Origin of the sequence: Prochlorococcus marinus XMU1411 (assembly GCF_017696075.1) — a bacterium.
Taxonomy (GTDB): domain Bacteria; phylum Cyanobacteriota; class Cyanobacteriia; order PCC-6307; family Cyanobiaceae; genus Prochlorococcus_A; species Prochlorococcus_A marinus_V.
Genome location: NZ_JAAORI010000002.1, coordinates 56,227 through 113,897, shown reverse-complemented (window position 1 = coordinate 113,897; position 57,671 = coordinate 56,227). Strand labels below are relative to the sequence as shown.

The window sequence follows — 57,671 nt, the reverse complement described above, 5'->3', positions numbered from 1 at the left end:
AGCTAAATCACCAATTTCTGGGATAGAAGGTCTTGATTACAGAATAGGTAAATGCTGTACCCCACTCCCAGGCGAGGATATTATTGGAACTGTGTCGCTCGGCAACCATGGGATAACCATACATAGGGAAGATTGTGAAAATGTAATACCAATTCCAATAGAGAGAAGATTACCTGTTAGTTGGAATCAAGATAATAAAACTGGTGATAATAAGTTTCCAATTCAGCTACGAATAGAAGTAATTGATAGAGTTGGAGTTCTTAAAGATATTCTTATGCGGTTATCTGATAAAGGTATAAACGTAAGCGATGCCAATGTTAAAACTGCTTACGGTAAACCAGCTATTATAAATCTTTGTGTAGGTCTTGAAAGTTATAATCAACTTCACAAAACAATTGAACAAATTAAATCAATGGCAGATGTTTTAGATATTGCCAGAGTTGGACAAAGTTAATTTTAAAATAAGATCAAACTAACTTTTACTTTTTATCTTGTAGATAAAGAAAACAATACTGCCGCAAATAAAAGCCAGTAAAATACCTACACAAGATGAACCTAATAGTAATTTTAGGGAAAAAATTCTACCTTGTTTCCATAAGTCATCAATAACTAAACTTTTTTCAAGAAGTTTATTAGAAGAATTATTTAAAAAAATCGAACCAACTTTATAGTTAAAATAATAAAGTGGAATATAAGTAAAAGGGTTGCTAATCCATGTACCAATTGCAGCTAGAATAATATTTCCCTTGGCTATTTTCGCTAAAAATACCCCTATTAAAGTCTGAAACCCAAAAAAAGGAAAACAGCCACTAAATACCCCTATAGCTAAACCTTTAGCATTAAAGAAAGGACTTCCATTCTGATTCCTAAATAATGATAGAATTTTCTTATAGGTAATATCTCTTTTAAATCTCATTCAGAAAGAAAATTTCAAAATTCTTGATAATCTTACTTAATTATCCATAACAAAGCGAGAGATGGATTCGATAGTTACTACAGAAGATACGATAGCCGCAATTGCTTCAGCTATAAGTATAGGGAAAGGAGGAGTTGCAATAATAAGAGTATCAGGGAAAGACTCAATAAATTCTTGCAAAAAGATTGTTAAAACTAAATCTAAATATGCATGGGAATCACATAGAGTTTTTCATGGTTTTATTCAGGAAAATAAACAAAATAAATTTATAGATGAGGTTTTAATTTTAGTAATGAAATCACCTAATAGCTTCACAGGAGAGGATGTTGTTGAACTTCATTGCCATGGAGGAATTATCATAGTGAATAAAGTTCTAAAGAGATTATTATCTAGTAATTCTAGAGTTAGACTTGCAAACCCAGGAGAATTTAGTCAAAGAGCTTTTCTTAATGGAAAAATAGACCTTACTCAAGCCGAGTCGATTAATCAATTAATTAATGCAAGCAATACAAAATCAGCAGAGTTAGCTTTTAGTGGGCTTCAAGGAGAAATAAAGAAAAAAATTAATGATATTAAAAATGACCTTATAAATCAACTTTGCGAAATAGAAGCGAGAGTTGATTTTGAAGAAGAGTTTACAAATTTTGATTACACCAAATATCTAAAAAACATTAAAAAAGTAAAAGAAAAAATAGAATTACTAATAGAAAATGCCAAAAGAAATTCATATATTCACAATGGAATATCCATTGCGCTTATAGGTAAAACAAATGTTGGCAAAAGCTCTTTATTAAATTTACTTGCAAAAAAAGAGAAAGCAATCGTAACTAATATTCCTGGAACAACTAGAGATGTTATTGAAGTTAATTTAACTATTAATGATATTCCAATGAAAATAATTGATACTGCTGGAATAAGAGAAACTCATGAACAAATTGAAAGTATAGGAATTAAAAAAAGTTTTGGAAAAATTAAAGAGTCAGATTTTATAATTTATATTTATAGTCTTGAAGAAGGATTTAATGAAGAAGACAAAAAAATAATAGAAAAAATCCCCAAAGAAAAATTAATTACTATTTTGGGCAATAAAAAAGATTTAATTGATTGCAAAAATATTAATTCAAATGAGTTAAAAAATACAATTCTCATGAGCATTAAGAATAATAATGGTGAAAGATTATTAATCGACACAATCATAAAAAAATGTGGATTAAAACAAGTAGAAAATATCAATATATTTTTAAACGAAAGACATCTAACAAATTTGTCTGCTTGCCTATCTAATTTAAATGATACTGATGAAATCATTAAAAATAAATTGCCATTTGATTTATTATCAATAGAACTGAGAGACGGAATTCAAAACTTATCTAAAATAACTGGTCAAGAATTAACAGAGGAACTCCTAGATAATATTTTTTCTAAATTTTGTATTGGTAAATAAATTTGAGTTAAATTACATAGTGATCTATAGTTAATTCTCTAACTTCAGTTGAATTTTTATTAATTAATTATTTTTTAGTTTAGTGGATTTAAATACTCCAATAATAAGTAAGATCATTGATAATTGGATCGATGAAGATATAGGTAGAGGAGATCTTACAAGTCCCTCTATTACAGAAGAGAATGGTAATGCATATTGGATTGCAAAAGAGGAGGGTATATTTTGTGGGGTTGAAATTATAAAAGAAATTTTTAAAAAAATTGATTTAAAAATCAGTTCAAAATTTAATATCTCTGATGGAGATAAATTTGTTAAAGATCAAAAACTCTTAGAAATATATGGACCTTCAAAAAGTTTACTCGCTACTGAAAGGATCAGCTTAAACATAGCAATGCATTTATCTGGAATATCAACATATACAAAGAATCTCATAGATAAATTAGAAGGCACAAATATAAAATTAGCAGATACTAGGAAAACGACTCCTGGCTTAAGAATATTTGAAAAATATGCATTCAAATGCGGAGGTGGAGTGAATCATAGAATGGGATTATACGATGCTGCCATGATCAAAGAAAATCATATTGCATGGACAGATAATCTTAAGAATGCAGTACAAAAAATTCGCCTAAATTCGCCTTTTACAACTCATATCATAATTGAAGCTGAAAATATCGAACAGGCAAAAGAAGCAGTATTAGCAGGAGCGGATAGTGTCTTATTAGATGAACTTAGTCCTGAAACAATCAAAAAAAGCGTTCAAGAATTAAGAGATTTATCAATTAATAGCCTAAAAAAAGAAGTCAATAAAAATTTGATAATAGAAGTTTCTGGAATAAACCCTAAAGAAATTAGTAAATATCTAATAAAAGGTATTGATTTGATTTCAACAAGTTCTTCTATTACCAAAAGTGATTGGATTGATTTAAGTATGCGTTATATTAATTAATCATATAGATAAATAATTGAATAAATAATGCTAATCATTTTTAAAGAATTAACAAATAATTTCGAACAAACTCTTTTAGATAGTCTTAAAAAAAATCATAAAGAAAGAGAATTCGAAATTCTTAGAAAAAATTTAATTACACAATCATCAAAAGAAGAATTTGGTGATTATCAATGTAATATTTGTTTAAGTTTATCTAAAATATATAAAAAGAACCCAAGAGATATTTCTAATGATTTTATTAACCTTTTAAATAAAAATAAAAGCATAGGAAAATTATGTAAGAGTCTAGAAATAGCTGGACCTGGATTTATAAATATAAAATTAAAAGATGAAGTTCTAATAAATGCAATTAAATCAAATATTCAATGCCAAAGGGGTGGAGTACCTCAAATTAAAAAAGATTTAGATAGTGGCTTATCAAATAAAATCATTGTAGATTTTTCTAGTCCTAATATTGCTAAAGAAATGCATGTAGGGCATTTAAGATCAACAATAATAGGAGATTCAATATCCAGAATTTTCGAGTTAAGAGGTTATCAAGTATTAAGACTAAATCATGTTGGCGATTGGGGCACGCAATTTGGAATGCTTATTACTCAGCTCAAAGATTTATATTCAAATGACTTAGAGGAGATAGGCAAAATTAAAATAAGTGATTTAGTTGAATTTTATAAAGAATCAAAAAAAAGATTTGATAATGAATATGAATTCCAAAAAAGATCTAGAGAGGAAGTAGTTAAGTTACAAAGTGGAGATATTAAATCGATTAAAGCTTGGAAATTATTATGTGATCAATCTAGAAAAGAATTTGATGAAATCTATAAAAATTTAAAAATAAAAATAGAAGAAAGAGGTGAATCTTTTTATAATCCCTTCTTAAAATCAGTAATTGAGGATTTGAATTTTAAAAAAATATTAGTAGAAGATCAAGGAGCAAAATGTGTATTTCTAGATGGGATGACTAATAAAGAAGGCAAGCCTTTACCGCTAATTATTCAAAAAAAAGATGGAGGTTTTAACTATGCTACAACAGATCTTGCTGCCATAAGATACAGATTCAATAAACCTCCTAATGGGGATGATGCTTCGAGAATTATTTATGTAACTGATCATGGACAAACAAATCATTTTGCTGGAGTTTTTCAAGTTGCAAAAAAAGCAAAATGGATCCCAGACAATTGCCAAGTAGACCATGTCCCTTTTGGTTTAGTTCAAGGAATTGATGGCAAAAAACTAAAGACAAGGGAAGGTGAAACAATACGTTTAAAAGATTTATTAAAAGAAGCAGTTAGAAGAGCAAAAGAAGATTTATTGAAAAGATTAGAAGATGAAAATCGTTATGAGACAGAAGATTTTATTGCAAATACTTCAAGAATAATTGGATTAGGAGCTGTTAAGTATGCAGATTTAAGCCAAAATAGGATTACAAATTATCAATTTAGTTTTGATAAAATGCTTTCCCTAAATGGTAATACGGCTCCTTATTTGTTATATACACTTGTGAGAATTGCAGGAATTAAAAGAAAAAATGATTTTGTTTATGACTCTAAAGATTTTCAATATACAAATTATGAACATAAAGCTGAGTGGAAACTTATCAGAAAATTACTTAAGTTCGATGAAGTCATAATATCTATTGAAAAAGACTTAATGCCAAATAGATTATGCAATTATCTGTTTGAGCTATGTCAGACTTTTAATAGATTCTATGATCAAGTGCCAATACTCAAAGAAGAAAAATATATAAAAATTTCTAGACTTAATTTATGTGATCTAACTGCAAAAATACTAAAATTAAGCTTAGAGCTTCTAGGAATTGAAACTTTAGAAAGAATGTAATGAATGATTTTGATCAATTAAATAATCTTTTCCCAAGACCAAGAGAAGAAATAATAAATATGCAGTCTTACTCTGCACCTTTAGAAAATAGAAGAAATTTACTCCGCTTAGACTTTAATGAAAATACTTTAGGTCCAAGTCCTAATGTTTTTAAGGCATTACAAGCGATAAAATTAAATGAGATTTCAATTTATCCAGAATATAATTTATTAAAAAAATTTTTATGTGATAAATATCTTGATGCAAGAAAATTTGATAATAATGAAATAGGAATTTTCAATGGAGCAGATGCAGCAATCAATGCAATCTTCAATTGCTTTGGAGAAAAAGATCAAATATTTCTAACCACGAATCCAACTTTTGGTTACTACTCTCCTTGTTCAGAAATGCGAGGAATGAAGAAAATAACTTGTTCTTACATTGGAGAAAATTTTCTATTTCCCATAAATGAATTTAGTGAAAAAATTATAAAGTATAATCCAAAGTTAATATTTATTTGTAATCCAAATAATCCGACAGGAACAATTTTAAGTGCTCAAGAGATAATTAACTTAGCGAATATCAAAAAGGATTCATTGATAATTGTTGATGAACTATATGAAAAATTTAATGGAGATAGTCTTCTTGAATCGATAGATTTTGAAAAGAATAAAAATATACTAATAATCCAATCTCTATCAAAAACAGCTGGTTTAGCTGGTTTAAGAATAGGTTTTACTTTTGGCAATAAAAATTTAATTAATTACATTAATAAAGTTACAGGACCATATGATGTAAATAGCTTTGCTATAACGGCAGCATTAGCAGCACTTAAAGACAAATCATATATTGATAATTATGTTTTAGAAGTAAAAAAAGCAAGGGAATGGATTTTAAATAAATTTAAATCAACAAAAATCAGAACTCATTTTAGTGGTGGTAATTATTTCTTAATTTGGCCAAAAAAAGATCCTAAAATTTTAATACAACAGATGAGAGAAAAAGGTATTCTTATCAGAAGTATGGAAAACAAAAAAGATATTGGTAAGTCAATAAGGGTTAGTATTGGAACTAAAGAACAAATGATTTTTTTCTGGGACAATTACAAGGTCTTAGATTTAATAAATTAATTACCAAAAATATAAATTATATTTTGATCAATTCTTTTAGGTTTTATTTGAAAATCTTTTCCAACATACTTTACTTTAAAATTTTTCATATTTTCGATAAACAAATCAGCATTTGAGAAATCACATTCTTTATTAATTTTTTTGCCACGAGCAAAGTGAACAGGAATAACTACATTTGGTTTTAAGATCTTAACTATTCTTGATGCTTCTAACCCATCGTAAGATTTTATTCCTCCTCCAATTGAAATAAATAAGATGTCTGGACTAGACAAAGTAATTTGACTATTGATATCAATATCACCAGCAGCGCCTCCCATATGAACAATTTTAAGATCATTCTGCTTCCAACTCCAGACAGTTGCCATCCCAATTCTTCTTCCATCTACTCTGTCATGTGGGACGGAAATTCCATTTAATAAAATATCCTCAAATTGATATATTCCTGGCTCTACAAACATTAATTGGTTATTAGGATTATATCCTTCATCTGGAAGCCTAGAACTAGCCAAAATAAAATCTGCGTTGACTTCTTTTGGCTCTTTTAAATTGCTTGCACAACCTATTGCTTTAAAGGGATTTATAAGAATCGATTTTTCAGCACTATTAATTAAGAAACTACTATGTCCAAGACTTTTTATTACTAAATTACTTGCCAATAATGAGGTAGGTAAACAAGAGCTAAATAATATAAAAAAGAAAATGTTTTTAATTTGAGAAATCATATTATTATTTTTTTTATATTTTACTTTTGTTCAGCCATTTTTAGAAAATTACTAATTAATTTATGACCAAATTGTGTCAATACACTTTCAGGATGAAACTGTACTCCATGTAAATGCTTATATTCTTTGTGAGAAATAGCCATAATAGTTGAGTCTTCTAAAGTCGCAGTTATATCGAAACAAGTTGGTAATGAAGTTGAATCAACTATAAGACTATGATATCTAGTCGCCACAAATGGAGTCTCGATATCTTTAAACAAACCTTTTTGATTATGAAATATTTTGGACGTCTTACCATGCATAAGTTCTTTCCCAACTATAACCTTACCTCCATAAGCTTGAGCCAAAGCTTGATGCCCTAAACAAACTCCTAATGTCGGAATATATTTAGATAATTTTTTTAGTATTGGCAGACAAATTCCAGATTGATCTGGATTACCAGGACCTGGGGATAATAGGATGCCACTAGGATTTAGTTTGATAATTTCATCTAAAGTAATTTCATCATTTCTTTTAACTATTAATTCTCTAGTTATTTCATGCTCAACAGAAAGTTCTCCTAAATATTGAACAAGGTTATATGTAAAACTATCGTAATTATCAATAACAAGAAACATATTTATATAGATTCAAATAAAAACTTAATTTTAGGAACAAAAATATATAAAGCAATAATAACAGAATTAATGGAAGCTAATAACACTGCTCCTGCAGAAGTATCTTTTGAAATTTTAGCCAAACTACTAAATTCTTTTTTCACTACTAAATCAACTATTGATTCAATAGATGTGTTTAATATTTCTAATATTAAAACAGACATAATTGTGGCAATCAAAATTACATAATTACTATGACTAATTTGCAGTAAAAAACCAATTATTAAACTTGTAACTGCAAAAATTAATTGAATTTTAAAATTTCTTGAAGTTTTTAATACGTAACTAATTCCACTAAAAGCATACTTAAAACTTTTTAATAAATTACTGGAAGTTTTATATGATTCTATTCTATTTTTTAGAGAGTTTATTTTATTTTCCATAGATTTTTAATCTAATTTTTTAATTAAATATTCCTGAAAATTTAACATATTTTCTAAATCAAGATCATTATTATGTTCCCATCCGAAAAGATGTAAAAATCCATGACTGGCCAACCAGAGCATTTCTTTATAGAGTGAATGTTTAAATTCATAAGATTGCTCAATTGCAATCTCTAATGATATAAATATATCTCCCAACTCTATATGATCTAAATTATTTAGAGATTCATCAGAAATGATTGGAAAAGATAGAACATCAGTTGGTCCATTTTTTTGCATCCACTTCTGGTTCATAAAAGCAATTTCTTGATTAGATATTATCTGTAAGCCTAATGAAAAAGATTTTTTTTCAAAAATGAAATTTGGCAATTTATAATCGTCTTTTTTTAATATTATTTTTATCCAAGATAAAAAAACTTTCTCCCAAAAATTAGATTCAAAAATAAGCTTATTTTTAGAATCTTTTAACTTATTTGAAAATTGAGAAAATTCATTACATTTAAAAACCAAATCTAAATTAATTTCAGAAAAAATTTTTTCTGTCATACATTCTTATAAAGGAATATTAGGCTTACCTATTGTGGCTACAAGTATTAATATCCCAATTAAAACTAGAAAGGTTATTGAAAAATGAGAAATACTTTTTGAACCCTTCCTTACCATATTTCGCATAGCAAGCTTTATAAAGCTTGGAGTAGCAACTTTTTTTTCTATATTTTCGTTTTTATTTTTCATTAGTTATTCAATAGATTCTTTAGAAGAAATATTCATGCGTAATAATTCATGAATAAATGGTTCAAGTCCACCATCTAAAACACTATCTAAGTCGTTAGTCTCCTTCATAGTCCTGAGATCTTTTACCATTTGATAGGGATGGAAAACATAATTTCTTATTTGATTGCCCCATGCAGCTTCCACAATATCACCTTTAATATCAGCGACTTCTGCAGCTCGTTGTTCTTTAGCAATCACAAGTAGTTTAGACTTAAGAAGTAACATAGCTTTTTCTTTATTTTGTAATTGAGATCTTTCTTGTGTACATCTTACTGAAATCCCTGAAGGCAAATGAACAATTCTCACCGCTGTTTCTACTTTATTAACATTTTGTCCTCCAGCCCCACCGGATCTACTTGTTGTAATTTCTAAATCTTTTTCAGGTATATCAAGTAAAATATTGTCATCTAATTTTGGCATTACCTCCACCCCAGCAAAGCTGGTTTGTCTTTTACCATTAGCATTGAAAGGAGAAATTCTTACTAATCTATGAGTTCCTTTTTCATGTTGTAAATATCCGTATGCATATTTTCCATCAATTTCAAAAGTCACACTTTTGATACCTGCTTCTTCTCCTTGAGATAATTCATTGATAATTAAACTCATTTGATTATTATCGGCCCATCTTGAATACATTCTCAATAAGATCTCTACCCAATCCTGAGCATCTGTTCCACCAGCACCTGCGTTAATAGAAACTACTGCTCCCTCCTTATCGTATTCACCACATAACAATCTTTCAAATTCCCATTTATCCAAATTCTCTCTTAATTTCTTTAAGCCCTGCTTGGATTCCAAAATCATTTCCTCTTCTGGTTCTAAAGAATAAAGCTCAAGAGAGGCATTAGCATCAGAAATAAAATTTTTCCATTTATCCAACAATTCAAGTTGTGCCTTAACATCATCAAGGATTAACATTTGTTTTTTTGCTTCTTCTTGATTCTCCCAAAATTCAGGCTGAGCAGAAATCTGCTCTAACTCTCTCCTTTTCGCTTTTAATCTTGGTACGTCAAAGACAATCCTGAGCATTACCCAGGCGCTCTGTTAGTTCCGAAAGATCTTTTTTGAAATCTGTAATATCTATCAAAATAGAATTTAATCGTTATTTATAATTTAACAGGCACTTTTGTTTAATAGTATAAACTAAGTATTATTTTAAAAAAATGTCCAAAGTTGAAATTTATACTTGGCAATATTGCCCATTCTGTATTCGAGCAAAATCATTACTCAAGAAAAAAAATATAAATTTTACAGAATATAAAATAGATGGCGACGAAGATGCCAGAGCTTTGATGATTGAAAGAGCTGATGGTAGAAGAACATTACCACAAATATTTATAGATAACGAGGGTATCGGAGGGTGCGACGATCTCTACACATTAGAAAATGAAAATAAATTAGACCCATTATTAAACTAGATCTTATGAAATTTCTATTCGTAATAGATCCAATAAAAAATATAAATCCCTTAAAAGATTCATCTGCTGCTTTAATGCAAGCATCATCCAAAAAAAATATTGAAATCTGGATTTGTACTCCACAAGACCTTGAAGCTAGAGGTGATGAAGTATGGGCATCTTCCGTAAAAGTTGAAGTCAATCCTTGGATTTCTTTCAAAGATAATGATTGCATCCCCCTCGCCGAATTTAATTGCATTTGGATGAGAAAAGATCCTCCTGTAAATGAGGCTTATTTGTATGCAACCCATCTTTTAGAAGTTGCCGAAAGAAAAGGAGTAAAAGTAATTAACAAACCTTCATCATTAAGAGCATGGAATGAAAAGTTAGGTGCTTTGAGATACAGTCACTTAATGGCACCTACAATAGTTGCGAGTAAGGTAAAAGATCTTATTAATTTTGCAAATATAAATAATGAAGTAGTCATAAAACCTCTTGGAGGAAAAGGTGGTCAAGGTGTTATTAGGATAAACAAAAATTCTCCAGGAATTAAATCAATCATTGAATTAATCACTTCTCAAGAAGAATTACCCGTTATGATGCAAAAATTTATTCCTGAAGTCACAGAGGGTGACAAAAGAATAATTATCGTAAACGGTGAAGCAATTGGATCTATAAATAGGATTCCACAAGGCGGCGATTTTAGGAGTAACTTAGCGATGGGGGGAAAGGCTGAACCAACATTATTAACAGAAAAAGAAAAAAGTATCTGCTCAGAATTATCTCAACACTTTAAAGATGAAGGTTTATTTTTTGTAGGTATTGATGTAATAAATGGAATGCTTAGCGAGATTAATGTAACAAGTCCAACAGGTTTAAGAGAAATAGAAAATTTATCCAATCAAAATGTTTCAGAGGAAGTTATTGAAAAATTATTGGAAATTATCTAGTATTTTTAGCGAAAAATATTTGTTTTACTATAGATTCAAATTTTAATTTAATCTCATCTATTTCTTTCTCTAAAACTGAGCCTGAAACTATACCTGAACCTGCAGTAAATTCAATATTTTCTTCAATATATCTTGCGCCTCTTATTGCTAAAAGAAATGATGCATTTCCTGATGCATCAACCCAACCCATTGGAGAAGCATAATTTCCTCTAGGAAAAGACTCAAGAGTGTTTATCCAATCCAAAGCTGCATTTTTTGGATATCCACAAATAGCAGGAGATGGATGTAAGGTTTTAAGCAATTCAAAAGGACATATATTTTCAACTTTAGATAAAATGAGTGTTTGTAGATGAGAAATATCTCCAAATGAATTTACCTTGATATCACTTTTTTTAAAGTTTTTTATCTTTGAAACTTCTAAACATTTAATCAAATACTGTGTTACGAAATTATGTTCTTTTAAGTCTTTAGTACTTTTTAGGAGTTTCTTAAAATTTGAATTAGTAGAGATAGTTCCAGCAAGAGCCTCCAAAGTTAAATTAGGTTTAGTGAAAGAAAATAATTTTTCTGGAGATGCTCCAAACAAAATATCCTTACCATTCCTTTTCCAAACGTATCTGCATGTATTTGGATGATTCTTTTTTAATCTTTTTAAAATTTCTACTAAATCTAATTTATTTTTAAATTTTATTTTAATCCTATTTGCTAAAACTATCTTTTCGAGAATACCTTTTTCTACTAATTGAATTCCTCTATTTACTACTTTTTTCAAATTTGCATTAGAAATTTCTAAGGAGTCCAAGAAATCATCAATAATAGGGAAATCAAAACTAGTTTTTAAGCCAGATGATTTTATTAATTCTGAGCCAGAATTAATAACTTGATTTCTAATTGTCCAAATTTCTTCAATTAATGTTCTTAATGATGATTTACCTTCAACATGACCATTGATTCTTAACCAGCAATTCTTATCACTTTTAATAAATAATATTTTTGGTAAGATAGCCTCCAAACTAGGGACATCAGAAGATAAATTTTTATTATTCAAGTTTTCAGAAAAAGAAAATAAATAAATTATTTTTGAAAGTGCAGAATTATGTGATTCATTAGTTAAGTTAATTAAATTTTTAAAATTCTCAGAATTAAACTCTTTTGCCACCTCAAATCTTTTTGGGCCATCCAAGGTAACATATTTACATTTCTCGAAAGCAATATATGAAATACCATCAGATTCCTCCCAAAATGAAGAAAACGGATATTTATTTATAAACAATTCATATATTTCTAATAAATCAATACAAGGAATTTCAACACAGATACTTACTAATCCAGAATTCTCCACTTTCTTATCGAAAGTGGAAAATACGTCTTTTAAAAAATCTGTTAAGTTTAAATCATTTTTCATTACTTATTGAAAATAACTAAAAATCATGCAATAAAGTAAAAAATGTAACTCAATTTATAAACTACATTTAATAATGATCGAATTTTGTTTGTTAATTAAAAATGGAAGAAGATAAAAAAAAATTATGGAAACAAGCAATAAAATGGCCTCTTTATTCTGTTGCCATACTACCGGTTTTAATAACAGGGGCTTATATACTCAATCAATATGAAAAGGTAAAAATTTATAATTTGATTGCATTTACTTTAGCTGCAATTTTTATATTACTTTGGGAAAATCTTACTAATGATTTATTCGATGCAGAAACAGGAATCGATGAATTTAAATTCCATTCAATTGTAAATCTTGTAAAAAATAAAAAAATAATTTCATTTATTGCATATACATCTTTAGTTATTGGTTTATTAATAATTTCAATTATTTCAGTATCAACAAGTATAAACATTTTGATTTTGGTGGCATCTTGCTGCTTCTTAGGATATTTATATCAAGGACCTCCTTTTAGATTTGGCTATCAAGGTTTAGGAGAACCATTATGCTGGCTTGCATTTGGACCTTTTGCTTACTCTGCAGTCTTAATTGCGTTAAATCCGTCTAATATTTACTTCGAAGATATTCCATGGAAAGTTTCTTTATTACTTGGTACAGGACCTTCCTTGGCAACAACTCTTGTATTATTTTGTTCTCATTTTCATCAAATTTCTGAAGATAAAAAGCATGGGAAAAATTCTCCTTTAGTTCGATTAGGAGCAAAAAAAGGTTCTCAATTTGTACCTTGGATAATTTTTACAATATATATTTTTCAACTTTTCACTATATTTACTAGATTTATTCCAGTGTTTTGTATCTTTTATTTGATTAGTTTTCCTCAAGCAATAAGACTTATAAATTTATTAAAGTCTTCATACAAAAAACCTTCGGCAATAAAAAATTCCAAATTTGTCGCAATTAAATTTCAAACTCTTAATGGAGTTGGCTTAATCACAGGATTAATATTTAATTACTTGCTTAATAAATGAACTTAATATTTAGAAAAAAATCTTACAGCTTTAAGTTAACTACAAAAGTAGAAAATTCTAAAACCACTTACCTTACAAAATTGGGTTGGATAATTAAATTATCAAGTAATGATAAAAAAATTGGGTTTGGAGAAGTCTCACCACTTCTAGAAGAAGACTTAAAAAAATGTGCAAAACAACTAAATATGATCCCTGAAAACTTAGAAGTATTTAATTTATCTGAACAAATAAATATTTTTCACCCATGCATTCAATCTGCAATAAATTCTGCATTAGCTGAAATAAATGAGGAAATAATTTTTAAAGAAAAATATTACTTTGATGAAATTGATAAAACAGCCATACTTTTAAATTCTAAAAATGTAATTTCAGAGCTAAATGAAATTAAAAAAAGACAATCTAATATTGGAAAATCAGTAACCATAAAATGGAAAGTAGCATTAAAAAATAATCATGAGGAAGAAGCAAATTTAGAAGAAATTTTAAGCCAAATAGGCAATAATATTAAGTTAAGAATAGATGCTAATGGTTATTGGGGGAGAAAGATAGCTAATAGATGGGCTGATATTTTGAAAGATAACAAAAATATAGATTGGTTAGAACAACCTCTCTGTGTAGATGATATTGAAGGACTGACAGAACTCAACAAAAAAATCCCAATAGCCTTAGACGAATCACTTTTAAAATTTCCAACTTTGATTGATGAGTGGGAGGGTTGGCAAATTCGAAGGCCTTCTCAAGAAAATAATCCAGTTAAGCTTTTAAGGGAATTAGAAAATAAAAAAGCTTTAATATCTATAAGTTCCTCATTTGAAACCGGAATAGGGAAGAGATGGCTTTATCATTTATCTTCTCTCCAATTACAAGGACCAACTCCAAAAGTTCCTGGTTTAGCAATGAATAAATTTCCTAATTCTTTTCTATTTTTAAATGAAGCAAAAAATATATGGGATCAACTATGAAAAATAAAATTCATACTATTGAAGTTGAAAATAATGAAACTCAATCTGTTGAGAAAATTATTAAAAAAATTAAAGAGAATAAAATTATTTATGTAAAAAACAAATTTTATGAGAATGAAGATGTATTTGATTCAATTACTGAAAATGGGCCAGCAATTATCTTAAACAGTAGTGGGAGTTCTGGAAAACCAAGAAAATGTTTTCATCATTTAGATAATCTTCAATTATCTGCTATTACATCAGGGAAATGGCTAATAGAGCAAGGATTCGAATTGCAAAAATGCCTAATTTTAAATACTTTACCCCTGAACCATATAAGTGGATTAATGCCAATTTTTAGAAGTCAAACTTGGGGATGTGATTGTATTAATATTTCTCCGCATTTAATAAAAAAAACTCGAGAACTTTTACTTTTTACAATTAAATCTAAAAAAAACAAAAAACACTTGATTACATCATTAGTACCTACCCAATTACAAAGACTTTTAGCTCAAAAAGATGGAATTAGTTGGCTGAAAATTTTTGATCTAATTTGGGTAGGTGGAGCTACAATTTCAAGGGAAGCTGCAGAACAATGTATAGAAGAAAAGATAAAATTAGCACCTTGTTACGGCTCAACTGAAACAGCAGCCATGGTTACGAGTTTAAAACCAAAAGAATTCTTAATGGGTTTTAAAAATGTTGGAGAAATACTACCTGATACAAAAATCAGAATTAACGCAAAAGGATTAATCGAGATAAAATCAGCCAGAATTGGAATCGAAATAATAGACTCTTCAAAAACTGAAAATTTCAAAAATAAAAATGGGTGGTGGCAAACCGGTGATTTAGGTGAAATTAATCAAATCAATAATTCTTTATATTTAAACTTTCTTGGAAGAAGTGATAACGCTTTTAATTCAGGAGGAGAAATCGTTTTCCCAGAAGTAATTGAATCTCGATTAAATGATTTCATTATTAAAGAAAATATCCCAATTAATAAATTCAATATTTCAAAAGTATCAGACAAATTATGGGGAAATAAAATTAAAATAATTGTTGAATTTACAGAACTTATAAATTATAAAAAAATTAAAAATTCATTAAATTTATTAAAAAAATTTTCTCAAAGTTGGCCTAAACATGAAAAACCTGAAAAGTGGATTGTTAAAAAAAATACCAGTGCAGAAAAAATAAACTATAAATTTAAAAAATAATAATTAGCATTCTTTTAAATTTGAGCTTACATTTGACGCCTCTATCCATCTTTCTAACTGATCGGGAAGTTCTATTTTATTTCTTGAATCAACATCTAAAGAACAATGTATTATTTTTCCTTCTGCTACTTTATTTCCATTTTTTATAAAAAAGCTATTTACTTGGAACAAATGTGTATTAATTTTATGAGGGGCAATTTTTACTTTTAAGAAATCTCCAATTTTTATAGGCGCAAGAAAGTTTGCTTCACAGTTTATTATGGGAAAAATAATTTGACTTTTACGTATAGAAAAATCTGGGAAAATATCTTGATATGGAATCCCATAAATTTCGATACTCTCTTCCCAAGCTTCGTGCGACCATTTTAATAAGTTATGAAAATGAATTACACCTGCAGAATCACAATCACCGAATCTTACCTTCTTCTGCAATATCAACCAGTCAGCGGGTTTCATTTAAAGAACTTATCTATCAACAGATCCCATAATGACATCTATTGAGCCAAGAATTGCCATAATATCGGCGATTTTGGCACCTTTAAGAATATGCGGCAATATTTGGAGATTATTTAAATCAGCTGCTCTGATTTTAAATCTCCATGGGGTAACTTCATTATTTCCTTGAATGAATACACCTATTTCTCCTTTACCAGACTCTAATCTTGTATACAATTCTCCGTTAGGAATTTTAAAAGTTGGAGCAACCTTCTTAGCTACATATTGATAGTCCAAACCAAATATTTCACTTTTTTTATCTTCAGTCGCCATTCTTTGAGCTTCCAAATTTTCTGTTGGACCTCCTGGAATCATTTTACAAGCTTGGCGAATGATACTTAGTGATTGTCTCATCTCTTCAACTCTTACTCGATATCTCGCATAACAATCTCCTTCTTTTTCTGAAGCAATCTGCCAATCAAAATCGTCATAACATTCATAACTATCGACTTTCCTTAAATCCCAAGAAACTCCAGAAGCTCTAAGCATTGGCCCAGACAAAGACCAATTAATTGCCTGGTCTCTTTGTATTGTTCCCAGACCTTCAATTCTTTTTCTAAAAATTGGATTATTTGTAATTAATTTTTCATATTCATCAATCTTAGGTCCAAACCAGTCACAAAAGTCTATACATTTTTCTAACCATCCGTATGGAAGATCACATGCGACACCACCTATCCTAAAGAAATTATTATTTATCAGCCTCTGTCCAGTAGCAGCTTCCCAGAGATCATATATCATTTCTCTTTCTCTAAAAATATAGAAAAATGGAGTTTGAGCTCCTACGTCTGCTAAAAAGGGACCGAGCCACAAAAGATGATTAGCAATACGATTGAGTTCCAGCATTAGAACTCTGATGTAACTAGCTCTTTTAGGAACTGGAATATTAGCTAATCTTTCAGGAGCATTTACTACAATAGCTTCATAAAACATTCCTGCTGCATAATCCATTCTGCTTACATAAGGGACATACATTACATTTGTCCTATTTTCAGCTATCTTTTCCATTCCTCTATGTAAATATCCAATTACTGGCTCACAATCAATGACATTCTCACCATCAAGAGTTACAACTAATCTTAAAACCCCATGCATTGAGGGATGGTGAGGGCCAAAATTGACCACCATTGGTTCTGTTCTAGTCTCTAGCTGAGCCATTCGAAATTTAACTTCTAAATAAATCTTAGTCGAAAGTTATGCAAACTGACCTATCTGATTCATCTTTTTTCAATCATAAATCAGTTATGACAGATGAGATTATGACCTCATTAGAGCATTACCCATTAATCCATAACAACCAACTTAAAGGAATAGACGCAACTTTAGGCGGAGGCGGGCACTCTTATCATTTATTGAGAAAATATTCGGATTTAAATATAATTGGACTTGATCAAGATCCATACGCGAGAATATCAGCATCAAAAAAACTTGATGAATTTAAAAATAGGATTGATATAAGGGCTTCAAATTTTGCAGATTTTGTACCAAAAGAAAAAGTTTCTTTTGTAATTGCAGATCTTGGAGTAAATAGTAACCAGATTGATAACCCTAAAAGAGGATTCAGTTTCCAAAAAGATGGTCCACTTGATATGCGCATGAATCCTCTTATTGAGGTTGATGCAGAGAAATTAATTGAGGATTTAAATGAAAAAGATCTAGCTAACCTAATTTATAAATATGGAGATGAGAGATTATCAAGAAAGATTGCAAGGAAAATAAAAATGGATTTGAAGGAAAATGGGAAATATTCTGGGACAAAAGAGTTAGCTTATTCCATTGCAGGCTGCTTTCCACCAAAACAAAGATATAAAAAAATACACCCAGCAACAAGAACATTTCAAGCACTAAGAATTGCTGTTAATAAAGAAATTGAATTATTAGAAAAATTTTTGCAAGTTGTCCCTGAATGGCTTTTGCCAGGAGGTATTATTTCTATTATTAGTTTTCATTCCCTTGAGGATAGGTTAGTTAAAAGTTCTTTTAAGAGTGATCAAAGACTAAAAAACTTAACAAGAAAGCCAATAACTCCTTCCGAACAAGAAGTCGAACTCAATAAAAGAGCTAGAAGTGGAAAATTAAGAATTGCTCAATTAAAATAGGAGCCAATATTTTCTATCGTAATGATCTGATCGTATTTGTAAGAATATGAATTGCTTGTTTTATATCTTTTGAATTAGTGCTTAATCCAATACTCAACCTTATTGAAGATTCTGCTTCTTTAAAAGATCTACCTAAGGCTAGTAAAACATGAGATGGTTCACCATTACTACATGCAGATCCACTAGAACAAATTATTTTAGATTTTAAAAGTTTATGAAACTTTGCTCCGTTTAAATCCAATACAGTCAAATTTAAATTGTGAGGTAATCTTTTTTCTATAGAACCATTAATTAATAAACCAGAATTATTTTCTAACAAACCCTCTAAAAGGTTATTTCTATTCAAACTTAATTTCTCAGCATTATTTTTTTGATTGAAAACTGCTATCTCTATTGCTTTAGCAAAGCCAACTACTAAAGGAAGAGGTAATGTACCAGACCTGAGACCATATTCCTGACCTCCTCCAACAATTAAAGGCTCAAGATTAATTTCTTCATCAATCAAAAGAAGTCCTATCCCTTTAGGACCATATATTTTGTGAGAACTAATCGTTATCATATTTACATCTGATAAAAGATCGTCTAACTCGATATAACCTAAACATTGTGCAAAATCAGAGTGAAAGGTTATTTCTCTCGATTTACATATCTTTGAAATATTCTCTAAAGGCTGAATAACTCCTATTTCGTTATTTGCCAACATGATACTAACCAGAAATGTATCTTCTCTTATATTTTTTTTGAATTGTTCTTCTGAAATTAAGCCATCTTTCTCAGGATTAATTTCTGTAACCATAAATCCCTCTTTTTTTAGTTGGTTAAGGGGCTCCAAAACAGCTTTATGCTCCGTTTTTAAGGTAATAATATGTCCATAATTTCCTGTTTTTTTATGGTAATTTCTAGCAAAACCTAATAAGGCTAAGTTATTAGATTCTGTTGCCCCACTTGTAAAAATAACTTTTTTATTCTTAAGAAATAAATTTTGTTCTATTTTTTCTCTTGAGGCTTCCAATATAGCGCTTGCGTTAATCCCAGCCAAATTAGATTTGCTTGCAGGGTTAGAAAATATCTCAACCCAAAAAGGTTTCATAGAATCGACAACATCTTTAGAGCAAGGAGTCGAAGATTGATAGTCTAGTAGTATGGGAGTTGTTAGCATTATGCTTAGTATATAAAATTCTCTTTATTACTAGAAAATCAAATTAAAGAATTTAAAAAATGGATGAAATTAATCAAATAAATAATGAACTGGTAAGAAAATCAAGAATTTTATTAGTTGATGATGAGCCTGGTTTAAGAACAGCTGTTAAAACATTTCTAGAAGATGAAGGCTTTGAAATATTTATTGCAGTTGATGGAGAGGATGGTTGGGAAAAAGCTCAATCAGTTTTCCCTGATTTGATAATTAGCGATGTTATGATGCCCCGAGCCAACGGTTATGCTTTATTAGAAAAAATTAGAGAGGATGAAAAATTAGGAGGAACTCCAGTTATTTTTCTAACTGCAAAAGGAATGACCCTAGACAGAACCGAAGGTTATCTTGCAGGAGTTGATGATTATATTTCCAAACCTTTTGACCCTGATGAATTAGCTGCAAGAGTTAAAAATGTAATCAACAGACAAGAACGTTTACTAAAAGAAGCGGCACGATTCGCAGATATTGATGTAGGAAAAATGGCGAAACAAATTACTGAAATAAAATCTATGCTCACAGATCAAAACCAGACAAATCCAGAAAATAAAATAAATCTTCCTAGTTTTACTCCAAGAGAAGCAAGTGTACTTCAACTAGTAGCAGAAGGACTGATGAATAAAGAAATTGCAAGACAGCTTGAAACATCTATTAGAAATGTTGAGAAATATGTAAGTAGACTTTTTATCAAGACAGGTACATCTAGCCGAACTGAATTAGTTCGTTATGCACTTGAAAATCATTTAGTAAAATAGAATATTAAATTTTTTCGAATTCAATTAGTTTTGAGAAATAAAAAGGAGCTTGATTTAATTTCTTTTTTACCACTTTAAATCCTTTTTCTTTAGCAGCATTAATAATGCCCTTTTCTTTTAATGTATATGCTCTTGTAGTTTTACTTGGCCCAGGAAATAATTTCCCAATATTTTTTAGAACAGCAAGAACTGGAGTATAAGGAGCAAAGCTAACGATTAGTTTTTCTTTGCTTATATCGCATAGATGTTGGACCATTTCTTCTGCGACTGGTTGAGGATAATGAATAAATACATCCAAACAAATTACAACATCAAATAATCCTTTTAATTTTTCCAGATCACAGACTGCATATTTGATTTTACCTTGATTAAAACCTAATTTATTAATGCGTTTTTTTGTTTCTTTAATCATTTCAGAAGAAATATCGCTCACCTGTATTTCTTTTATACCAAGTCTTAGTAAAGGTATGGAAAGACTTCCTACACCACATCCTGCATCACAATAACTTTTTTTTGTTAGTTCAGGATAATTGCTGATGTATGAGATCACATCATCTACAGTTTTTTGATGCCCTTTCCTAATGTTTTTCTGAACTGTATTAATTTCATCAGATTTGCTATAAATTTTATTCCATCTTTCAAAGCCAGTACCATTAAAATACTCCCTAACTTCACTTTTTTCGATAATCTTATTTGACGTCATAATATTCTATGAAAATTTATTCTTTTTATACTAACTAACTGGCGCCAAATTAATTGCACGCCATTATAGGAAAGAATTGATTTGTTATTTTGTCAGAATTAAATTCTAAAGACATTTATAAAATTGCTGTCGTAATGGGTAGTGATTCAGATCTAAAAACATTGAAACCTGCCGTTGATATTTTAAAAGAATTTGGAATAAAAACTGAAGTTTGTATACTTTCTGCCCATCGAACACCTATTGAAATGATGGAATATGCAAAAAATGCAGAATCAGAAAACATAAAAGTTATAATTGCTGGTGCTGGTGGTGCTGCTCATCTTCCAGGAATGCTGGCATCCATAACTTGCATTCCTGTAATTGGAGTACCAGTAGAGAGTAAGACACTTAAGGGTATTGACTCCCTTTTATCAATAGTTCAAATGCCAGCTGGAATTCCAGTCGCAACAGTTGCAATTAATGGAGGACAAAATGCTGGATTATTGGCAATAGAGATTATCAGCTTATTTGATGAATCCATAAAGAAAAATTTAAAAGAATTCAGAGAAAATCTTCATAAACAGGTAAGGACTAAAAATAGTAAGTTATCAACTATCGGAGCTGAAAATTATCTTCAAAATAAATGAACCTATATTTTTCTATTAGCTCTTTTTAAGGAAGTTTTCTTCTTTAAGAAAGTGAATAACTTTTTCAACTGAATCCTTTAAATCTAACGAGCCTGTATCAACCACAATTTCTGGATTATGTGGAGCTTCATATGGACTAGAAATACCTGTAAAATCCTTTATTTCACCCAGACGAGCTTTCTTATAAAGACCTTTAGTATCGCGATTTTCACAAACTTTAATATCTGCAGCACAATAAACTTCAATAAAATCCTTAGATCCAATAATTTTTCTCACCTTATCTCTATCGCTAATAAATGGTGAAACAAATGCTGTAATAGTTATTATCCCAGCATTCATAAATAAATTCGCAACTTCTCCAATTCTTCTTATATTTTCTTCTCTATCTTCATCCGAAAACCCAAGATCTTTACATAAACCGTGTCTAATATTATCTCCATCCAACACGTAAGTCGAAAACCCATCTAAGTGTAAAACTTCATTTAAAGCGTTTGCCAAAGTACTTTTACCAGAGCCAGATAAACCTGTAAACCAGATAACCATTCCTTTATGACCTCTCATTTTCTCTAACTTTTCTCTATTGATAGTTAAATTGTGCCACTTTATATTGGTTGACTTTGTTTGATCTTGTTCTTTCATTTTTTGAATCATCAAAATTAAAAACCTATCTTAACTCTTGATTCATAAATTATGAAAACCCTCTTTACGAAGAAACTCAATTGATTTCAATACCATATCCCCCTGTAATTGGATATTACTGTCAATTAGTATTCCTCCAGTTCCACAAAAAACTTTAATTTTTTTTAGCAATTCTTTTAATAAAATTTCATCCTCAGTTCCTAAACCTTTAATTAAAGTGATCGTCTTGCCCTTTTTACCTTTTTTTTGTTTTGAAATAATTATTTTTGATCTTTTAGTAAAAGTATCTAACTTTAATGTTTCTTCAGATTTTTTTTCTTGATTATCAAATTCGATCCAATTTTTTTTTCCCATTATTTTCAATATAATCTATAGTTAGTTAATACTTATTCTATAGATAAAGTGGTAAGTACATTTTCTCGCCAAGATCAAAATTATAAAAATGAAGATTTAAATCTACCCTCCAAAGAGGGTAGATTTGGAAAATATGGTGGTCAATATGTCCCTGAAACACTAATGCCTGCCCTTTTTGAGCTTGAAACAGCTGCATTAAATGCATGGAAAGATAACCTTTTTGTAAAAGAATTAAATCATCTACTTAAGACTTATGTAGGAAGAGAAACACCACTTTATGAGGCCAAAAGACTTACTGAGCATTACAAAACTGAAAAAGCAACTCCAAAAATATGGCTTAAAAGAGAAGATTTAAATCATACTGGTGCTCACAAGATTAATAATGCCCTTGGACAAGCTTTATTAGCAATAAGAATGGGCAAAAAGAGGATAATTGCAGAAACTGGAGCAGGTCAACATGGCGTTGCTACGGCTACTGTTTGTGCAAGATTTGGCTTAAAATGCATTATCTATATGGGTGCAGAGGACATAAAAAGGCAATCCCTTAATGTCTTTAGAATGAAATTGCTAGGAGCTGAAGTGAAAGTTGTCAATTCTGGAACTGCAACACTTAAGGATGCTACTAGTGAAGCCATTAGAGATTGGGTTTCTAATGTCGAAACCACACACTACATTTTAGGATCTGTTGCAGGTCCACACCCCTTCCCAAAGATTGTGAGAGATTTTCATGCAGTTATAGGGGAAGAGACTAAAAAACAATGCATGGAATCGTTTGGTTCTTTACCCGATATTTTACTTGCTTGCGTAGGCGGGGGATCAAATGCAATGGGCCTTTTCCACCCTTTCGTTAAAAATAAATCTGTACGACTAATTGGTGTTGAAGCCGCAGGAAGTGGAGTTGATACTGACAAACATGCTGCAACCATCACCAAAGGATCAGTAGGAATTTTGCATGGATCAATGAGTCTTCTTCTACAAGATAATAATGGTCAAGTACAAGAAGCGCACTCAATAAGTGCGGGTTTAGATTACCCTGGTGTAGGACCTGAACATAGCCATTTAAAAGATATAGGTAGAGCAGAATATGGATCAGTCACAGATCAAGAAGCTTTAGATGCTTTGAGACTTGTTAGTGAACTTGAAGGAATTATACCGGCACTTGAAACGTCCCATGCCTTTGCTTGGCTAGATAAATTATGCCCTACTCTTGAAAAAGATACTCATATAGTCATAAATTGCTCTGGAAGAGGGGACAAAGATGTTAATACTGTTGCATCTTCATTAGATATTTAATCAATACCTAGAAATTGATGGGTCAATATATCTACTCCATCCATCAATACCCTCCTCCAAATTCCATATTACGCTCACTAAATTATTATCCAGGCACCACTGACAAAAGTTATAACTTCGTACCCCTGCATGACAAGTAACAACTATTTCTCTATCTAGTAAACCATCAAATATTTCTTTAACATATTCAAATGTGACTGTACTAATTGGAATGTGTAAGAATTCTTGTGAAAAACGAGCTATTTCGAGCTCTGACTGTTCTCTTACATCAATCAAGACTGGATCTTCTTTCTTAGAATCAAACCAATCATTGAGACTAGAAGCATTGATAGATTTTGGATAATTTCCCAATTGAAAGGATAAATTATGTATTATTTACAATTTAATAAATTAAGTTGCAGTAGGAAGTTTATTGTTAAAAATAAAAATAAACATTGATAATGAAACTTAGATTAGTAGCAATAATTTTATTATTATCTTTATTAATTTTTGTTGGTTTTAAAAAAGTTTCTGCAAATAAAAATAAGGAGCAAAGTACAAATATTGAGCAACTAAATATCCTAAAATATATACCTGAAAACAATAAATTATTATTTATTTCAAATTTAGATAGCTTTAATATTATAAACAATAATAAAAAAGATAAAAATTCAAAAAATCAAGATAACTTAGTTTTAATAAAAGATTCTATATTAGGTTATTTAGGTATAGATTTAGGCAACAATAAACTAGATGATATCTATAATAATGAACTTATAATCTCAACTTTTGAGAATAATAAAAAGCTTAAAGATGATATTTTGATAATTTTTAAAATTAAGCCAGAAAAAACAATAGATGATTTATTAAATTTACCTAATAAAATTGATCAGGTTGATGAAATAATTTCAATTAATAGAGAAAATAAAATAAATTTCCTTAACTTTATATATCGTACCGAAGATAATTATATAATTGCTTCATCAGATAAAAAATTAATCAAAAATAGTATTAACTCTAGTGATAATTTTAAGAAAAAAAAATCTAAATATAAGGAAGAACTTTTTGGACTAAAAAAAGAAAAAAATATATTATTCACAAATAAATTTATGGATAGTAAATTTTTTAATAAAGAAATTTTTAATGAGAATAATGAGGATATTATAGCTACAACATTTGACTTAAAAAATAATCATTTAATTTTAAAATCATATTTAATAAATAATAAAAAAAATATTGATATTCTTTCTTACGATAACCTATTAAATAAAGAGAATAGGAATGAAGATAATCCTGAATTTTCAATTTTTTGTAATATAAAAAATTTTGAAAAATACCTAAATCCTTTTATAAATGATTTTGAACTCAGTTTTTTTGAAGAGTTTGATCAAAATGTCAATCAAGATATATTAATTGTCAATTCAAAAAAAGATTGGCTTATTACATTTGAAAAAAATACTAAAGATCAATTTAATTTAAGTGCTTTAAAAAAACTAAAAGATTTCAACAAATATAGTTTGCAACAAAATGAAAATATTTACTCTATTTATTCCAAAGATATTCTTCAAGAAACTGAAGATTTAATAAAAGAATTAACTTATGAAAATATCTATTCAATAGAATCAGGAGATTTAAAAATCATAAGTAATCATTTAATTGATGGTAAAAAACTAGAAACAATATCTAACCAATTTTTTAACCTAAAAAGTAATAAAGGGAAATCTACTTTTCTTTATGCAAAAGTTGATATCAAAGATAGAAATTCCAATAAAATTGAATATTTTTCTGAGTTGGAAGATTTTAATTTTCTTATTAAAAATACTTTAAAAATATCAAATGAAGAATCTCTAGAAATCATTAGACAATCTATTCCTGAAAAAAATCCAATTCTTTATACAGAAAAAAATTTAAAAATTTTTTAATTAAGTTATTCAAACAAGCTTCAAACACAAGCAATTTAAATTTTCTTGAAGTTAATAACTTGTGGTTAATTAAAAATTATTTGACTATCTTTAATCTATAAGTATTTGATATTGCATTAAGAAATTGGATAAAAACAAAATAATTTTAAAACCAGGATTAGAAGGTGTCCCAGTTACTAATTCATCAATCTGTGATATTGACGGCAATAAAGGTAAATTATTGTACAGAGGTTACTCCATTGAGGAACTATCTAAAAAAAGCAGTTTTTTAGAAACTGCTTATTTATTAATTTGGGGTGAATTGCCCACAGCTATTCAACTTAGAGATTTTGAACAAGAAGTTCAGATGCATCGAAGGTTAAGTTTTAGAGTCAGAGATATGATGAAATGTTTCCCTGCAACAGGTCATCCAATGGATGCTCTTCAATCTAGCGCGGCTTCTTTGGGGCTCTTTTATTCACGAAGAGCAATAGATGATCCTAATTACATCTACAACGCAGTTATAAGACTAATAGCAAAAATACCCACAATGATTGCTGCGTTTCAGCTTATTCGAAAAGGACAAGATCCAATTCAACCTAGAGATGATTTAACTTACTCATCAAATTTTCTTTACATGCTGACTGAAAAAGAACAAGATCCTATAGCTGCAAAAGTTTTTGATAGGTGTTTAATCTTACATGCCGAACATAGTTTAAACGCAAGTACATTTAGCGCAAGAGTGACTGCAAGTACTCTTACAGACCCTTATGCTGTCATCGCCTCTGCTGTAGGAACCCTGGCAGGCCCACTGCATGGAGGAGCAAATGAGGATGTAATTGCAATGTTAGAAGAGATTAAAACCCCAGAAAATGCAGGGTCTTTTTTAGATAATGCAATAAAAAATAAAAGTAAGATAATGGGCTTCGGTCACAGAGAATATAAAGTTAAAGATCCAAGAGCAATAATTCTTCAAAAACTGGCAGAAGAGCTTTTTATTAGATTTGGAGCAGATGAAATGTATGAAGTCGCCAAATCACTTGAGACAGAGGCAATACCAAGACTTGGACCTAAGGGTATATTCCCTAACGTGGACTTTTATTCTGGTCTTGTTTATAGAAAACTTGGTATTCCTCGTGATTTATTTACTCCAATTTTTGCCATATCTAGAGTGGCTGGTTGGTTAGCTCATTGGAGAGAGCAACTTGGAGCAAATAGAATTTTCAGACCATCGCAAATCTACACAGGTTCAAAACCAAGAGATTGGATCAGCCTAGAAAATAGAGAATAATATTTCCAGCTTTTCAAAAAAAAACACACATATTGTTTGTGAAGAGTTAATCTATTAAGTAAATAACAAAAAAATTTTGGAATACGGATTAGATCTCGAATATAGTTTTAATGAATTCTTAAAAGGTTTTGGCCTTTCCAGTGAAATCGCTCATATAATTTGGCTCCCTATACCTATGCTTTTGGTTTTGGTAGCGGCAGTTGTTGGCGTTTTAGTAACAGTTTGGCTTGAAAGAAAAATATCTGCTGCTGCTCAACAAAGAATAGGGCCCGAATATGCAGGAGCGCTTGGCGTACTCCAACCAATTGCAGATGGTCTTAAGTTGCTTGTCAAAGAGGATATTATTCCTGCTAAAGCAGATGGAATTCTCTTCACTGCAGGACCTATATTAGTTCTTGTACCAGTGATTCTCTCATGGCTAATTGTTCCTTTTGGACAAAATCTTTTAATAAGTAACGTTGGTATTGGAATTTTCCTATGGATCGCTTTAAGCAGTATCCAGCCAATTGGGCTTCTTATGAGCGGATATGCATCAAATAATAAGTATTCATTATTAGGAGGTTTAAGAGCAGCGGCTCAATCAATAAGTTATGAAATACCCTTAGCTTTATCTGTATTGGCTATCGTACTAATGACAAATTCTCTAAGTACTATTGACATTGTCAATCAGCAAAGTGGTGCTGGAATACTAAGCTGGAATATATGGAGACAACCAGTTGGTTTCATAATCTTTTGGATTTGTGCACTAGCAGAATGTGAGAGACTTCCATTTGACTTACCTGAAGCTGAAGAAGAATTAGTTGCAGGATATCAAACTGAATATGCTGGAATGAAATTCGCATTGTTCTACCTTGGTAGTTACATTAATTTAATTCTTTCAGCATTATTGGTATCAATACTTTATTTAGGAGGATGGGGTTTTCCTATTCCAGTTGAATTAATAGCTAAGTTTCTTAATTTGCCAATCAATGCTCCCTTAATTCAGGTCTTCACTGCATCAATAGGCATCGTAATGACTGTTTTAAAAGCATATCTTTTAGTTTTCATTGCAATATTATTACGTTGGACAACTCCAAGGGTAAGAATAGATCAACTTTTAGATCTAGGATGGAAGTTTCTCCTTCCAATTTCTCTTGCTAATCTTTTGATAACTGCAGGATTAAAACTTGCTTTTCCTCAGTTCTTTGGTGGTTAATTTAAGTAAAAATACTTAAATTTAAAATTATTCCACTAAAATAAAATAACTAAGTAAATTCTTCAAAATGAACAATTTCCTTCAACAAATAAACAGTTATATCAAAGAAGCATTTAATGCTGGTAAATATTTATACAATGGTATATCTGTAACTTTTGATCATCTTCGAAGAAGACCTGTTACTGTTCAATATCCATATGAAAAATTAATACCTTCTGAAAGATATAGAGGAAGAATACATTATGAATTCGATAAATGTATTGCTTGTGAAGTTTGTGTGAGAGTATGTCCAATAAATCTACCAGTAGTTGATTGGGTAATGAATAAAGAAACCAAAAAAAAGGAACTGAGAAATTATTCAATAGATTTTGGAGTTTGTATATTTTGCGGAAATTGTGTTGAATATTGTCCAACTAATTGTCTTTCAATGACCGAAGAATATGAATTAGCTACTTTCGATAGACACAATCTAAATTTCGATAATGTCGCTCTTGGTAGACTTCCTACAAACGTCACAACTGATCCATCAGTCAAACCTCTAAGAGAACTTGCCTATCTCCCTAAAGGTGTCATGGATCCTCATGAAATCCCAGCTTCAGATTCTAGAGTTGGTAAATTACCTGAAGAAGTTTATGATTGGATGAAACCTGAATCCAATGAAAATAATGATAAAGTTTCTAATCCAACTAATTAATTCCCATTAATTTATGTCCATCGCAATAACAACTCAATTTATTTGTTTTACAGTTCTATCTTTAGTTGTCATTATTGGAGCTCTTGGTGTTGTATTGCTCGAAAGTATTGTTTATTCAGCCTTTCTACTTGGGGGAGTGTTCATGAGTGTAGCAGGATTATATCTTCTCTTAAATGCAAGTTTTGTTGCTGCAGCGCAAGTTTTAGTTTATGTGGGTGCAGTTAATGTATTAATAATTTTTGCAATCATGCTAGTTAACAAGAAAGAAGATTTAAAACCTATCAATGACATTAAATCTAGGAGAATCATATCAACATCGATATGTTTAACCCTACTAAGCCTCCTAATAAGAGTTGACTTGACCAATGTATGGAGCCTATCAAGTCCTCAAAACTCTATCGGTGAAGAATCAACTATTAGGATTGGTGAGCATCTATTTAGTGATTATTTACTCCCATTTGAAGTAGCTTCAGTTTTACTTTTAATGGCAATGATTGGGGCTATTGTTTTAGCTAGAAGAGATGTAATGAGCAAAGATATTTCGACTGGACTCCCTGTTGATCAAGAGTTAATTGAAAAATCATCAGAACCATTACTTACAAATAAAAATTAACCTTTAGATTTATTTATTATGAATTTAGAATCAATTCCTCTTCAAGCTTTTTTGATAGTATCTTCAGCACTATTTTGCATTGGTATTTGGGGATTATTAAATAGCAGAAATGCAGTCAGAGTTCTTATGAGCATTGAATTAATGCTCAATGCCGTAAATATAAACTTGATGGCGTTTTCTTCCTATATTGATAATAATTTAATTCAAGGACAAGTTTTTGCGATTTTTGTGATTACTGTTGCTGCAGCAGAAGCTGCCGTTGGACTAGCTATATTGTTATCTCTTTACAGGAATAGGGTGACTGTAGATATGGAAAGTTTTAATTTATTAAAGTGGTAAAAGCATTAAATGAAACTTTCATTAGTGCTCATTGTATATCGTTCAGATAGTCCTATAGCTCTAGAGGCTTCAAAATTCTGTGAAGAAATTCTTAAAGCTAAAAATATTACATCAAACAGGATTGAAAGTGATTTTCATGAAGATAAAATTGAAAAATATCTTTGTAATTCAGAATCACAACCAGACATTGGAATAGTACTTGGTGGGGATGGAACCTTCCTGAAATGTGCAAATGCATTAGCTGATTATAATATTCCTTTATTAAGCTTTAATATTGGTGGCAATTTGGGGTTTCTTACTCAAGAGAAAGATTTTTTATTTGACAAATCTTTTATTGAAATCCTTGAAAACGAAGAATATATCATTGACTTTCGTAATAGATTAAATTGTAATGTTTGTATTAGTGAAACGAGTCCAGAGAAAAAAATTACAAAAAGATATGACGCCTTAAATGATTTTTATTTTAAATCCGTTGAAGAGGATATTTCTCCTACCAACCAAATACTAATTGAAATCGATAATGAGAAGGTAAATGAATATAAAGGTGATGGATTGATTATATCTACATCTACTGGTTCAACGGCATACTCAATGGCTGCTGGTGGTCCAATAGTACATCCAAGTATAGATGCAATGATAATTAACCCTATATGCCCAATGAGTTTAGCTAGTAGACCAATAGTTATACCTAATACGAGTAAGGTAATCATTAAACCAGTAAAAAAAAGTAAAGGTGAAATTAAACTATGGAGAGATGGTTCCAAATGTATGACTATAAAGGAAAATTATTATTGTGAAATCAAAAAAGGGAAATCACCCTGCAAAATAATAAAGTTTAAAAAAAGCTCTAACTATTACAATACTTTAATAAAAAAACTAGATTGGAAAGGTGATTTATCTCTAAAAAATTCAAAAAATTAAATGGCCTTAGAAATAGAAAGACGATTTCTTATAAAAAATGATAAATGGAAAAAATTCATCACAAAAAAAACCTATATTGAACAAGGATATTTATCAAAAAATATAGATGATTGGATTATCAGAATAAGGTTCACTGGCAAAGATTATAAAATTGCACTCAAAAAATATATCAAAAGCTTTACCAACTTTGAATTTGAATACCCAATTCCTCGAAAAGATGGTGCAATAATAATGTCAAATCTTTCAAATACAATTAAGAAAGAAAGATTCTTTTTAGAAGTTGAAAAAAAATCTTGGATCATAGATTGCTTTAAAGAAAATAATTATCCGCTTGAAATTGCCGAAATTGAACTTTCCGATGAAATGGAAGATTTTAGTCTTCCATCTTTCATATCAAAAGAAATTACTGGGCTGACCCATTATTCCAATTTCAATCTTGCTAACAAACCTTTTTCAAAATGGAAAGAGGAATATTTAACAACTTTCAAAAGCAACTAGTCAAAGGAGCTATTCATCCTTTATATTTTCTTTATATTTAATAAAGTATTTTTATTTTCTTAAAATGTATGGCCTTTATGACAAAGAAGGAATATTGAGATTTGTTGATTCAGACAAAGATGTCTGTATTGCATATGCTGAGCTATTCGAATTAGGCTCCACAAATTATTGTCTAATAGATTTAGCTAGTGATAAAAATCAAATTAAGGGTTTTACACCTCTTGCTCAGAGTCTGGAAGTGAACAACAATTAAATCCATCTCTACAAATCTTTCCATTATCCATTGCCCAGTTTAGAAGTGCCACTCTATTTTTGGAACCAGTTTTTGTAAACATATTACTTACATGATTATCTACCGTTCTTTTACTAATAGTTAGTTTTACCGCAATTTCTTGATTTGTAAGCCCATCGGCTACGAGATCAATGATTTCCATCTCTCTCGTGGAGAGACCCATAACATCAATGTTGTTTACTTCTTCTTCAACCATTTGCATTTAAACAGTTCCTTTTTTATATTAATTAAGTTTAGCAATCTCAGTACACTTGTTAACTAATTAGGAAACAAAAGCAATTGAAATCAAAACTTCAGCAGACTTTAGAAAAAAAATCCAAGGTAATAACGGCAGAATTAATGCCCCCTAGAGGTGGAGACCCCGTAAGATCTCTTAAGATAGCACAACTTTTGAAAGATAAGGTACATGCTGTTAACATTACCGACGGAAGCAGGGCTGTTATGAGAATGTGCAGCTTAGCAATGTCCAAACTATTACTGGAAAATGGGATAGAACCAGTAATGCAAATATCTTGCAGAGATCGTAATAAAATTGCTTTACAATCTGACATTCTTGGAGCAAATGCTCTAGGGATTAAAAACATCTTATGTATTACGGGTGATTCAGTAAAAGCCGGGGATCAACAAGATGCTAAAGCAGTCCACCAGTTTGAATCAGTAAGATTACTTCAACAAATTCAGTCCTTCAATCAGGGAATTGATCCTACTTTTGGGGAACTTCCCGATAAAAAAACATATATATTTGCAGGAGCTGCAGCAGATCCAAGTTGCAAAAATCAAAGAAGTTTAGAAAATAGAATAAGAAAAAAGAAAGAGGCTGGAGCTCAATTCGTTCAAACTCAAATGGTTATGGAAAAAGAAAATTTAATAGATTTTTGCGAAAGAATTGCCAACCCACTCGAGATTCCTGTAATTGCAGGTGTATTCCTATTAAAGTCTTACAAAAATGCTCTCTTTATAAACAAATACGTCCCCGGTGCAAACATACCTGAAAATATATTAAATCGTCTTAAAGACGCCAAAAATCCATTAGAAGAGGGTATTCAAATTGCAGCTGAACAAGCTCAAGACTTTTTCAATATCGCGAATGGAATTCATCTAATGGCAGTTAAAGCAGAACATTTAATCCCTGAGATTCTTGAAAAAGCAAAGCTTAATCTGGAATATTAATCAAATCAGTTCCTAATAATTCTGCCATTGCCTTCTGCTGAGGAGAAGGCTCGGTCATATCAGATCTTCTAGAATCTGTTATCAACCAATCCAAAGATGCATCTTGCAAATCAAAGTGATCTCCATTTTTGCCCACACAGTAACGGCCAAATACTAATTTATCTACAAGTCGAACACCCTTACCGATTTTGGAATAATCAAAAATAATTGAATTATCAATTGTTGCTCCTTCTGAAATGCAGCAACTTGGGCCAATCATTGCAGGTCCAATAATTGATGCACCATCTTCTATTCTCGTCATTCCACCTATATATACTGGGCCCTTAATATCAACTTCGTCCCAATTAGCAGCAACATTTAATCCCGTAAAAACTCCAGGTTTAATTTCTTTGCCAGGTATCTCAACTTGTCTCACCTTGCCTTGTAATACATTACGAATAGCACTCCAATAATCAGGAACTTTTCCAATATCTACCCATTCGAAATCCATTGGAAGTGCAAAAAAAGGCAAATCCATCTCGACAAGTTTAGGGAAGAGATCAGCACCAATATCAAATTTTTCTCCTGATGGTATGTAATTAAAAATTTCAGGTTCAAAAAGGTAAATTCCTGTATTTATGGAGTCACCTAAAGCTTGATCTACAGATGGCTTTTCCTGAAAGGCCTTTATTCTGCCGTTTTTATCTGAGACAACTACACCATAACTTGAGACTTGATCCCTAGTTACTTTTTTGGTTATTAAACTTGCAATTGCTCCCTTTTCCTTATGTTTTTTAACAGCTTCAGTCAAATCTAAGTCAACTAAAGCATCACCACATAGTACGACAAAAGTTTCATCAAAGAATTTTTGAAAATCTTGAATTTTTTTTAATCCTCCTGCTGAACCTAAAGCATCTCCGATTAATTCTCCATCTTCAATTCTACCTTCGAAACTATACGCTATCTCCACACCGAATCTTTGACCATCGCGAAAGTAATTTTCAATTTCTTCTGCAAGGTGAGAAACATTAACCATTATTTCTTTAAAGCCATGCTCTTTTAAGAGTTCTAAAAGAAACTCCATCACAGGTTTTTGTAGGATCGGTATCATTGGTTTTGGAATAACATGAGTTATGGGCTGAACACGTGTACCTTTACCTGCTGCAAGTATCATTGCCTTCATGAATTCAAAACCTCTTTTTAAAGATTATACGCTATTAATATTAAGCATCTAAACGGCAGAAGGATAGGTACTGTTTATCTCAAGATTATCTATAGGTAATTGAGCTAAACCTCCATCAGGAATTATTCTTTTAATTTGAATTGGGCCATATAAAGAATTAATTTGTTTAATTTCAATTTTGTTTTCAGATGATAAAAATAACAAAGACCAAAATACCCCAAGCCTATCTTTATCTAAATCATTTTTTACAACTGCTTGCCATTTCTCAACTAAATATTCAAAATCTGTCCACTGTAATGCTTTTTCCCATCCATCAATAAATTTACCTAATGCCTTAGTAGTTTCTGGGAGTTTCTCACGATGCGCTAATGATTTCACTTGAGAGATTAAAGCCTTGTCAGAATATTTTTTATTTCTTTTTCTCTTCATGAGCAGAAGATCTTGGCTTTCTATAACTTCAGCAATGGACTCTAACTGACTTACCAGTTCTCCAAGAGTTGTTGTACGTTTAAGAATTGGTTGTGCTATTGATCTTCTCCTCAGATATTTTTCAGGATATTTAGGAATATCAAATTCTTGATCAATCCAATCTTGATCATCCACGTCAAAATCATCTTCAAAATCTGATGAATTATCTTTGAAAACATCAGATTCCAAAACTTGAGCCTTTAAATTTACTAGTACGGAAGCCGCAAAAAAAGCCTCGCTCGTCTCAGATAAATCCTTATGATATGAATTTTGACTATTTGATTTTCTCCCAAAAGTTTGTGAGTATTGCTCTAAAAAACTATCTATTACACTGATTACATCAATATCCCATGGATCAAGATCACCTTTGCCCGCGGCATCTTGAAGAAACTTAATCAATAATCTAGGCCCCAATTGTTGCCTATCAATGGAATTTAAATAAGGTATCTTGAAATATTAAATATCTACTCATAAGATATCTTCTTAATTATTGAATGCCAAACAATATTGCATTAATTTAAAAATTATATTGTTGGAGCTTTTAGGATATCATTTTTTTTAGTCCCTGAAAAAATATTTGTTTTAACAGTACTTTTAACAGCATTTAAATCTCTATCAACCAAATTATTAATAGACGCAAGATAACTTTCAGTTACTAATCTTGGGTATAAACCTATGCCAATTATGGGTAAAAGTAAACAGGCAATTATATAAACTTCTCTGGGCTCTGCATCGATAAGTTTTCTTTGTTCAGTTAATTCAGGATTTTCTTTGCCAAAGAAAATTTCTCGTAACATTGATAGTAGATAAATAGGAGTAAGTATTACACCTACAGCAGCTAAAGAAGCCATAACTACTCTAAACGGGAGTGTATAGACTTCATCGGTTACAAATCCTGTAAATACCATTAATTCGGAAACAAATCCACTCATACCAGGCAAGGCAAGGGAAGCAAGGGAGCAAGCAGTCCATAAGGCAAACATGATTCTCATTTTTTGTCCTACACCACTCATTTCATCGAGTTTAAGAGTTTTTGTTCTATCGTAAGTTGCTCCAACAAGAAAAAATAAGCTTGCTCCAATCAATCCATGACTGACCATTTGTAGCATTGCTCCGCTTGTTCCTAGACTACTAAAACTACCTATTCCAATAAGAACAAAACCCATATGACTTATAGAACTGTAAGCAATTTTTCTTTTGAGATTTCTTTGGGCAAAAGAAGTTAATGCAGCATAAATTATATTTACAACTCCTAAAACTATTAATAATGGGGCAAATTGAGCATGTGCAACGGGTAATAATTGAGCATTGAATCTTAAAAGAGCATATCCTCCCATTTTTAATAAAATTCCTGCTAGAAGCATATGCACAGGAGCTGTAGCTTCTCCATGCGCATCTGGAAGCCAAGTATGAAGCGGTACTATTGGAAGTTTTACTCCAAATGCAATTAAAAGACCGACGTAACAGATTATTTGGAATTTTTGACTAAAATCTTGAGCTGCCAAATGAGAAAACTCAAAATTAGGAATTTCAGTACCATAGAATCCCATTGCTAATGCAGCTAGGAGTATAAATATAGAACTACCAGCTGTGTAAATAATGAATTTTGTTGCCGCATATTGTCTATTTTTGCCACCCCATATAGCTAATAATAAATATACGGGAATTAGCTCGAGTTCCCAAGTTAGAAAAAATAAAAGCATATCTTGAACTGCAAATACAGCAATTTGACCGCCATCCATCACCAATATCAAAAAGAAAAATAACTTTGGTTTGAACTTGACAGGCCATGCAGCAAGAACTGCTAATGCAGTTATAAAGCTAGTTAATAATATTAGAGGCATCGAAATTCCATCAGCACCAACAGACCAAGTAAGGCCTAAATCAGGCAACCAACTAATGTTTTCTTTCAGTTGAACATTTTCATTATTAATATCAAAGCCATTTATATATGAACCTACAGTTATTAAAAAAGTTATTAATGCAATAGATAATGCAAACCATCTAACCTCTTTCCCATCTCCTTTATCTGGGAAAAAAGGTATCACAAATGCACTACCAATTGGGAACAAAATTGAGGCAGAAAGCCAAGGAAAATTCGACAATCCAGCCCCCAAAGTTCCAAACATTTTTGTAGCAAAATGTATAAAAAAATAAGTACTCAATTTAGTAAGAAATATTATCTTAAATAAAGTCTAGAAATTATCTATATTTTTTCACCCAATAGACAGTGAAGACACACAATTGTAATTAAGTTACTTGAGGAGATTGAAAACCAAATATAGCAACTAATAGAATTACTCCTCCAAAAACGATAAGGGCGTAAAATTGAGCTCTACCAGTCTCAAAATATTTTAAACCTTCTCCACTACCTAAAGTAACAAGTCCAGTAAGGTTAACGACTCCATCTACAACCTTAGAATCAACTTCTAAAACTTCTTTCGCAAGTTTTCTACTACCTTTAACAAAAAGTTTTTCATTTATATCATCTAGGTACCATTTATTAGATAAAAATTGATTAATAGCAGGAAACTTTTCGGCAAATAAAGCTGACATATTAATTTTTTTCGCAAAATATGCCTGATAAGCAATAACAATGCCAGCTGATGCAATAAGAACTGAGGCTATCGCTAAAGGCAAAAACTCACTTATTTCAAAGGCTTTTGCAGCAGTTTCTGCTTCTTCAGGATCAAGTAAATTTGCAATTTTACTATCCCAAGGAAGTCCCATAAAACCAATTATTACTGAAGGCACCGCAAGAAATACTAAAGGGAATGTCATGGACCAGGGAGACTCATGAATAGAGCCATGTACATCGTGCTCTTCTTCATTTTCTTCTTCTAGATTTAATTTAGAAGCGGTTAAAAGCTCTTTTTGTAAATCTTTATTCTCCCCTCTAAAATCTCCTTCAAATGTAAGGAAATAAAGCCTAAACATATAAAATGCAGTCATACCAGCTGTTAAAAGTCCTACAAACCAAAAAGCTGGAAATGATATAAATGCATTTCCGAGTATCTCATCCTTACTCCAAAAACCTGCCAAGGGTGGAATACCACTAATTGCTACACAACCAATTAAAAAAGTAGCAGATGTATAGGGCATTTTTTTTCTTAAACCGCCCATCAATCTCATATCTTGAGCCAATACAGGCTGATGGCCTACTACTTCTTCCATTGCATGTATTACAGAACCAGATCCTAAAAATAGCATTGCTTTAAAGCAAGCATGAGTAACCAAATGAAAAATTCCTGCTATTGGTGCTCCACATCCCATCGCAAGCATCATATAACCAAGTTGGGAAACAGTACTGTATGCTAATCCCTTTTTTAAGTCCATTTGGGTCAAAGCAATAGAAGCGCCTAAAAAACAAGTAATAGTGCCAACTAAAGCAATAATGAATTGAATGGAAGGAAAAATTGAATACAAAGGTTGCAGCCTAGCCACTAGGAATATACCTGCAGCAACCATTGTAGCTGCATGAATTAGTGCAGATATCGGTGTCGGTCCCTCCATAGCATCAGGTAACCAAACGTGAAGTGGAAACTGCGCAGATTTTGCCATTGGACCTAAAAAAACTAAAAAACATAGGAGTAAAGCTGCCCAAACAGGTATTGAATTATCAGCTAATGATTGAGAAATTCCAGTAGCTATTTCATTAAAATCAAAACTATTCGTTGCCCAAAATAAACCAAGAATGCCTAACAATAATCCAAAATCACCCACTCTATTAACAACAAATGCTTTTTGTGCAGCGTGGGCAGCGCCATCCCTGTCGTACCAAAAACCAACCAATAAGTAAGAACACATTCCAACTAATTCCCAAAAAACATAAATTTCTAATAAATTTGGACTAACTATCAACCCCATCATTGAACTACTAAATAAAGCTAAATATGTAAAAAATCTGACATAACCCTTGTCATGAGCCATATAACCATGAGAGTAAATCATTACAAGCAAAGTTATTGTGGTTACTAAAGCAAGCATTACACTACCCAAAGGGTCAAGAACAAAACCCATTGGGATTGTAAAATCCCCAGCACTGGCCCAAACAAATAATTTTTCTACTGATTGATAACCATTGACTTGTTCAATCAGAGCTTTATAACTAATAACCGCAGATATGCCAACGAAAGAAATTAGACCTACAGAAACAATTTCCCTAGAATTATTAATTTTCTTATTAATACTTATTAATCCTAAACCAGAAAGCACTGCTCCAATTAGTGGGAAAACAGGAATTAACCAGGCAATATCTGAAGCTTGAGGCATGTTTTAAAAAACTTATATATTGATTTTAAACTGTCAATTGAAAAATTCCGACAAAAATGATGAATTAAATGTTTTAACAGCAATATTTATATATTGATGGGACCACCAAAGTAGACCTATTGCAATTAATATACCAAGTTGAGATAACCTTAAAAACTCTCTAATTTTAAATTCTTGCCTTCTTTCTAGTATCGCTACGAAGGGGATTATGGAAGTATTTTTTTTAAACTTTTCAAATTCTTCACCAAATTTATTGGCTAATCTCTTATCGCCATGCCAGATGGCAAAAAGGTGATGACAAATTAAGCCAATAGAAGTTATTAATGTGAACGATGTACCAATCCATAAAGTATGTGCAAAACACCAAATTATCTGACCAAATGCTTGAGGATGTCTTGTGATTCTCATAATTCCAGTACCATAAATTCGCACTTTAGGTTTCAAAACTGAAGGAATTTCCAACAAATTGTAAGTGGCGGGATACAAAAATAAAAAACTTATGGCAGTTAAAAACCAAACTACTAAAAAAATGAAATGATTACCCTGAAAGTTCCATAATCTAATTCCATCATATCTGTGAGCTAAAAAATAACTAATTAGGATAATTGCGGATGGCAAACTTAAAAAAACAAAACATAATCTCCATAATCTTGGTCCCATAATAGATTCTGCTTTACTTCTTAAAGCAGCTCCGCCACTATGAATTACCGCAAAAATCAAAATCAATAATAAAATCACAAGAGAAGATTTATGAGTCTCCATAAAATTGAGATTATTTAAATAATTAAGTCCTTAACAAGAATACTTGATAGTATTAGAATTATGAATAATTTTAGGCACAATAGATGCCCGAATTACCATTTACTCTAGACCAATTAAGAATATTAAAAGCTATAGCCGCAGAAGGAAGCTTTAAAAAAGCGGCAGATTTATTATATGTCACCCAACCTGCGGTGAGTTTACAAATACAAAATCTAGAAAAACAACTTGAAATTACAATTTTCGACAGAGGTGGTAGAAAAGCACTTTTAACTGAAGCAGGAAGGCTTTTACTTGACTATTGTGAACGTATTTTGAATCAATGCGACGAGGCTTGTAAAGCTATTGAAGATCTAAATAGCCTCAAAGGTGGGTCTCTTGTAATTGGAGCAAGTCAAACAACAGGAACTTATTTAATGCCAAGAATGATAGGACTTTTTAGACAGAAATATCCTGATGTGTCTGTTCAACTTCAGGTTCATAGTACAAGAAGAACTGGTTGGAGTGTTGCCAATGGCCAAATTGACTTAGCAATTATTGGAGGACAATTGCCCAGCGATTTAGAAAATTTACTCCAAGTTATTCCATATGCAACAGATGAATTAGCATTAGTATTACCAACTAAACACCCACTTGCTAACAAAAAAGAACTATTAAAAGAAGACTTATACAAATTAAATTTCGTTACATTAGATACTCAATCTACAACAAGAAAAGTTGTTGACAAACTTCTTCAAGATTCTGGACTTGACATTCAAAGATTAAAAATTGAGATGGAACTTAATTCTCTCGAAGCAATCAAGAATGCAGTTCAATCAGGTTTAGGAGCCTCATTTTTACCTGTTGTTTCAATTGAAAGAGAATTAGCAGCTGGAACAATCCACAAGGCTTTTGTTGCTGACTTAGAGGTCAAAAGAGAGCTAAAATTAATTACAAACCCATCAAGATACACCTCAAGAGCATCGGTAGTGTTCAAAAAAAATATTCTGCCTCAATTTGCTAGCTTAGAAAGCCCGTTAAGAAAAATATAAAGTCCATCAGAACTGAATTGCTTCTTTATTAATCCCCACTCCGCCATCTTCGGCTTGTCCATCTCCCTTGATTATAAATTTATTTTCATTAACATCTGTTTGATAAACACACTTGACTATTGGTTTATCTCGTATGGATCCAATGTACGCAAAAGTATTCATCCTTTGCTTACATTCCCTTACATCTTCATTACTGATTGCCCCTTGTTTTTGTAAAACTGTCCAATTTTCTCTGCGAATTACACAACCTGGTTGAAGTGCTGGTTGAGTTACAAAACTGGTGGATGGATTCAGGGTTGTATACATTTCAACATCAATAACAAAAGCGCTTGCACCCCATTGTCTGCAAAATTCAGGATCTGGAACAGCCATATCTAATTGTTGTTGACTTGCTATATTTCCCTGTCCACCATCTGTTGTACTGGTAATCGCGCTTCCTATACCAACACCAAGAATTAAAACTCCTGCAAGAACAGCTATGGTCCCTGTACTGAAGTTAATATTTTGTTCGGAAGAAGCAGGTAGTCTACTTTTTTTTTGTCCATAAGAATCCAGATCTCTTGGATTTGAAGAGTAATAACTTCTATTCGGGCCCTTCCTCGGCCTTCTATTTGATGGTGGTCTATTCACAGTACTTCATTTGTCTTTGGCAAACCCATTGAATAGTTCATTACTCTACAATTAGGGTTGTAGCTTAGTTGGCCATTTTGAAGCAAAACTTTAATTAGACCCTCAATTTCTGATCCTATTTTTCGAAGTTCATAATCATCCAAATCCTTGCCTGCTCTCTCTTTAATTAGTTCATTAAATTTTTCATTAATCTTATTTAAAGAGCCTTCGTTCCAAATGAATTCGTTATCAGGATCCAAATCTAGAGTAAGTTTGTTGGGATGAAATTGTAATTCTTTATCAACAACTTCAGCAGTAAAAATTCTTACATGTCGAGTAGTCGATTTTAAAAGCATTTTTTCCATAATTTTAAGAAATAATCAACGAAAAAAACTATAATGTTCTAACTTTAATGTAGCTTATTAGTAAGTGTTAATTTATTTCTTGATTTAATAATGCGTGTTGTAATTGCTGGTGCAGGTTTAGCGGGTTTATCCTGCGCTAAATATTTAGTTGATAAGGGTCACATCCCAATAGTTCTTGAAGCTAGAGATGTTCTTGGAGGAAAAGTTGCTGCATGGAAAGATGAGGATGGAGACTGGTATGAAACTGGTTTGCATATATTTTTTGGAGCGTATCCTAATATGTTGCAACTTTTTAAAGAATTAGATATTGAAGATAGACTCCAGTGGAAAAGCCATTCAATGATTTTTAATCAGCCATCCGAGCCAGGAACTTATAGTAGATTTGACTTTCCAGATTTACCAGCCCCCATAAATGGAGTATCAGCCATACTTAGTAATAACGATATGCTTTCATGGAATGAAAAGATCCTCTTTGGATTAGGATTAGTTCCTGCAATGTTGAGAGGTCAAAAGTACTTAGATAAATGTGATACAAAATCATGGACAGATTGGCTTAAAGAACACAATATCCCAGAAAGAGTTAATGATGAAGTTTTTATAGCAATGAGTAAAGCTTTAAATTTTATTGGTCCGGATGAAATATCATCTACAGTTTTACTAACGGCATTAAACAGATTTTTACAAGAAAAAAATGGCTCAAAAATGGCATTTCTTGACGGGGCTCCTCCAGAACGACTTTGTCAACCAATGGTCGATTATATAACTTCTCGTGGAGGAGAAGTTCACATGAATAGCCCATTAAGGCAAATCAACCTCAATGAAGACAGCACTGTTAAAAGTTTTACTATTGCCTCTTTAAACGAAAACGAAAACGAAAACGAAAAGAAAGAAATAACTGCAGATGCTTACGTTAGCGCAATGCCTGTAGATCTTTTTAAATTAATGATCCCGAATCAATGGAAAGGTTTAGAAACGTTTTCTAAATTGGAGGGTTTAAATGGCGTACCAGTAATTAATATTCATTTATGGTTTGACAAAAAATTAACAGATATTGACCATTTACTATTTAGTAGATCACCACTCCTAAGTGTTTATGCAGATATGAGTATCACATGCAAAGAATATGAAGATCCTAATAGATCAATGCTTGAATTAGTTTTCGCACCAGCAAAAGATTGGATAAATAAAAGTGATCAAGACATCGTCGATGCAACTATGGAAGAATTAAAAAAATTATTCCCCACTCATTTCATGGGTGATGATAAGACAAATTTAAGAAAATACAAAGTAGTCAAGACGCCAAGATCTGTTTATAAAGCGGTGCCTGGTTGTCAAGAGTTCAGACCTACCCAAAAATCTCCCATAAAAAATTTCTTCTTAGCTGGTGATTATACAATGCAAAAATATTTAGCTTCTATGGAAGGGGCTGTTTTAAGTGGTAAATTATGCGCAGAATCAATCAATAAGGAGTATTCCAAAATTACTCAAAATGTTGCTTAATAACATTTAAAAAATTCCCAAATTTAGATAAAACTTTTTGAAAAATTCAATTTCTCAACTAGATCAAGCATATGAGATATGCCGTAAAGAAACTCAAAAATGGGCTAAAACCTTTTATTTGGGTACTCTTTTATTACCAGTAGAGAAGAGAAAAGCTATTTGGGCTATTTATGTATGGTGTAGAAGAACAGATGAAATAATGGATAGCGCGGAAGCCTCAACCAAATCCCAAGATGAGCTTTCAGATGATTTAGATAGATGGGAAGAAAATACAAAAAATGTATTTAAAGGGAATATTAAATCAGAGTTGGATTCAGTTCTAGTAGATACAATCGAAAAATATCCCCAAGATATTCAACCCTATCTCGATATGATAGAAGGTCAGAGAATGGATCTTAATAAATTTAGATATAAGGACTTTGATGAATTAAAACTTTATTGTTATAGAGTGGCAGGTACTGTAGGTTTAATGACCCAAAATGTCATGGGGATTGATAGCGCATATACATCAGCTCCATGGAGTGCTAAACCTGACCCCTCTGAGGCAGCCATAGCTCTTGGGATTGCAAATCAATTAACGAATATATTGAGAGATGTCGGAGAAGATAGGCAAAGAGGAAGAATTTATCTCCCACAAGAGGATATTGAGAAATTTAATTATTCTGAAGAAGAACTTTTAAAAGGTAAAATCAACAACCAGTGGAGGGCTCTTATGAAATTTCAATTAACCAGAGCTCGTGATTGGTTCCAAAAGTCTGAAGATGGGATTAAATGGCTTTCTTCAGATGCTAGATGGCCAGTTTGGACGTCTTTACGCCTTTACAGAGGAATACTAGATTCAATTGAAAGGTTAGATTATGATGTTTTTAATAATAGAGCTTTTGTAAAAAATTCAGTAAAAGCTTTTGAAATTCCTATATCTTTTTTAATTTCTCGAATTAAATAACTAAGCAGGTGTCTTTTGGTTTGCCAACAAATCTTTTAGTTTAGATAGTTCTCCAGCCCATCTTGGATCAGGTGCTTCGAGGTTAGGGGCATCACTATGAACAATTTTCTTAAAGTCTTTCCTCTTCTTATTCTTATTTATATTTCCGCTATTTCTTTTGTTTGAGGCAGAATCTTTCTTTTCTGAGAGCTCTACTCTTAATTTGGAACCATTGAATTCAAAACCGTTTAATTTTTGAATTAATAAATTAGCATTCTCTTCACTATTAGTTGTCGCGAAACCAAAACCCCTACATTCTTTAGTTTCTTTGTCTAGAACTGCTTTAAATCGAATCGAATCAGAAACTGATTTTAAAAGCGTATCAAATTCTTTTGGATTAAATCCTTGTGGTAAATTGCCAATGTAAATGCGAATGCTCATAAATTTTTAAAAATGATTTTGAAGTCTGAACTTCTAAACAAAACTAAGCTATGTGTATTTAATCACATTTTGGCGCATTTTGTTCAATCCATTGCTTTGCTTTATAAATAGCTTCATCAAAATTATTTAATCTCTTAAATGCAAGTTCCTTTGAAAGATACTCTAAAAGATCTCCTAATATAGGCCCGTCCTTTATTTTTAAATTTTTTTTGATTATGTCACCATTAAGTAAATTTGAAGGATGAAATAATTTATCATCCTTATCACGCCATCTATTAAGCCAATCTAACCGTAAGTTTTGAGGTAAATAAAAAATAAAAGATGGAAGAAACATCTCTAATTCTTTATGTAATGCAAATCTATCTGATTCAGTTAATTGAGAGATATTTTTTTCTATCAACAAAAAATGCCATTTTCGTAATAACTTTGTTTTTGCAATTTCAGATTTACTAAATTTAAATTTCTCTAGAGATACTTCATCTAAAATTTGGGCTATAAAAAATATTGGTAAAAATTTCTCCTTTTCGATCTTATTAAGTTCCTTATAATTAATTTTTTGTAAATCCAAAAAAAAAGAATTTTTATAAAAATTATCAGATCCAAATATATTAAATCTTTTTACCAAAATTAATGCTTCAAGAGCATGTTCACCATTTACTATTTTTTGTATTTCATAATTAATTCTCTCTTTTGCTACTAGATGTAATTTTTCTTTAGTTTTTTTTATAAAATCAATTAATTTTAAATCAATTTTAAAATTCAATTCCGATACAAAACGGAAACATCTTAATATTCTTAACGGATCATTCAGTAAGTTTATTTCTGAATAAGTTCTAAGCAAGGAAAATTCTAAATCTTTTATGCCATTTAATGGATCAAACAAAAGCTTTTTATCAAATAAAAAAGCAATTGAATTAATCGAAAAGTCCCTACTAGTTAGATCTCTTTCGATTGTGGAGGAAATCTGATTAGCAATATCAATTGAAATATGATTAAAAATAATTCTTACAACTTCTCTTTTTTCATCTAAAATTAAAAATTTTGATCCAATATTATCTGCAATCTTTTTCCCAATTTCAATTGCATTTAAAGGTACCACAATATCAACATCCACCTTTTCAGGTTCTCTTCCCAAAATAATATCCCTTATGTAACCACCAACCAAATATGATCCCTTAGGCAAAAAACCTAGTATATGATTTACATTATGAAATTTTATACTTGTCTCTAATTCGTTAATTATTAGTGTATGATCTGTGAGAATACTTTTCATTTAATTAATTTATTATGTGCATTTGCATCAACTGTAGATGGGTTGATAGATGTATCACATATCATGATGTTGAGAATAATCATGGTGTTGATCATATTTGTGATCTACCTGATTTTAAAGCAAAAAAACCATTCATTCATGTCAATATAGTTAAAGATAATAATGGTGATTATAAAACTGATTGGGATGTTCAATCTTGTGAAAGTTTTGAAAATGAATTTGGTAAATGGTCTAAGTGTAACCCAGGTATGGAATTACCTGTTTAAAGGTAATAAATGACAAATAAACGCAAACAAAGAGAAAATTATTCTACATTAGTGATTCATAGCACAGACAACTCTTTTTGCTTTGGGTATAGAAAAAAAAATAACCTTGAATCTGATAAATTTTTTATCAAAAAATTTGATAATGACCTTTGCAGCAACTTAATTAATGATCTTAACAAATTTATTTCCAAAGAAAATTTACAAAAAATAAATAAGTTATCTATCAGCATTGGGCCATCAAATTTTAATGCTTCACGACTGATTGTGGTTTTAGCAAGAACTATCTCACAACAAATAAATTGTCCTCTAGACAGTTTTAGTTCATTTGAAATAATGGCAAAAAGAATTGCATCAAAAAATAATATCTTTACAAACAAAAAATCATTCTGGATTTACAAAAAATTAAAACGAAAAGGTTTTATTGCAGGTAAATATGAAATTTTTCATAACGGAAAAACTTCCTCAGAACTAGTCATTAGAGAAATAGTTTTACCAAAAATTGTTAAAGAACTTGAGAGTAAAGAGCTTTTTTTTGAGGCTGTTTATGATGATAAAGAAGATTTAAAAGAACTATTAAATTTATCAAATAAAAATTTATTAAATTCAAATATAGATTCTTGGAAAAAAGTTTTGCCTCTTTACCCTATTTCTCCAATTAACTAAATATTCATTTAATCAAATTATTAATTTTATCTTGAAGAAGTATTGTTACAGAATGCAGATCATCTCTTGATGAACTTTGTGGAGGTTGAACAGGTTTTCCCACTTTAATAACTATTTTTGAAAATAAAGGAATACAGAATTTAAATCTTATTAGTCTATGTGAATTAACTATTCCAACAGGCAATAATAATTTTTGATTTTTAAAAGCCAGTAATGCTGCACCTTGTTTAGGCTTATTTACTCGACCATTTTTTTGACGAGTACCATCAATAAAAATTCCAATAGAATTATCATTTGATAATTTTTTACATGCTGTTTGAATTGTATTTTTATCAGCAATTCCTCTTTTTACAGGATAAGCTCCACAAGCCTTGATAATAAATCCAAGAAAAGGAATTTTAAAAAGCTCTGCCTTAGCCATAAAAGATATATTACGTCCAATAGCATGGCCTAACAAAGGAGGATCAAGTAAAGAACCATGATTAGAAACCATGATAAAAGAATCTTTTTGAGGAATATTTTCTCTACCTATTAAATGACCTTTAAATACAAATTTATAAATAGGAAATACAAAAAGCTTGCTAACTAATTCATAGATTAATTTTTGAATAGTATGATTTTTCATACAAATTAATAAGATATTTGATTAGAAGATGAAACTTGAGAAATTTTTACATCTTTAAGATGTCTTTTTACTAAACCGCTTAGTACATTAGAAGGGCCAATTTCAACAATATGAAGATCACTATCTTTCGCCATTAAATCCATAGTTTCTCGCCACCTCACTCCATTACACATCTGCTTTTCTAATCTAATTTTAAGCTCGTTTGAATCACTACAGAGCGAAGGTTCATAATTGCTTATTACTGGGAAAGAGGGCTTGTTAAATTTAATTTGTTTTAAATACTCAGAAAATTTTGTTGAAGGTTCATTCATAAATGGTGAATGAAATGCACCTGAAACATTTAATTTCAAGAATCTTTTACAAGAAATTTCTCTCGATAAATTATCTAATGCTTCATTAGATCCTGATAAGACAACTTGGGAAGAGCTATTATCATTAGCAATTACAATATCATCAATTTTTTCCACTAATAGATCAAGTTGATTTCTATCAAAACCAATTACTGCTGCCATAGATCCTTTTCCAGCATTTACCATTAATTGAGACCTTTCTTTTATAAGAGAAACACAATCTTCAAATGAAAAAACATCGGCACAATATAGTGCAGTAATTTCTCCTAGGCTATGCCCAGCAACATAAGTTGGTTTAAATCCATTTTCCTTTAATGCATCTAATAAAATTGATTCAACTAAAAAAAGACAAATTTGTGTATTTCTTGTGTTATTTAAATCAATAAGAGGATCTGTTGGTTCAATATCTAACTCACAAATTTGAAATAAATTCCTCTCAAATATCTCAGATGCATAACTAAACCTCTCTTTTGTGTTGGGCAAATTTTCAATTTGTTTTGCCATTCCAATTTTTTGCGAACCCTGTCCAGGGAATACCCATGCAACTGTCATAATGCTCCTTTTGTTAACCCCATTTAATGAGGGCTGCACCCCAACTTAACCCAGCACCGAAACCACTTGTGGCAATAATATCATTTTGTTTAATTCTATTATTTCTAATAGCTTCATCCATCACTAGTGGTATTGTTGCTGCTGAAGTATTACCATATTTTTCTAAATTGCTAAGAATTTTTTCTCCAGGAATTTTTAACCTCTCTCCTACAGAATCCAATATCCTTTGATTAGCTTGGTGCAATACAAGCCAATCAACTTCATCGGAAGTATAATTCATTTTTTTAAACAACTTTTCAAGAATTATCGGAACTTCTCTAACTGCAAATTTATACACTTCCTGACCATTCATCTGAATTTGGGAAAAAGCTCCACTTAAAAAATCAATGTTTTCAATTATTAAATCCTTATTATTTTTTGATGGAAGATTAAGAAAAGAACCCCTTTCTCCGTCAGTTCTCATATCAAAACCAATTAAATTATCAAATTCATTAGTGGCTTCAATTGCTAATGCACCTGCACCATCTCCAAAGAGAATACAACTTCTTCTATCATTCCAATCAACAAAGCTTGATAGTTGATCTGCTCCTATAACAATAGCCCTTTTAAAACTACCCCCTTTTAAAAATTGTGATGCTGTAATTAGGGCAAATAAGAACCCACTACATGCTGCAGTTAAATCGAAAGCAACGGCATTAGCTGCCCCTAATTTAGCTTGAATGGATGGCGCTGATCCAAATAAATCATGCGGAGTAGAAGTAGCTAAAACAATCAAATCAATCGTTTTAATATCCCAATTAGCCATTTCTATAGCGGTTAGAGCCGCTTTATAACCCATCTCAGTAACATTATCTCCTAAGCTAGAAATTCTTCTTTCAGAAATGCCTGTTCTAGATTTTATCCATTCATTGCTTGTATCAACCTTTTGACTAATTTTTTGATTGGTTAGAATTTGATCAGGTACATAACTTCCGCTTCCCTTGAACGATACTCCAATCTGATTAAAATTTATTCCTTCCAAAAGAGTTTTTTTAGTTACTTATATTAGTCAAACATAAATTCGACTCAATATGTTTTAAGAATTTAAAACTTGAAGCTTTTGCAGTTGATTTAAATTATCCATAACACCATGATTCACTGCGGAGTGGGCCAATCGTAGAGCACTAACTACTGATAAAGATTTGCTACTTCCATGACCAATAACGCAAATACCATTCACCCCAAGCAATAAAGCTCCTCCATGTTCAGCATGATCTAACCTTTTCTTAATTCTGAGTAGATTACTTTTTAAAAAAGCAGAACCAACTTTCCCTCGCCTTCCACGTGGCAGCTCAGATCTCAAAATATCTAATAAAACTCCTCCAACAGATTCAAGAAATTTTAATAATATATTTCCAGTAAATCCATCACAGACTACTACGTCGAAACTACCTGATAATACATCGCGGCCTTCACAATTACCTCCAAAATCAAAACTTTTTTCAGAAGATAATAATTCAAATGTTTTTAGGGATAAATCATTACCTTTGCATTCTTCTTCTCCGATATTTAAAAGGCCAATTCTTGGTTTTTTTACTTGTAAGACATCTTTTGCATAAATATTGCCTAGAAGAGCAAATTGATGCAGATAAGATGGCTTACAATCAGTATTTGCTCCGACATCTAACACTAATACTGGGCGAGTTTGATCCCTTGTTGGAAATAATGCTCCTATAGCTGGTCTATCAATCCCTTTCAATCTCCCAATTCTAAATATGGCAGAAGCCATCATGGCACCTGAATTACCCGCTGAGTAAACAGCTTCAGCTTTATTATTTCTCACTAAATCCATAGCAACGTTTATACTGGCATTTTTCCTTTTTCTAACTGTAGTTGCTTCTTCATTCATCCCAATAGGCTCTCCACTATCAATTAATTCAAGACGATTTTTCTCTATTTCATTTTCTAATAATTCTGCTAAACCAGTTTTTTCTGCTGCATCTTTAACTTTTTCAATTTTGCCAACAAACTTTATATTTATTGGAAATCTACTTATTGCTTCGAGGCAACCCTCAAGAATTGGACCAGGAGCATAATCTCCACCCATCCCATCAACTGCTATCCAAATTCTTTTAGATCGAGAATCCTCCAAACTATCTAAAACATTATCATTATTTTGTAATCTTTTTAATGGGTCAAAAACCAAAGGTTGTAATGTATTTTTAGCTATTGAACTAGCATTTGAAACAACACTGCTGGCAGTATTCACAACAGATTCAGCGCTTGAAACTACATTACCTGCTACATTACCTGCCACATTACTCGCAACATTACTAGCTGTACTTACAACAGAACCAGCACCAGAAACTACATTACCCGCCACATTACTAGCCGTTACCGCAGAACTAGCAGCAGTATCGACTATTGAAGTTACAGCCGAGTTTCTTTTATACCAAATAACTAATCTTCTGATAGCTCTAGGCTTATTACTTTTTTGCACACTTTCTTTACCCATTTATTTACCGTCAAAAGGAGCAATATCTACAATCCTTTGAAAAAGATATCCTGTGCCCCTTGCTGTTAATATCAATTCAGGATTTGCTGGATCAGCCTCCAGTTTTGATCTTAATCTCGATATATGAACATCGACTACTCTTGTATCTACATGTCTCTCAGGTGTATATCCCCAAACTTCCTTCAAAATTTCTCCTCTACTAAATGGCTCGCCTGACCTGCTAACCAAAAGCTCTAAAAGACTAAATTCCATACCAGTTAATCTTATTCTCTCATCGCTCTTAAAAACTTGTCTTCGATTTGTATCAATTTTTATATCAGTAACCAAAATTAATCCTGAATTAGGCATTCCAGGAATTTGCTCTTTGTCAATTCTTCTCAGAACGCATCTAATTCTAGCTTCTAATTCCTTAGGACTAAATGGTTTCACAACATAATCATCAGCCCCTAATTCTAAACCTGTTATCCTGTCTGCAACATCTCCTAATGCAGTTAACATAACGATTGGAACATCAGAATCTTTCCTTAATTCCTGACACACTCCATAGCCATCTAATTTTGGCATCATAACGTCAAGTACGACTAAATCAGGCTCATAATCCTTAAATAACTTTAGTGCTTCTTTACCATCACATGCAGTTACGACTTTGTAACCAATCATGGAGAGGCGCGTCTCCAGAATTCTTCTAATACTTGCCTCGTCATCTGCGACAAGAATTGTTTCTTTAGTTTGACTAGATAGAGCCATTTGTTTCTATTAGCTAATCAGTAAGAGAATTAATTATTATCCTAATCTAACTTGTAGAGGGGCAATATCCCAAACATTCTAGTTCTAATACTTTATTCAATAACTAAATGTCTAGCAAATTGTCGACTTTTATTTGTCAAAATTGTGGAACTCAAACTTCTCAATACTTTGGGAAATGCCTAAATTGCAACTCATGGAATTCGATTGTAGAAGAAATTACAAGCAAGAGATCTAAACATCAAGATGTTAAAAATGATAAAAAATCTATCCCTTTTAATGAAATTTCATCAAAAAAAATATCAAGATTTACAAGTGGTTTTAGAGAGTTTGATCGAGTTCTTGGAGGTGGAATAGTACCTGGATCTGTTGTCTTACTTGGAGGAGAACCAGGTATAGGTAAAAGCACAATTGTTCTTCAATCAGCAGGAAAAATATCTCTCAATGAAAAAGTTTTATACATAACTGCAGAAGAATCCTTAGAACAAGTAAAAATTAGATGGGAGAGATTAAATCAAAACTGTATTGATTTAAAAATTTTTGCAGAAACAAATATATCCCTAATTATTGAAGAGATTAAACGTGTAAATCCAAGTTTCGCAATTATTGATAGTATTCAAGCCATCCATAATAATGAAATGGACAGTTCGCCAGGATCGGTTTCCCAAGTTAGAGCATGTTCTTCTGAGTTGCAAAATCTAGCCAAAGAAAATAATATTGCTCTTCTAATAATTGGTCATGTAACCAAAGATGGTGCTTTAGCCGGCCCTAAAACTCTTGAGCATTTAGTTGATACAGTAATAAACTTTGAAGGAGATAATATTTCATCTCATAGATTACTAAGAAGTATAAAAAATCGATTTGGATCGACCTTTGAAATTGGAATTTTTGAAATGCTTGAAGAGGGTTTACGAGAGATCACAAACCCAAGTTCTATTTTTACAAATAAAGAAAATATTTCAGGAGTAACAACTACGATTACAAACGAAGGCACTCGACCATTGGCAGTTGATATACAAGCGTTGGTAAATCAAACTTTCTACAGTAACCCAAGACGAACTACAACTGGAATTAGCATAAATAGATTGCATCAAATTCTTGCTGTTATTGAAAAACACGTAGGGATAAAATTATCTGAATTTGATTGTTATATAGCTACTGGTGGAGGTTTTGAGATTAATGATCCCTCATCTGACTTAGGCGTAGCAATATCAATTTTATCAAGTTTGAAAAATATTCCTCCTTTAGCTAATACCTCATTTATTGGGGAATTAGGTTTAAGCGGTCAAGTTAGAAAATCGAATAACCTTAGAACAAAAATAGAAGAAGCTGTAAGACTAGGGATTAAAAATATCGTAGTGCCTAAACTAGAGGAAGAACTAAATAATAATTTTCAAGATTTAATAAACATCAAAGAGATATCCAATATTAAAGAAGCAGTTAATTATTCTTTATCAAAATAAAAAAATCAAAGGTACATATCAATTGAGCTTCTGCCTGAGTTTTTCAACCAATTCTCAATATCTAGATACCCACCTGGATATAGTCTCACTGCTTTAGACCAAACTTCAGCAGCTTTATCAAACCATATATCTCTCTGATCTAAATCACCATTTTGCTCAGCATATCTTCCCCTTTTTTCATAAATTAAACCTATATTTTTCAAACATGATGGCTGTTTGGGATTTTCTACTAATGCTTTTTCATATGTTTCAATAGACAAATCCTCTTCACCATTACTCATGTATATAATTGCCATATTTTTTAAAGTCTCACCCCTATCAATTTTATTTTCTTCAAGAAGTAAACTCTCTTTGTAATACTCTAATGCTTCCGAATAATCCCCATTATTTTGTGCAGCTAAGCCATCTCTGTAATAAATATATGCCTTTTTTTCTTTCTCAGCGATAGGCATTATTTTTACAATAGATTCAGCAATTACAGTAAAAGCTTTATCAATAAAGTTGTCTCTGTTTTGATTACTAGGCACTGCTCTAAATCTAATAAAGTTAATATAGTAATTTAAAAAATAACTATTTAAAAAGTCTATTACATTTATTATTATAGTTAAAAATAAGGTCAAGCATTAATTTGCTTCTATCGTAAAAAATATGGAGAGCATTCAATTAAACGTGACAGGAATGAAGTGCGGGGGTTGTGTAAGTACTGTTGAAAAAATATTGAATAATTCTGATGGTATTGAAAATGTTTCTGTTAACTTGCTTACTGAAAGTGCATATTTCGAAATTACTCAGAAACATATAGAAATAGAAAGAGTTCTCGAAAATCTAAAAGAAAATGGTTTCCCATCAAAGATTTACATAAATGATTTTTCAAAAAAAATAAATAGAGCAGAATTAGAAAAAAAAAAGAAGTGGAATAATCAATGGAAAAAACTAACTTTTGCTCTATTACTCTTATTATTTTCAGGTTTAGGTCATCTAGCAGAAGGAAGATATATAAATTTTCCAATATTAGGTAATATATTTTTTCACGCTTCATTAGCAACGTTAGCCCTATTATTTCCTGGCAGAGGAATAATTATTAATGGATTTAAATCATTTATTAAGAATCATCCGGATATGGATTCTTTAGTAGCTCTGGGAGTAATTAGCGCATATACAACAAGTCTTCTATCCTTAATATTTCCTGCCACTGGTTTTCCTTGTTTTTTTAATGAACCAGTAATGCTTTTAGGCTTCATACTCATTGGGCGTTTTTTAGAAGAAAGAGCAAGATATCAAACTGGTTCATCCATTGGAGAATTATTAGATCTTCAACCGGAAATGGCAAGTATCTATACAGAAGACAACCAAATAAAGTCAATAAGAGTAAACACTTTAAGACCTGATCAAGAGATTCAAGTTTTAGCAGGAGACAGAGTACCTGCTGACTGCATTGTTACTCAAGGTAATTCATACGTTGATGTTTCACACATTACTGGAGAATCCAAACCTATTGAGGTAAAAGAAGGCGAAAATCTATCTAGTGGGTCTTTAAATCTTAATTCCACTCTTAGACTTAAAGTACAAAAGGTCGGGGGAGATTCTTCTCTGGCAAAACTAGTAAATCTTATTGAGTCTGTAAACGCTAGAAAACCTCGCATTCAAAGGATTGCTGATGAAATTGCAGGCAAATTTACTTACTTTGTACTTATTTTTGCTACTTTAACCTTCTTCTTTTGGTGGAAGGGAGCAAGAAACATTTGGCCAGATTTATTAAGTCATAATCATCAATTGATCACTCACTCAAGCCATACACTTCATAGTTCTCTGGGTAGTAATGCTGAGAATTTCCTTAGTTTAGCCATTCAATTGTCAATTGCCGTCTTAGTAATAGCTTGTCCTTGTGCATTAGGTTTAGCCACCCCAACTGTAATAACTGTTGCATCAGGCAAAGCAGCAAAAAAAGGAGTTTTATTTAAAGGCGGGGATAAAATAGAGATGGCTTCAAAAATTAATTACATTATTTTTGACAAAACTGGCACTTTAACAAAAGGTAAGCCGTTCATTGTTGATTATAAAAATAATGATGATCATTCATTTTTATTAAGAATAGCTGCCAGTTTAGAAAAGGAAAGTAGACATCCAATCGCAGATGCCTTAATTCAAGAGGCAAAAAAACAAAATTTAAGTTTATTTCCAATAAAAAAAATTTTCACTCATTCAGGTCGAGGTATTTCTGGAGAACTAGAGTCAATTGATGGACTTATTAATATTGGAAATATTGAATGGCTTCTAAGTAAAGGAATAATTATTGATAGTGATGCCAAAAAAGTCATTGAAAATGAAGAGACAAAAACCAACACTATCATTGGAGTAAGTATCAAAGACAAGTTATTAGGCTTTATCTTCCTAGGAGATTTACTCAGAGATGATTCAATTAAGACAGTTCAAAAGTTGAGAGAAAACAAATTTAAAATTAATATTTTAAGTGGTGATAGGAAACAAACAGTTTTAGCTTTAGCAAAAAAAATTGGTTGTAAAGAAACAGAAGTAAAATGGGATCTTCTTCCTGAAATGAAGCTAAAGACTATAGAAAATTTAAAAATTAATAATAAAGTAGCAATGATTGGTGATGGTATTAATGATGTCCCAGCCTTAGCATCTTCAGACTTAGGAATTGCGGTGGGATCAGGGACTCAAATAGCCAAGGCGAATGCAGATGTAGTTTTGATGGGAGATCAATTAAATGGATTACCCTACGCTTTAAATCTTGCAAAAAAAACTATAAGAAAAATAAAGCAAAATCTAACATGGGCTTTTGGTTACAACTTACTAGCTATACCTTTAGCCGCTGGCATTTTATTCCCTAAATACGGTATTCTTCTTACTCCCTCAATAGCAGCATTATTGATGGCTACTAGTTCAATTACAGTTGTAATTAATGCTTTATCTTTGGATTAAATGAAAGGAAAATTTATCGTTATTGAGGGTATTGATGGATGTGGTAAAACAACCCAAATAGATGAACTATCCAAATGGCTACCTAATAGTGGTTTAATAAAAAAAGGGTCTAAATTAATCACAACTAGAGAGCCAGGAGGCAGTCTTTTAGGAAAAAAACTTAGAGGTTTAATTCTCGATAACAACAAACATAATAAGCCTTCATCGCTTGCGGAATTATTGCTTTATTCAGCTGATAGAGCTGAACACGTATCAAAGATTATTTCCCCTGCTCTAAATGAAAATAATTGGGTAATTAGTGATAGATTTTCTGATTCCACTCTGGCTTATCAAGGTTATGGAAGAAACATAAATTTAGAAATCATTAAACAAATTGAATCTATTGTGTGTCAAGGAGAATATCCTGACCTAACTTTCTTCTTAGAAATTACTCCAGAAGAGAGCATATTCAGAAGAAAAAATGAAATTCCAGATAGAATAGAATCTGAAGGTATTAGATTTTTAGAGAAAGTAAATGAAGGATTCAAATTAATTGCCAGAGAAAAAAAATGGAAAGTAATATCTGCCTCTCAAAATATTAAAACTATTTCTGATCAAATTAAAGAGACATTATTAAATAATTTTTCTAATAACAAATGATTGAGTTTAAAAAAAATAATGTCTTATTTAATGAAGAAGTTGATAAATGTCTAAACAACATAATTCAAAAAAAATCATTTGCCAATGGTTACATATTTTATGGTGCTGAAGGGGTAGGAAAAAAACAAACTGCTTTAAAATTTATTAACGAGATTTTCAAACAATCTTCTCCAGGAGACAATATTGAAGAGAGAATTAACAACAATAACCATCCTGATTTTCTAATTATCGAACCTAGTAATATCTCGGAATCTAACAGATCAAAAAGTTCCTATCTTGAAAAAACATCAAAAAGTGGATCTGAAATTATTAAGATTGCTCAAATACGAAATATCAAAACTTTTCTTGGTCAAAAATCAATAAACGCAGAAACAAAAATAGTTTTAATTATTGATGCACACCTTTTAAACGAAGCAGCCTCAAATTGCATTTTAAAAACTTTAGAAGAACCAAGTAATGGAATTTTTATTTTTTTAACATCCAAATTAAATCTTCTTTTAGATACTATTATCTCAAGATGTCAAATAATCAGATTTCGATCGTTTTCTAGTAAACAAATAAAGTCTCTTTTAAAAGATTATCCAAATTCTTCTAAATTTAATATTAATACAAAATTAAATATTGAAGATTTAATAAATTCTGCAAATGGCTCTCCAGATCAATTATTGAAAAATATTGAAATTTGGAATGAATTATCAGATGAAATTACAAGTAAATTAGATTTTCCAATAAAAAATAGTCTAGAAATACTTGAAGCATCTAAATTAATATCTGAACAATTAGAAATTTATCAACAGATTTGTTTAGTCAATTTGATACAAATTATTTGGTGGAGAAAGACAAAAAATATTGATCTAGTAAAAAAACTTGAAAATTTAAAATTTCACTTAAGAAAAAATATACAGCCAAGATTGGCATGGGAAATTACTCTTTTAAAAATTTCAGTAGAAGATATATAAAGTTTTATCTATCTAAGAATTTATTAAATCAGTATTTCTAGCTTGAATAAACTCTTGCTTGGCAGGTTCAACTTGAGTACCTATAGGTAACTCAAGGCAATATCCAGCTCCATAAACTGTTTTAATGTATATAGGCTTTCTTGGATCTGGTTCTAGCTTAGTACGTAAGTGTCTAACATGGACTCTTATTGTCTCAATATCATCATCAGGTTCATATCCCCAAACTTCTTTAAGAATCAAAGCTGGTGAAACTGTTTGACCGTGCCGCTGCAATAGACAATGAAGTAATTCAAATTCAAGATGTGTTAGTCGAATAGGAGATTCAAACCAGATAGCTTCAAATCTTTCCGGAACAAGAGTGAGAGGACCATAATTCAAAATTTCTTGCTGATTAC

Annotated in this window: 64 protein-coding genes (2 of these 64 only partly in view); 32 read left to right on the top strand and 32 right to left on the bottom strand. The window is 31.0% G+C overall.

Annotation, left to right across the window (positions count from 1 at the left end):
* Nucleotides 1-454, top strand: the 3' portion of a protein-coding gene (locus HA145_RS01045; RefSeq protein WP_209127478.1) for a RelA/SpoT family protein. The gene continues 1,856 nt to the left of window position 1, outside the view; the window shows 454 of its 2,310 coding nt (coding positions 1,857-2,310); the start codon falls outside the window, past its left edge; its stop codon occupies nt 452-454.
* 18 nt (nt 455-472) lie between these two features.
* Here the strand turns inward: HA145_RS01045 and HA145_RS01040 are convergent, their stop codons facing one another.
* The gene (locus HA145_RS01040) at nt 473-916 is read right to left on the bottom strand and encodes a DUF2062 domain-containing protein (protein WP_209127477.1); all 444 of its coding nucleotides are present in this window, start codon (nt 914-916) and stop codon (nt 473-475) included.
* Nucleotides 917-977: 61 nt separating this feature from the next.
* Here HA145_RS01040 and mnmE point away from each other — a divergent pair, with 61 nt between their 5' ends.
* From mnmE to HA145_RS01020, 4 genes are all read left to right on the top strand, one after another.
* Nucleotides 978-2,360, top strand: coding sequence for a tRNA uridine-5-carboxymethylaminomethyl(34) synthesis GTPase MnmE (gene mnmE / locus HA145_RS01035; protein ID WP_209127476.1), 1,383 nt, complete (start codon nt 978-980; stop codon nt 2,358-2,360).
* An 82-nt stretch (nt 2,361-2,442) separates the two neighbouring features.
* Complete coding sequence (gene nadC / locus HA145_RS01030; RefSeq protein WP_209127475.1) at nt 2,443-3,309, top strand: carboxylating nicotinate-nucleotide diphosphorylase; 867 nt, start codon at nt 2,443-2,445, stop codon at nt 3,307-3,309.
* A 27-nt stretch (nt 3,310-3,336) separates the two neighbouring features.
* Nucleotides 3,337-5,151, top strand: coding sequence for an arginine--tRNA ligase (gene argS / locus HA145_RS01025; RefSeq protein WP_209127474.1), 1,815 nt, complete (start codon nt 3,337-3,339; stop codon nt 5,149-5,151).
* Nucleotides 5,151-6,260, top strand: a complete 1,110-nt coding sequence (locus HA145_RS01020) for a pyridoxal phosphate-dependent aminotransferase (protein WP_209127473.1) — start codon at nt 5,151-5,153, stop codon at nt 6,258-6,260. The genes argS and HA145_RS01020 overlap by 1 nt, the downstream gene beginning before the upstream one ends.
* On the opposite strand, the gene HA145_RS01015 is transcribed toward HA145_RS01020, so the two are convergent.
* The 6 genes from HA145_RS01015 to prfB form a co-directional block, all read right to left on the bottom strand.
* Nucleotides 6,257-6,982, bottom strand: coding sequence for an MBL fold metallo-hydrolase (locus HA145_RS01015; protein WP_209127472.1), 726 nt, complete (start codon nt 6,980-6,982; stop codon nt 6,257-6,259). The two genes, HA145_RS01020 and HA145_RS01015, sit on opposite strands and share 4 nt — an antisense overlap.
* Before the next feature lie 20 nt (nt 6,983-7,002).
* The gene (locus tag HA145_RS01010; RefSeq protein ID WP_209127471.1) at nt 7,003-7,599 is read right to left on the bottom strand and encodes an anthranilate synthase component II; all 597 of its coding nucleotides are present in this window, start codon (nt 7,597-7,599) and stop codon (nt 7,003-7,005) included.
* Nucleotides 7,600-7,601: 2 nt separating this feature from the next.
* The gene (locus HA145_RS01005; RefSeq protein WP_209127470.1) at nt 7,602-8,021 is read right to left on the bottom strand and encodes a diacylglycerol kinase family protein; all 420 of its coding nucleotides are present in this window, start codon (nt 8,019-8,021) and stop codon (nt 7,602-7,604) included.
* 6 nt (nt 8,022-8,027) lie between these two features.
* Nucleotides 8,028-8,567: an rRNA maturation RNase YbeY gene (ybeY, locus tag HA145_RS01000; protein WP_209127469.1), complete on the bottom strand. Its 540-nt coding sequence runs from the start codon at nt 8,565-8,567 to the stop codon at nt 8,028-8,030.
* Nucleotides 8,568-8,573: 6 nt separating this feature from the next.
* Complete coding sequence (locus HA145_RS00995; RefSeq protein ID WP_209127468.1) at nt 8,574-8,756, bottom strand: DUF3285 domain-containing protein; 183 nt, start codon at nt 8,754-8,756, stop codon at nt 8,574-8,576.
* Nucleotides 8,757-8,759: 3 nt separating this feature from the next.
* A protein-coding gene (gene prfB, locus HA145_RS00990; protein ID WP_209127467.1) for a peptide chain release factor 2 occupies nt 8,760-9,882 on the bottom strand; the annotation gives its coding sequence in 2 pieces (ribosomal slippage) (nt 8,760-9,806 and nt 9,808-9,882; 1,122 coding nt in all).
* Nucleotides 9,883-9,958: 76 nt separating this feature from the next.
* On the opposite strand from prfB, the gene grxC reads away from it, so the two are divergent.
* Together grxC and gshB are read left to right on the top strand one after the other, a co-directional pair.
* Nucleotides 9,959-10,213 (top strand): glutaredoxin 3, encoded by a 255-nt coding sequence (gene grxC, locus HA145_RS00985; RefSeq protein ID WP_025925864.1) that lies wholly within the window; start codon nt 9,959-9,961, stop codon nt 10,211-10,213.
* A 5-nt stretch (nt 10,214-10,218) separates the two neighbouring features.
* A complete protein-coding gene (gshB, locus tag HA145_RS00980; protein WP_209127466.1) occupies nt 10,219-11,142 on the top strand; it encodes a glutathione synthase in 924 nt (307 codons plus the stop codon).
* Here the strand turns inward: gshB and HA145_RS00975 are convergent.
* A complete protein-coding gene (locus HA145_RS00975) occupies nt 11,135-12,547 on the bottom strand; it encodes a chorismate-binding protein (RefSeq protein ID WP_209127465.1) in 1,413 nt (470 codons plus the stop codon). The two genes, gshB and HA145_RS00975, sit on opposite strands and share 8 nt — an antisense overlap.
* 101 nt (nt 12,548-12,648) lie before the next feature.
* Here HA145_RS00975 and menA point away from each other — a divergent pair, with 101 nt between their 5' ends.
* The 3 genes from menA to HA145_RS00960 are packed head-to-tail and all read left to right on the top strand — an operon-like array spanning nt 12,649 to nt 15,724.
* Nucleotides 12,649-13,566, top strand: coding sequence for a 2-carboxy-1,4-naphthoquinone phytyltransferase (gene menA / locus HA145_RS00970; protein WP_209127464.1), 918 nt, complete (start codon nt 12,649-12,651; stop codon nt 13,564-13,566).
* Nucleotides 13,563-14,528: an o-succinylbenzoate synthase gene (locus HA145_RS00965; RefSeq protein ID WP_209127463.1), complete on the top strand. Its 966-nt coding sequence runs from the start codon at nt 13,563-13,565 to the stop codon at nt 14,526-14,528. The genes menA and HA145_RS00965 overlap by 4 nt, the downstream gene beginning before the upstream one ends.
* Nucleotides 14,525-15,724 (top strand): AMP-binding protein, encoded by a 1,200-nt coding sequence (locus tag HA145_RS00960; RefSeq protein ID WP_245151751.1) that lies wholly within the window; start codon nt 14,525-14,527, stop codon nt 15,722-15,724. The genes HA145_RS00965 and HA145_RS00960 overlap by 4 nt, the downstream gene beginning before the upstream one ends.
* A gap of 3 nt (nt 15,725-15,727) precedes the next feature.
* Here HA145_RS00960 and HA145_RS00955 read toward each other — a convergent pair whose 3' ends face one another.
* Together HA145_RS00955 and HA145_RS00950 are read right to left on the bottom strand one after the other, a co-directional pair.
* On the bottom strand, nt 15,728-16,180 hold the full coding sequence (locus tag HA145_RS00955) for an acyl-CoA thioesterase (protein WP_209127461.1): 453 nt from the start codon (nt 16,178-16,180) through the stop codon (nt 15,728-15,730).
* Between the two features lie 9 nt (nt 16,181-16,189).
* A complete protein-coding gene (locus tag HA145_RS00950; protein ID WP_209127460.1) occupies nt 16,190-17,377 on the bottom strand; it encodes an NAD(P)H-quinone oxidoreductase subunit H in 1,188 nt (395 codons plus the stop codon).
* A gap of 38 nt (nt 17,378-17,415) precedes the next feature.
* On the opposite strand from HA145_RS00950, the gene rsmH reads away from it, so the two are divergent.
* Complete coding sequence (gene rsmH / locus HA145_RS00945; protein ID WP_209127459.1) at nt 17,416-18,318, top strand: 16S rRNA (cytosine(1402)-N(4))-methyltransferase RsmH; 903 nt, start codon at nt 17,416-17,418, stop codon at nt 18,316-18,318.
* 13 nt (nt 18,319-18,331) lie between these two features.
* Here rsmH and HA145_RS00940 read toward each other — a convergent pair whose 3' ends face one another.
* A complete protein-coding gene (locus HA145_RS00940) occupies nt 18,332-19,477 on the bottom strand; it encodes a cysteine desulfurase family protein (RefSeq protein WP_209127458.1) in 1,146 nt (381 codons plus the stop codon).
* 59 nt (nt 19,478-19,536) lie between these two features.
* Between HA145_RS00940 and HA145_RS00935 the strand changes: the two genes are divergently transcribed.
* Nucleotides 19,537-20,265 (top strand): response regulator transcription factor, encoded by a 729-nt coding sequence (locus HA145_RS00935; protein WP_209127457.1) that lies wholly within the window; start codon nt 19,537-19,539, stop codon nt 20,263-20,265.
* Between the two features lie 4 nt (nt 20,266-20,269).
* On the opposite strand, the gene bchM is transcribed toward HA145_RS00935, so the two are convergent.
* On the bottom strand, nt 20,270-20,968 hold the full coding sequence (gene bchM, locus HA145_RS00930) for a magnesium protoporphyrin IX methyltransferase (protein ID WP_209127456.1): 699 nt from the start codon (nt 20,966-20,968) through the stop codon (nt 20,270-20,272).
* An 89-nt stretch (nt 20,969-21,057) separates the two neighbouring features.
* On the opposite strand from bchM, the gene purE reads away from it, so the two are divergent.
* Nucleotides 21,058-21,594 carry a 5-(carboxyamino)imidazole ribonucleotide mutase gene (gene purE / locus HA145_RS00925; protein ID WP_257469968.1) on the top strand — a complete coding sequence of 179 codons (537 nt, stop codon included), beginning with the start codon at nt 21,058-21,060 and terminating at the stop codon, nt 21,592-21,594.
* A gap of 15 nt (nt 21,595-21,609) precedes the next feature.
* Here purE and cysC read toward each other — a convergent pair whose 3' ends face one another.
* Nucleotides 21,610-22,233, bottom strand: coding sequence for an adenylyl-sulfate kinase (gene cysC, locus HA145_RS00920; protein WP_209127455.1), 624 nt, complete (start codon nt 22,231-22,233; stop codon nt 21,610-21,612).
* Between the two features lie 42 nt (nt 22,234-22,275).
* Nucleotides 22,276-22,587: a translation initiation factor SUI1 gene (locus HA145_RS00915; RefSeq protein WP_209127454.1), complete on the bottom strand. Its 312-nt coding sequence runs from the start codon at nt 22,585-22,587 to the stop codon at nt 22,276-22,278.
* A 48-nt stretch (nt 22,588-22,635) separates the two neighbouring features.
* Between HA145_RS00915 and trpB the strand changes: the two genes are divergently transcribed.
* Entirely contained in the window at nt 22,636-23,880 is a 1,245-nt protein-coding gene (trpB, locus tag HA145_RS00910) for a tryptophan synthase subunit beta (protein WP_209127453.1), read from the top strand.
* Here trpB and HA145_RS00905 read toward each other — a convergent pair whose 3' ends face one another.
* Nucleotides 23,881-24,231: a rhodanese-like domain-containing protein gene (locus HA145_RS00905; protein WP_209127452.1), complete on the bottom strand. Its 351-nt coding sequence runs from the start codon at nt 24,229-24,231 to the stop codon at nt 23,881-23,883. It lies immediately after the preceding gene.
* Nucleotides 24,232-24,320: 89 nt separating this feature from the next.
* Here HA145_RS00905 and HA145_RS00900 point away from each other — a divergent pair, with 89 nt between their 5' ends.
* The 8 genes from HA145_RS00900 (at nt 24,321) to HA145_RS00865 (ending at nt 31,311) form a co-directional block, all read left to right on the top strand.
* Complete coding sequence (locus HA145_RS00900) at nt 24,321-25,781, top strand: hypothetical protein (protein WP_209127451.1); 1,461 nt, start codon at nt 24,321-24,323, stop codon at nt 25,779-25,781.
* Nucleotides 25,782-25,905: 124 nt separating this feature from the next.
* Entirely contained in the window at nt 25,906-27,051 is a 1,146-nt protein-coding gene (locus tag HA145_RS00895; RefSeq protein WP_209127450.1) for a citrate synthase, read from the top strand.
* Between the two features lie 76 nt (nt 27,052-27,127).
* The gene (gene nuoH / locus HA145_RS00890; RefSeq protein WP_209127449.1) at nt 27,128-28,246 is read left to right on the top strand and encodes an NADH-quinone oxidoreductase subunit NuoH; all 1,119 of its coding nucleotides are present in this window, start codon (nt 27,128-27,130) and stop codon (nt 28,244-28,246) included.
* Between the two features lie 67 nt (nt 28,247-28,313).
* On the top strand, nt 28,314-28,940 hold the full coding sequence (ndhI, locus tag HA145_RS00885) for an NAD(P)H-quinone oxidoreductase subunit I (protein WP_209127448.1): 627 nt from the start codon (nt 28,314-28,316) through the stop codon (nt 28,938-28,940).
* Nucleotides 28,941-28,953: 13 nt separating this feature from the next.
* Nucleotides 28,954-29,553 carry an NADH-quinone oxidoreductase subunit J gene (locus HA145_RS00880; protein ID WP_079333619.1) on the top strand — a complete coding sequence of 200 codons (600 nt, stop codon included), beginning with the start codon at nt 28,954-28,956 and terminating at the stop codon, nt 29,551-29,553.
* A gap of 18 nt (nt 29,554-29,571) precedes the next feature.
* On the top strand, nt 29,572-29,892 hold the full coding sequence (nuoK, locus tag HA145_RS00875; RefSeq protein WP_032522919.1) for an NADH-quinone oxidoreductase subunit NuoK: 321 nt from the start codon (nt 29,572-29,574) through the stop codon (nt 29,890-29,892).
* A gap of 9 nt (nt 29,893-29,901) precedes the next feature.
* Nucleotides 29,902-30,813 carry an NAD(+) kinase gene (locus HA145_RS00870; RefSeq protein WP_209127447.1) on the top strand — a complete coding sequence of 304 codons (912 nt, stop codon included), beginning with the start codon at nt 29,902-29,904 and terminating at the stop codon, nt 30,811-30,813.
* Nucleotides 30,814-31,311 carry a CYTH domain-containing protein gene (locus HA145_RS00865; protein WP_209127446.1) on the top strand — a complete coding sequence of 166 codons (498 nt, stop codon included), beginning with the start codon at nt 30,814-30,816 and terminating at the stop codon, nt 31,309-31,311.
* Nucleotides 31,312-31,523: 212 nt separating this feature from the next.
* Here HA145_RS00865 and HA145_RS00860 read toward each other — a convergent pair whose 3' ends face one another.
* Nucleotides 31,524-31,805: a helix-turn-helix domain-containing protein gene (locus HA145_RS00860; RefSeq protein WP_209127445.1), complete on the bottom strand. Its 282-nt coding sequence runs from the start codon at nt 31,803-31,805 to the stop codon at nt 31,524-31,526.
* A gap of 77 nt (nt 31,806-31,882) precedes the next feature.
* Here HA145_RS00860 and HA145_RS00855 point away from each other — a divergent pair, with 77 nt between their 5' ends.
* Nucleotides 31,883-32,773 carry a methylenetetrahydrofolate reductase gene (locus HA145_RS00855; protein ID WP_209127444.1) on the top strand — a complete coding sequence of 297 codons (891 nt, stop codon included), beginning with the start codon at nt 31,883-31,885 and terminating at the stop codon, nt 32,771-32,773.
* On the opposite strand, the gene HA145_RS00850 is transcribed toward HA145_RS00855, so the two are convergent.
* The 5 genes from HA145_RS00850 to HA145_RS00830 form a co-directional block, all read right to left on the bottom strand.
* Nucleotides 32,757-33,935: a nucleotidyltransferase family protein gene (locus HA145_RS00850; protein WP_209127443.1), complete on the bottom strand. Its 1,179-nt coding sequence runs from the start codon at nt 33,933-33,935 to the stop codon at nt 32,757-32,759. The genes HA145_RS00855 and HA145_RS00850 overlap by 17 nt on opposite strands.
* 48 nt (nt 33,936-33,983) lie before the next feature.
* Nucleotides 33,984-34,817, bottom strand: a complete 834-nt coding sequence (locus HA145_RS00845) for a segregation/condensation protein A (protein ID WP_209127442.1) — start codon at nt 34,815-34,817, stop codon at nt 33,984-33,986.
* Nucleotides 34,818-34,927: 110 nt separating this feature from the next.
* Nucleotides 34,928-36,532: an NAD(P)H-quinone oxidoreductase subunit 4 gene (locus tag HA145_RS00840; protein WP_209127441.1), complete on the bottom strand. Its 1,605-nt coding sequence runs from the start codon at nt 36,530-36,532 to the stop codon at nt 34,928-34,930.
* 121 nt (nt 36,533-36,653) lie between these two features.
* The gene (locus HA145_RS00835) at nt 36,654-38,675 is read right to left on the bottom strand and encodes an NAD(P)H-quinone oxidoreductase subunit 5 (RefSeq protein WP_209127440.1); all 2,022 of its coding nucleotides are present in this window, start codon (nt 38,673-38,675) and stop codon (nt 36,654-36,656) included.
* A 33-nt stretch (nt 38,676-38,708) separates the two neighbouring features.
* Nucleotides 38,709-39,437 (bottom strand): NnrU family protein, encoded by a 729-nt coding sequence (locus tag HA145_RS00830; RefSeq protein ID WP_209127439.1) that lies wholly within the window; start codon nt 39,435-39,437, stop codon nt 38,709-38,711.
* Nucleotides 39,438-39,520: 83 nt separating this feature from the next.
* Between HA145_RS00830 and HA145_RS00825 the strand changes: the two genes are divergently transcribed.
* A complete protein-coding gene (locus HA145_RS00825) occupies nt 39,521-40,465 on the top strand; it encodes a LysR family transcriptional regulator (RefSeq protein WP_209127438.1) in 945 nt (314 codons plus the stop codon).
* 6 nt (nt 40,466-40,471) lie between these two features.
* Here HA145_RS00825 and HA145_RS00820 read toward each other — a convergent pair whose 3' ends face one another.
* Nucleotides 40,472-41,095 carry a DUF3172 domain-containing protein gene (locus HA145_RS00820; protein WP_209127437.1) on the bottom strand — a complete coding sequence of 208 codons (624 nt, stop codon included), beginning with the start codon at nt 41,093-41,095 and terminating at the stop codon, nt 40,472-40,474.
* Nucleotides 41,092-41,439: an NAD(P)H-quinone oxidoreductase subunit M gene (ndhM, locus tag HA145_RS00815; protein WP_209127436.1), complete on the bottom strand. Its 348-nt coding sequence runs from the start codon at nt 41,437-41,439 to the stop codon at nt 41,092-41,094. The genes HA145_RS00820 and ndhM overlap by 4 nt, the downstream gene beginning before the upstream one ends.
* 90 nt (nt 41,440-41,529) lie before the next feature.
* On the opposite strand from ndhM, the gene pds reads away from it, so the two are divergent.
* Both pds and HA145_RS00805 read left to right on the top strand, forming a co-directional pair.
* Entirely contained in the window at nt 41,530-42,939 is a 1,410-nt protein-coding gene (gene pds / locus HA145_RS00810) for a 15-cis-phytoene desaturase (protein ID WP_209127435.1), read from the top strand.
* Between the two features lie 37 nt (nt 42,940-42,976).
* On the top strand, nt 42,977-43,885 hold the full coding sequence (locus tag HA145_RS00805) for a phytoene synthase (protein ID WP_209127434.1): 909 nt from the start codon (nt 42,977-42,979) through the stop codon (nt 43,883-43,885).
* Here HA145_RS00805 and HA145_RS00800 read toward each other — a convergent pair whose 3' ends face one another.
* Both HA145_RS00800 and HA145_RS00795 read right to left on the bottom strand, forming a co-directional pair.
* A complete protein-coding gene (locus HA145_RS00800; RefSeq protein ID WP_209127433.1) occupies nt 43,886-44,305 on the bottom strand; it encodes an RNA recognition motif domain-containing protein in 420 nt (139 codons plus the stop codon).
* A 58-nt stretch (nt 44,306-44,363) separates the two neighbouring features.
* Nucleotides 44,364-45,578 carry a CCA tRNA nucleotidyltransferase gene (locus HA145_RS00795; RefSeq protein ID WP_209127432.1) on the bottom strand — a complete coding sequence of 405 codons (1,215 nt, stop codon included), beginning with the start codon at nt 45,576-45,578 and terminating at the stop codon, nt 44,364-44,366.
* Nucleotides 45,579-45,592: 14 nt separating this feature from the next.
* Here HA145_RS00795 and HA145_RS00790 point away from each other — a divergent pair, with 14 nt between their 5' ends.
* Together HA145_RS00790 and HA145_RS00785 are read left to right on the top strand one after the other, a co-directional pair.
* Complete coding sequence (locus tag HA145_RS00790; RefSeq protein WP_075448409.1) at nt 45,593-45,844, top strand: Ycf34 family protein; 252 nt, start codon at nt 45,593-45,595, stop codon at nt 45,842-45,844.
* 9 nt (nt 45,845-45,853) lie between these two features.
* The gene (locus HA145_RS00785) at nt 45,854-46,507 is read left to right on the top strand and encodes a molecular chaperone (RefSeq protein WP_209127431.1); all 654 of its coding nucleotides are present in this window, start codon (nt 45,854-45,856) and stop codon (nt 46,505-46,507) included.
* A gap of 4 nt (nt 46,508-46,511) precedes the next feature.
* Here HA145_RS00785 and HA145_RS00780 read toward each other — a convergent pair whose 3' ends face one another.
* The 5 genes from HA145_RS00780 to rpaB are packed head-to-tail and all read right to left on the bottom strand — an operon-like array spanning nt 46,512 to nt 51,275.
* Nucleotides 46,512-47,132, bottom strand: a complete 621-nt coding sequence (locus tag HA145_RS00780; protein ID WP_209127430.1) for a lysophospholipid acyltransferase family protein — start codon at nt 47,130-47,132, stop codon at nt 46,512-46,514.
* 5 nt (nt 47,133-47,137) lie between these two features.
* Nucleotides 47,138-48,034 (bottom strand): ACP S-malonyltransferase, encoded by an 897-nt coding sequence (gene fabD, locus HA145_RS00775; RefSeq protein WP_209127561.1) that lies wholly within the window; start codon nt 48,032-48,034, stop codon nt 47,138-47,140.
* Nucleotides 48,035-48,047: 13 nt separating this feature from the next.
* Nucleotides 48,048-49,055, bottom strand: a complete 1,008-nt coding sequence (locus HA145_RS00770) for a beta-ketoacyl-ACP synthase III (RefSeq protein ID WP_209127429.1) — start codon at nt 49,053-49,055, stop codon at nt 48,048-48,050.
* Nucleotides 49,056-49,109: 54 nt separating this feature from the next.
* Nucleotides 49,110-50,528, bottom strand: coding sequence for a phosphate acyltransferase PlsX (plsX, locus tag HA145_RS00765; protein ID WP_209127428.1), 1,419 nt, complete (start codon nt 50,526-50,528; stop codon nt 49,110-49,112).
* Nucleotides 50,529-51,275: a response regulator transcription factor RpaB gene (rpaB, locus tag HA145_RS00760; RefSeq protein ID WP_025922053.1), complete on the bottom strand. Its 747-nt coding sequence runs from the start codon at nt 51,273-51,275 to the stop codon at nt 50,529-50,531. It lies immediately after the preceding gene.
* 107 nt (nt 51,276-51,382) lie between these two features.
* On the opposite strand from rpaB, the gene radA reads away from it, so the two are divergent.
* Nucleotides 51,383-52,735 carry a DNA repair protein RadA gene (gene radA / locus HA145_RS00755; RefSeq protein WP_209127427.1) on the top strand — a complete coding sequence of 451 codons (1,353 nt, stop codon included), beginning with the start codon at nt 51,383-51,385 and terminating at the stop codon, nt 52,733-52,735.
* Nucleotides 52,736-52,740: 5 nt separating this feature from the next.
* Here the strand turns inward: radA and HA145_RS00750 are convergent, their stop codons facing one another.
* A complete protein-coding gene (locus HA145_RS00750) occupies nt 52,741-53,262 on the bottom strand; it encodes a photosystem I assembly protein Ycf3 (RefSeq protein WP_002805833.1) in 522 nt (173 codons plus the stop codon).
* 121 nt (nt 53,263-53,383) lie between these two features.
* Here HA145_RS00750 and HA145_RS00745 point away from each other — a divergent pair, with 121 nt between their 5' ends.
* From HA145_RS00745 to HA145_RS00735, 3 genes are read left to right on the top strand one after another with little or no spacing between them, the layout of a single operon-like run.
* On the top strand, nt 53,384-55,678 hold the full coding sequence (locus tag HA145_RS00745; RefSeq protein ID WP_209127426.1) for a heavy metal translocating P-type ATPase: 2,295 nt from the start codon (nt 53,384-53,386) through the stop codon (nt 55,676-55,678).
* The gene (tmk, locus tag HA145_RS00740) at nt 55,679-56,317 is read left to right on the top strand and encodes a dTMP kinase (RefSeq protein ID WP_209127425.1); all 639 of its coding nucleotides are present in this window, start codon (nt 55,679-55,681) and stop codon (nt 56,315-56,317) included.
* Nucleotides 56,314-57,276 (top strand): DNA polymerase III subunit delta', encoded by a 963-nt coding sequence (locus HA145_RS00735; RefSeq protein WP_209127424.1) that lies wholly within the window; start codon nt 56,314-56,316, stop codon nt 57,274-57,276. The genes tmk and HA145_RS00735 overlap by 4 nt, the downstream gene beginning before the upstream one ends.
* A 12-nt stretch (nt 57,277-57,288) precedes the next feature.
* On the opposite strand, the gene HA145_RS00730 is transcribed toward HA145_RS00735, so the two are convergent.
* Nucleotides 57,289-57,671, bottom strand: the final stretch of a protein-coding gene (locus HA145_RS00730) for a response regulator transcription factor (protein ID WP_209127423.1). Its footprint extends 391 nt past the window's final position; 383 of the gene's 774 nt are visible here — the last part of the coding sequence; its start codon lies off the right edge, out of view — the gene reads right to left on this strand; it ends in the stop codon at nt 57,289-57,291.

Bases quoted from the DNA above. Each gene is read 5' to 3' on its own strand.
- HA145_RS00975 (WP_209127465.1), bottom strand. From the start codon at position 12,547: ATGAAAAATGATTTAAACTTAACAGATTTTTTAAAAGACGTATTTTCC.
- argS (WP_209127474.1), top strand. From the start codon at position 3,337: ATGCTAATCATTTTTAAAGAATTAACAAATAATTTCGAACAAACTCTT.
- HA145_RS00825 (WP_209127438.1), top strand. From the start codon at position 39,521: ATGCCCGAATTACCATTTACTCTAGACCAATTAAGAATATTAAAAGCT.
- HA145_RS00840 (WP_209127441.1), bottom strand. From the start codon at position 36,532: ATGTTTGGAACTTTGGGGGCTGGATTGTCGAATTTTCCTTGGCTTTCT.
- nuoK (WP_032522919.1), top strand. From the start codon at position 29,572: ATGAATTTAGAATCAATTCCTCTTCAAGCTTTTTTGATAGTATCTTCA.
- HA145_RS00865 (WP_209127446.1), top strand. From the start codon at position 30,814: ATGGCCTTAGAAATAGAAAGACGATTTCTTATAAAAAATGATAAATGG.
- HA145_RS00795 (WP_209127432.1), bottom strand. From the start codon at position 45,578: ATGAAAAGTATTCTCACAGATCATACACTAATAATTAACGAATTAGAG.
- HA145_RS01040 (WP_209127477.1), bottom strand. From the start codon at position 916: ATGAGATTTAAAAGAGATATTACCTATAAGAAAATTCTATCATTATTT.
- HA145_RS00830 (WP_209127439.1), bottom strand. From the start codon at position 39,437: ATGGAGACTCATAAATCTTCTCTTGTGATTTTATTATTGATTTTGATT.
- tmk (WP_209127425.1), top strand. From the start codon at position 55,679: ATGAAAGGAAAATTTATCGTTATTGAGGGTATTGATGGATGTGGTAAA.
- HA145_RS01005 (WP_209127470.1), bottom strand. From the start codon at position 8,021: ATGGAAAATAAAATAAACTCTCTAAAAAATAGAATAGAATCATATAAA.
- HA145_RS00915 (WP_209127454.1), bottom strand. From the start codon at position 22,587: ATGGGAAAAAAAAATTGGATCGAATTTGATAATCAAGAAAAAAAATCT.
- ndhI (WP_209127448.1), top strand. From the start codon at position 28,314: ATGAACAATTTCCTTCAACAAATAAACAGTTATATCAAAGAAGCATTT.
- HA145_RS01015 (WP_209127472.1), bottom strand. From the start codon at position 6,982: ATGATTTCTCAAATTAAAAACATTTTCTTTTTTATATTATTTAGCTCT.
- HA145_RS00900 (WP_209127451.1), top strand. From the start codon at position 24,321: ATGAAACTTAGATTAGTAGCAATAATTTTATTATTATCTTTATTAATT.
- HA145_RS00965 (WP_209127463.1), top strand. From the start codon at position 13,563: ATGAACTTAATATTTAGAAAAAAATCTTACAGCTTTAAGTTAACTACA.
- rsmH (WP_209127459.1), top strand. From the start codon at position 17,416: ATGCAAACTGACCTATCTGATTCATCTTTTTTCAATCATAAATCAGTT.
- HA145_RS00935 (WP_209127457.1), top strand. From the start codon at position 19,537: ATGGATGAAATTAATCAAATAAATAATGAACTGGTAAGAAAATCAAGA.
- cysC (WP_209127455.1), bottom strand. From the start codon at position 22,233: ATGAAAGAACAAGATCAAACAAAGTCAACCAATATAAAGTGGCACAAT.
- HA145_RS00800 (WP_209127433.1), bottom strand. From the start codon at position 44,305: ATGAGCATTCGCATTTACATTGGCAATTTACCACAAGGATTTAATCCA.
- HA145_RS00950 (WP_209127460.1), bottom strand. From the start codon at position 17,377: ATGGCTCAGCTAGAGACTAGAACAGAACCAATGGTGGTCAATTTTGGC.
- HA145_RS00735 (WP_209127424.1), top strand. From the start codon at position 56,314: ATGATTGAGTTTAAAAAAAATAATGTCTTATTTAATGAAGAAGTTGAT.
- HA145_RS01010 (WP_209127471.1), bottom strand. From the start codon at position 7,599: ATGTTTCTTGTTATTGATAATTACGATAGTTTTACATATAACCTTGTT.
- HA145_RS00955 (WP_209127461.1), bottom strand. From the start codon at position 16,180: ATGAAACCCGCTGACTGGTTGATATTGCAGAAGAAGGTAAGATTCGGT.
- radA (WP_209127427.1), top strand. From the start codon at position 51,383: ATGTCTAGCAAATTGTCGACTTTTATTTGTCAAAATTGTGGAACTCAA.
- HA145_RS00790 (WP_075448409.1), top strand. From the start codon at position 45,593: ATGTGCATTTGCATCAACTGTAGATGGGTTGATAGATGTATCACATAT.
- HA145_RS00960 (WP_245151751.1), top strand. From the start codon at position 14,525: ATGAAAAATAAAATTCATACTATTGAAGTTGAAAATAATGAAACTCAA.
- HA145_RS01020 (WP_209127473.1), top strand. From the start codon at position 5,151: ATGAATGATTTTGATCAATTAAATAATCTTTTCCCAAGACCAAGAGAA.
- HA145_RS00835 (WP_209127440.1), bottom strand. From the start codon at position 38,675: ATGCCTCAAGCTTCAGATATTGCCTGGTTAATTCCTGTTTTCCCACTA.
- pds (WP_209127435.1), top strand. From the start codon at position 41,530: ATGCGTGTTGTAATTGCTGGTGCAGGTTTAGCGGGTTTATCCTGCGCT.
- grxC (WP_025925864.1), top strand. From the start codon at position 9,959: ATGTCCAAAGTTGAAATTTATACTTGGCAATATTGCCCATTCTGTATT.
- gshB (WP_209127466.1), top strand. From the start codon at position 10,219: ATGAAATTTCTATTCGTAATAGATCCAATAAAAAATATAAATCCCTTA.
- fabD (WP_209127561.1), bottom strand. From the start codon at position 48,034: ATGACAGTTGCATGGGTATTCCCTGGACAGGGTTCGCAAAAAATTGGA.
- rpaB (WP_025922053.1), bottom strand. From the start codon at position 51,275: ATGGCTCTATCTAGTCAAACTAAAGAAACAATTCTTGTCGCAGATGAC.
- plsX (WP_209127428.1), bottom strand. From the start codon at position 50,528: ATGGGTAAAGAAAGTGTGCAAAAAAGTAATAAGCCTAGAGCTATCAGA.
- HA145_RS00850 (WP_209127443.1), bottom strand. From the start codon at position 33,935: ATGAAGGCAATGATACTTGCAGCAGGTAAAGGTACACGTGTTCAGCCC.
- ybeY (WP_209127469.1), bottom strand. From the start codon at position 8,567: ATGACAGAAAAAATTTTTTCTGAAATTAATTTAGATTTGGTTTTTAAA.
- HA145_RS00780 (WP_209127430.1), bottom strand. From the start codon at position 47,132: ATGAAAAATCATACTATTCAAAAATTAATCTATGAATTAGTTAGCAAG.
- HA145_RS00870 (WP_209127447.1), top strand. From the start codon at position 29,902: ATGAAACTTTCATTAGTGCTCATTGTATATCGTTCAGATAGTCCTATA.
- HA145_RS00785 (WP_209127431.1), top strand. From the start codon at position 45,854: ATGACAAATAAACGCAAACAAAGAGAAAATTATTCTACATTAGTGATT.
- menA (WP_209127464.1), top strand. From the start codon at position 12,649: ATGGAAGAAGATAAAAAAAAATTATGGAAACAAGCAATAAAATGGCCT.
- ndhM (WP_209127436.1), bottom strand. From the start codon at position 41,439: ATGGAAAAAATGCTTTTAAAATCGACTACTCGACATGTAAGAATTTTT.
- HA145_RS00995 (WP_209127468.1), bottom strand. From the start codon at position 8,756: ATGAAAAATAAAAACGAAAATATAGAAAAAAAAGTTGCTACTCCAAGC.
- HA145_RS00940 (WP_209127458.1), bottom strand. From the start codon at position 19,477: ATGCTAACAACTCCCATACTACTAGACTATCAATCTTCGACTCCTTGC.
- HA145_RS00745 (WP_209127426.1), top strand. From the start codon at position 53,384: ATGGAGAGCATTCAATTAAACGTGACAGGAATGAAGTGCGGGGGTTGT.
- HA145_RS00860 (WP_209127445.1), bottom strand. From the start codon at position 31,805: ATGCAAATGGTTGAAGAAGAAGTAAACAACATTGATGTTATGGGTCTC.
- mnmE (WP_209127476.1), top strand. From the start codon at position 978: ATGGATTCGATAGTTACTACAGAAGATACGATAGCCGCAATTGCTTCA.
- HA145_RS00880 (WP_079333619.1), top strand. From the start codon at position 28,954: ATGTCCATCGCAATAACAACTCAATTTATTTGTTTTACAGTTCTATCT.
- bchM (WP_209127456.1), bottom strand. From the start codon at position 20,968: ATGACGTCAAATAAGATTATCGAAAAAAGTGAAGTTAGGGAGTATTTT.